Genomic DNA, 57,671 nt, shown 5'->3' with positions numbered 1-57,671 from the left:
GATCGTGGCACGGAACCGGTGGTGTTCGTCCTGCCCGGCGACGCCGAGGACACCAGTGGCGAGTACGACCGCCGGATGTGCCAGAACCTCCCCGCCACCGGCCTCCCGTTGCTGGAACTGCCGATCGCCGGTGAGTGGCCGGCGCCGGGTCCGCCGGCCCGGTCGAGACTCGCCCGGTCGCTCACCGCGTTACCCGACGACACCGTCGTCCTGATCGACGGCACGGTCGCCTGCGGTGTCCCCGAGATCGTGATCCCGCACGCCCGGCGGCTGCGGCTGGCCGTCCTGGTGCACCGGCCGCTGGCCGACGATCCCGCACTCGATCCGGCGCGGGCCGCCGAACTCGACGCGTGCGAACGGGAGACCCTGCGGCTGGCGGGAATGATCGTCGCCACCGGGCCGTGGCTCGCGCGGCAGCTGATCGACCGGCACGACCTCGACCCCACCCGCGTCTACGTCGCGACCCCCGGTACGGACGCGGCGCCGCTCGCCGTCGGCGCCGACGGCGTATCCCGGCTGCTCTGTCTCGCGCCGATGACCGCGCGTCACGGCCAGGACGTGCTGATCCAGGCGCTCTCGATGATCGACGAACTGGCGTTCAAATGCGTGTTCGCCGGGGCGACGCACCACGATCCGGCCTACGTCGACGAACTGCGCTGGACGGTCGAACGGCTCGGCCTCGGCTCACGGATCAGCCTCATCCAGCCGCCGGACGACCTCGACCTGGTCTACGACGGCGCGGATCTGCTCGTCCTCCCGTCGAGGGGCGGCTCGTCCGGACTGGTCGTCGCCGAGGCGCTGGCACGCGGGATTCCCGTGGTGGCCACCGAAACCGCCGGCACGCGCGACGCGCTCGGCATGGCGCCCGGCGGCGGAGTCCCCGGCATGCTGGTGCCGCCGAACAATCCGTCGGCGCTCGCGACGGCGCTGGCCCGCTGGTCGCTCGACGCCGAACTCCGGCATTCACTGCGGACGTCGGCGCTCGCGCGGAGCAGCGTCCTCGAAGAGTGGGACGTCGCCGCGGGCAGGCTCACCGACGTCCTTTCCCGGTTGCGGGCCACACCGCGTCAGCTGGCTTGATCATCGCCCGGAAGCAGCTATCGGGCCGATCATCGGCTCGGTTGACTTGGCGGCATGCGAATCGTCGATCTTGCGTCCCGCCCCGACCTCCTCGGTCCCGCGCTGAAACTCGGTGATGTCGGAGGTGAGTTCATCTACCGGGGTTTCAGCGGCAAGATGATCACCCCGGAACGGTTCCTGCGGCACTGGGCCCGGTATTTCCTGATCGCGCTGGACGACGACGGCGTGCCGATCGCGCGGGCACTGTCGGTTCCGCTGACCTATCCCGCCGAGGACCGCCGGGAACTGCCGGAACACGGCTGGGACGAAGCGATCCAGTGGGCCGCGCAAGACCTCATGGACGGCCGCGCGCCGGACACGCTGTGCGCGCTCGAAGTCGTCGTGGCCCCGAAAATGCGCGGGACGGGCCTCTCCACCCCGATGCTGAAGGCGCTCAAGGCGCGGGCGGCGGAGACGGGACTGAAGCGGCTGATCGTCTCGGTGCGCCCGATCGGCAAAGAGGACGAGCCGGACGTCCCCATGGAGGAGTACGCCGTCCGGCGCCGTGAGGACGGGCTGTTCGCCGACCGCTGGCTGCGCACCCACGAACGGCTCGGCGCGCGGATGATCAAGGTCTGCCCGTTCGCCGTGACCATCTCGGGCTCGATCGCGGACTGGCAGAGGTGGACCGGCGTCAAACTCGCCGACGGCGACAACGTGATCCCCGGCGGGATCGCGCCGGTGCACGCGAACGTCGAGCGGGACTGCGGGGTCTACGTCGAGGCGAACGTGTGGATGGTGCACCCCTTCTGACCGTCCTCACCACTCACGACTCACCCGGCCGCCATGCAGGGTGTCGCGAAAGCCACTTTCGGGACGTCTGACGTCTCGAAAGTGGCTTTCGCGACACGGCCACTGGGCAGTCGCCGGGTGCTAGGCGAGGGCGGCGCTGAGCGGCTGCCCCGCCGCCCGTTCGGCGCGCGCGACGAACTCCTTCACCAGCGCCTGGGCTTCAGGTACAGCCTCACCGATCGCCGTCGCGGCTTCGGCCAGTTTCTCGACGACGTCGCTTTCGAGCACCGGATCGTGGTTCAGCCGGGCGGCCTCGGTGAGCCGCTTCAAGGCGATGGTCGCTTTCGCCCGTGCCCGCGGAGCGTCGCCGAGAGCCCGCAGGATGCCAGGTCCGTGCGCGACCAAGCCGTCGTACAGCTCCCGCGAAGAGCCCATGTGCCGGGCCAGGACCTCCGCGGCTTCGCTCAGCAGCAAGCTGTCCGGACCGGTCGGGCACACTATTTCCAGCAGGAGTTCCATGATCGCCGGGCCGATCTCTTCGATCACGTTGTAGACCTCGGAGTACGGCGGCTGGAAGGCCCCGAGGTAGTCGCCGCCGACCGGGGGTTTGCCGGTCTCGATGCAGAACGTCCGCACCTTCCTCAGTGCCGGGTTCACGAAATGCCGGGAGAACGTGTAGTCGTCGACGGTCGCCGTCGTCGGGTACAGCCCGAAGCTCTGCTGAAGGGTGTAGGTCCGGCCGTGCGCCTTCGGGATGACGTCGCGCATCCGGTTCCCGACGCGGAGGAACCAGTCCAGATCGCCTTGCGGGATGTACTCGCGGTAGCGCCCGTCGTTCGGGACGCCACGATCCGGGTTCGGCACCCGGAAGTTCTGCGCGGGATCGGTGGTCTGGTTGTCGTCGTCACCCCACGGGTGGAGGATCAGCTCGCTGTAGGAATGCAGGTCCAGTACGGCCGTGATGTGCGGGAAGGTGTCCAGCAGCCAGCGGATGTCGCGGGTCTCCGGCTCGGAGAACGCGTGCGGCCCGCGGTAGACCTCACTCGCCGGGTCGGTGCTGGTGCCGAGTCCGCTGTCGAAGAGGAAGTCGTAGTTGCGGTTGAGGTCGACGCCGCGGCTGTTCCCCCGCCACATCCGCAGATGCTCCGCGGACATGACGATGTCGCGGCCGTCCGGGTTGACCATCGGGACCACGAAGATGTCCAGGCTGTCGACCAGCAGCTTGACGATGCTGTACCCGTAATCGCTGCCCGGGTAGTACACCGACGTCTGGGACGAGAGGGCGTAAGCCATCCGGAAGATCCAGTTGTACAGCACTTCGGGGTTCATCAGTTCGCGCGCGTGTGCCCCGGCCATCAGGATCACGCCCGGCCTTTCGGCCCGGTCGCCGCCGCGCATCCGCAGCGCGGACATGGGTTTCCCCTGGACCGACCGCTCGGGAAGCTGGATCCGGGACAGGGTGTCAGGCAAGGACTGGGCCATGTCGCGGATCAGGCCTTCGAACTGGATCGAGTCCCGGTAACCGGGCGGTACGGCGGTTTCCGGCCCGGCGGAGAGGGTCCGTGTTCCGGGATCCGGAGCGGTCTCCAATGGCGCGGCTTCGACGTCGGGATGGACCAGGACGTCGTGGCCGCTGTCGGCGATCGCCGCGATCTCCGCGTCGCGGAGGTAACCGTCGATCGCCGCGCCGTCCGCGGTCTCCCTGGCGGTGGAGGGGAACAGGTCGAGCCCGCGCTGGGCGAGCAGGCGGAGCGCGTCGCGGTCGTCGACGGAAACCGTGACGAAATGCCGTGCGGCCTCGGTGTCGGGCATGTGGGGTCCCCTCTGTGGTCGGTACGCCGACGACGGTAGGGATCACCGATTGCCGTCACAGGGGCGGAATGGACCTGCTTTCGGGTGGCCATAGGGGCATTACTCGCGATTTCCGGCAGGAAGATCTCATCGGTGGCGCCGGCTCCCCGTCACGCGGCACAGTGGGTCCATGGGTATCGCACGAGTCGGGTTCGCCGGGCTGGGCAGCATGGGCGGGCCGATGGCACTGAACCTGGCGCGGGCCGGGATCCCGTTGCTCGTCTGGAATCGCACTCCCGGAAAGACTTCGGAGCAGGTGGCCGCGGGGGCCGAGGCGGTCGAGGACGTGGCGGAACTGTTCGCGCGGTGCGAGGTCGTGATCCTGATGCTGAAGGACGCGGCCGCCGTCGACGCCGTGCTCGACCGCGGGCGGCCCTCGCTCGCCGGGCGCACCATCGTCCACATGGGAACGACGGCGCCGGAGCACTCCCGCCAGATCGAGGCCGGACTCCTCGCGGCCGGGGCGAAGTACGTGGAGGCGCCGGTTTCCGGTTCGCGGGTCCCGGCCGAGGCGGGTGAGCTGGTCGCCATGCTCGCGGGTGATCCGGGCGCGATCACCGAGATCCGGGAGCTGCTCGGGCCGATGTGCCGGGAAACCGTGGACTGCGGACCGATCCCCAGCGCCCTCCTGATGAAGCTGGCGGTCAACGTCCATCTGACGTCGGTCATGACCAGCTTGGCCGAGACCGTCCACTTCGCGCGGGCGCACGGGCTCGACCTCGGACTGCTCGCCGACGTCCTCGGCGCCGGGCAGCTGGCCAGCCCGATCCTGCGGGTCAAGGCGTCCAAACTGGTCGACGAGGATTTCGCGCCGCAGGCCTCGATCGCGAACGTCCTCGCCAACGTCGAAGTGATCGCGGCGGCGGCAAGGGAAGCGGGACTCACCCTGCCGCTGCTCGAGGCGTCCCACGCCCTCTACGCCGAGACCGCGCGGCGCGGGTTCGGCGCGGAGGACGTGGTCGCCGTCGTCAAGGCGCTCGGAACGCGGTGACGTCAGCCGCGCAGGGCCGTCGCGATCCGGCCCGCCGCGGCGAAGGACTCCTCCTCCGGTTCGCCGAGCAGGGGGAGCAGGATGACGGACTCGGTCCCGGCCGCGTACAGCGCGCGGACCTGCTCGACACAACGGTCGAGCGTGCCGCTGACGCTCAGCCTGTCGATCCACTCCGGACGGAGCCGCCGCGCCAAGTCGTCCCCGGCGGTCTCGACCTCGGCCAGCAGTTCGGCGCCGAAGTCCAGCGGCGCCAGCGCCGGTCCCGAGTTCGGCCCGATCGCGGAAGCGACGTCGGCGCGCGCCCGCTCACGGGCCCGCTCGGGATCGGCGTCGAGGGACAGCCAGTTGTAGGTGGCGATCGTATGACCCTCGACGCCGATGAGTTCCCGCGTCGCGCGAACGTACTCCGGGGTCGCCGGTTCGGCCAGGAGGGTCCCGTCGGCCACCCGGCCCCCGGCGGCGAGGGACTTTGGGCCGCGGACGCCGGCGACGATCTTCGGCGGCACCGCGGGCGGGAATTCCAGCTGGACGTCGTCGAGCCGGACATGCCTGCCCTCGAAGGAAACGCGTTCACCGGCCAGCAGCCGCCGGATGACGGCCAGCGTTTCCTCGAACGCGGCCAGCGCCGACTTCGGCCACGCGTTGATCTGCCGCATCCAGCTCGGCACGCCGTGCCCGAATCCGACGATCAGGCGGCCCGGGTACAGCTCCGCCAGTGCCGCGATCTCCATCGCCGCGATGGCGGGATTCCTGGCGACGGCGGGCATGATGCCGATACCGAGGGTGATCTTCTCGGTCGCCGCCAGCACCGCCGACGCCGTGGCGATCCCGCCCGCGTAGAAGCAGTCCTCGACGATCCAAACCTCGTCCAGGCCCTCCTGTTCCGCGCGGCGGGCAAGGCCGGTCAGCCTGGTGGCAGGCAATTCTCGCGGAATCCTGACCCCGAGCCGTGAAACCATGGTGCTCTCCATTCTCAACCGCGCCGCAGCACACGTGGCAAGTATTCTCCTTGCGGTCGACGGGTCGTGGTCGGTCCTCGACCGTGACGGTGTCTCGTCCTGGAGACAGGCGGCCCCTCAACGCAATTCGTCCTCTAGTTGCGGTAGTTGCGCGTGCAAGTACCGCATCCAGAGGACGAATCGCGAGGGGCGTCAGGCGTCGGTCACGCCAGGTATTCGGCAGCGGCGCGGAGGCTGACGTAGGAACCGCTGAACGTGTCGATCCGCGGCCCGTCACCGGTGTCCGGTCCCGGTGCCCCGGTCTCGACCCGGATGTAGTCCACGCCTGCCTCCCGGAGCCAGCTCAGGAACTCGCGGACCTCCGGGTGCCGGTGCGCCTCGCGCGTCACCACGACGAGGTCGCGCGCGCCTTGGGCGGCGTCGATCGCGACCGCGATCTCGTCCGCGGTGACCTTGAGCGCGCGGGTGCCGGGCACGAGTTCGGTCAGATGCGACCCGAGCCCCCACGGCATCGGGCCCGCCGCGATGATCGGCTCGGTCTCGACGTCGATCACCAGCGGCGGTCCGTCCAGCTTCGGCGAACCCTGGATCCGCAACGCCTTGCGCGCCGCCTCCAGGCCGAGCCGGTGTTCCACCGGGGAAAGAGGTGTCGACACCGGGGGAGTGCCGAGCGCGGCGACCCGCTCCGACGCCTCGGCCAGCCGCTCCAGCGGCAGTTCACCGGCCTCGACAGCGGCCGCGATGACCGCCGCGATCCGGTTCAGCTCGTCCTCTTCGAACGACACGCCACCCAGGCAGAGCGCGTCCGCCCCGGCGATCAGCGCTCGCACCGCCGCCCGGCCGACGCCCTCGGTCTTGCCGAGTTCGCCGGCGATCGCGCCCATGTCGAGCGCGTCGGTGATCACCGCGCCGGTGAAGCCGAGTTCGCCGCGCAGGACGTCGGTCAGCGCCTTCGGGTTGAGCGTCGCGGGCAGGTCACCCCACGCGGGCACGACGAGGTGCCCGGTCATCACCGAACGCACCCCCGCCGCGATCGCCGCCTTGAACGTGACGAGTTCGATCTCGTGCAGTTCCGCTTCGGTCCGGGGCAGGACCGGCAGCGCGTGATGCGAATCGTCGGTCGCCGCCCCGTGCCCGGGGAAGTGCTTCGCCGACGCGGCAACGCCGTACTTCTGCAGACCGGTGATGTACGCCGCGACGTGCGGCGACGCCTTCACCGGATCCGAGCCGAACGCCCGGACCCCGATGGAGGGATCCTCCGGCGTCAGGGTCAGATCCGCGCACGGGGCGAAGTTGATCGTGACCCCGCACGCGGCCAGCCGTTCGCCGAGGGCGGCGGCGACCGACGCCGTCAGCTCGACGTCGTCCGCGGCGCCGAGTGCGAGTGGTCCCGGGATGAACGAGCCGGTGGCGACGTCGAGCCTGGTGACGTCACCGCCCTCTTCGTCGATGCCGATGAGCACGTCGGGCCGTTCGGCCCGCAGCCGCGCGCTCAGCGCGGCCACCTGCTCGTCGTCGACCACGTTGCGGCCGAAGAGGATCACGCCACCGAGGCCGTCGGCCACCTTGCGCCGCAGCCAATCCGGTGCGGTGGTGCCGTCGAAGCCCGATACGAGAACGGAGCCGGCGAGCTTTTCCGGTGAAGACAAGGATTATCCCTTCACTGCGCCTGCGGTCAGGTTGGACACGAGTTTGCGCTGGACGAGGATGAAGAACACCAGCGCGGGGACGGCGTAGATGACCGACGCCGCCATGATGCCGCCCCAGTCGACGGAAAACGCCGTCCGGAACGAGGAAAGCCACACCGGCAGTGTCTGCTTGCTCTGGTCGCGCATGAACACGAACGCGAACAGGAACTCGTTCCACGCGGTGATGAAGCTGAACACCGACGTGGTCACCAGTCCCGGTGCGAGCAGCGGCAGCGTCACCCGGCGGAACGCGCCCGCCCGGCTGCATCCGTCGATCATCGCGGCCTCTTCGAGGTCGTACGGGATGCCGTTGACGAAGCCGTAGAGCATCCAGCACGTGAAGGGCAGTGTCGCGGCGAAGTACACCAGCAGCAGCGAAGGCAACTGGTTGAGCAGCCCGGCGTCCCGCATCAGCAGGTACATCGGGATCAGCAGTGCCTCGAACGGGGCGAGCTGGGCGATCAGCACCAGCAGCAGGAACCCCTTGCGGCCGCGGAATCGCATCCGGGCCAGGGGGACCGCGGCCAGCACGCCCGCGACGAGCGAGCACAGCACCGCGCCGATCGTGACGATCAGGCTGTTGGCGAGGTAGGTGGTGAAGCCGGGTTTCGTCAGCGCCGTGACGAAGTTGTCGAACGTCACCGAGAGCGGGATCAGGTCGTAATTCGGCGACAGGACCTCGCCCGGCGTCTTCAGCGCGGACGTGACCATCCAGTACGTCGGGAAGACGAACAAGAAGGCCACGATCACGCCGAACGTGCCGAGGCCGATCCGCTGTGCCAGGGATTTCTTCATGACAGGTCGGCCTCCTTCGAGCGCACCAGCAGCTGGACGTACCGGGCGGTGAGCAGGATCAGCACGAGCATCATCAGCAGGGCGGCGGTCGCCGCCAGGCCGAAGTGGTTGCCCGCGAGGCCCTTGAGGTACATGTAGACCGGCAGCGTCGTGCTGGCGCCGTCCGGCCCGCCCTGGCGGATCGCCCACACCTGGGCGAACAACTTGAAGTCCCACAGGACCGACAGGAACGTGACCATGGTCAGGATCGGCCGGATCGCCGGCCAGCTGACCGCCCAGAACGCCTGCCAGCCGTTCGCGCCGTCGATGCCCGCGGCCTCGTACTGCTCCTTCGGGACGCCGAGGAGCCCGGCGTAGAGCGTGAACGCCACGAACGGCACGGCCTGCCAGACGACCAGCAGGCCGATCACGGTCAGGGTGCTCGGGCCGGTGGAGAACCAGGAATGCCCGATGAAACTCTCGAAGCCGAGTTTCGCGAGCGTCTTGTTCAAAATCCCGTACTGCTGGTCGAAGATCCACTGGAAGACCGTGGTCGTCGCGAGCACCGGGGTCGCCCACGCGAGGATCAGCGCGACCTGCAGGATCACCCGGACCACCGGGTTGAGATGCCGCATCAGGAGCGCCATGAACAGCGCGAGCAGCAGGGTGGTGATCACGACCGCGGCGGTGAACACCAGCGTGCGGACGGTGATCTCCCAGAATTCGGGGTCGGACAGGATTTCGGAGAAGTTCGCGAATCCGACCCAGACCATCTCTCCGGAGACCAGCTCACGGAGGTCGAGCTTGCGGAAACTGATCCCGATCAGCTGCAGCGTCGGCCAGCCCAGCAGGTTCAGGATCGCGAGCAGCGCGGGAAGGAGAAGCAGATACGGCACCGTCCGTTCGCCGAAACGGAGACGCCGGTTCGATTTCGGGGGCTTGATGCGCGGCGAAGCCGGCGGGGTGGCCCCCGCCGGCGTCGTCACATCTTCGGTCGTGGTCATCCGCCGATGAGCTTGTCGAGCGCTGCGTTGGCGTCGGCGGTCGCCTGGTCGAGCGATTTCGTTCCGGTCAGGTAAGCGGTCAGCATGTCCTTGATCGGGTTCTGACCGGACTCGACGTCACCCCACTTGGGGCTGGTCGGCACGGCGCGGCCGTTCTTGGACGCCTCGGCCATGACCTTGGTGAGCGGGTTCGCGTCGAGCGCGGACACGTCGGTCGAGGTGCCGGGGACGTAACCGGCCTTGGCCAGCTCGGTCTGGTACTTCGGGGTGGAGAACAGCTTGACGTAGTCCTTGGCCGCGGCCGCGTTCTTGCTGTTGGCCGGGATGACCAGGTTCGAACCGCCCAGGAAGACCGGGGCCGACTTGTCGGCGGACTTGCCGGGGATCGGGAAGGCGCTCGACTTCTCCTTGATCGTCGGGTCGGTCTTCGCCGCGGTGTCGGCCTCACCCGGGACACCGATCATCATCGCGACCTTGCCCGCGCCGTAGATACCGGCCTGCTGCGGGGTGGCCTCGTCGGCGTCCTTCGGCGCCTTGGTGCCCGAAGCGTCGGTGAGCTGCTTGTAGAACTCGAGCCCGGCCTTGGCCTGCGGGGAGTCCAGGGTCGCCTTGAAGGACTTCCCGTTGGCCTGCGCGATGTCGCCGCCCTCGTCCCAGATGAACGACAGCAGCTCGTACCAGTTCTGGCCAGGCTGGTAGAGGGCCTGGAACTCGGGGTCGCTGCCGAACTTGGCCTTGAGCTTGGTGATCGCGTCGAGCCATTCCGCGCGGGTCTTGGGCGTCGCGGTGATGCCCGCCTGCTCGAACATGTCCTTGCGGTAGATGACCTCACGGTTGGCCGCGTAGAACGGGACGCCGTAGGTCTTGCCGTCGTACTCGCCCGAAGCCTTGAGGCCCTGGAGCCACTGGGCGCCGTTGAAGTCGCCGACGCTCGAGGTCAGGTCGGCGAGCACGTTCTGGTTCGCGAACGCGGGGGTCTGGGTGTTGCCCAGCTCGATCACGTCCGGCGGGTTGTCACTGGCCAGCGAGGTGGTCAGCTTCTGCTGGATGCCGTTCCACTGCTGGATCTCGTACTTGATCTTGACGCCGGGGTGTGCGTCTTCGAATTCCTTGTGGAGCGAGTTCGTCAAAGATTCGGGGGCGGTCCCGGTCATCAGCCAGACCGTGAGCGTGCCGTTCGAGGCCGGAGCGCTCGAATTCGTGCTGTCGCCACTGCCGGAACCGGCGCAGCCCGCCGTCGCGAGGGTGATGGCCGCGGCGCCCGCAGTCATCTTGAGCCAGCGCTTCACTCGTGCCGTCCTTTCGATGCCCGGCCACTGTGCCGGGCTCCCACAAAATGGTGTAGACCAATGTCGGCAGCGTGGTACGTACCACTCCGACTGTCAAGCAGGTGGCCGGTTCGTTGTAAACGAGCCGCAATCTTTCACCTTGAGTGAGCGCATGATCACGCTGATGATCGGATCACGGCACTGCCGTCAGGTGCTCGCGAGGCGCGCTGACATGCGGTTTTTCGTTGACTGTTCCGGTGATCGGTGCATTCGGCGGGAGCCTGTTGCGCCGTTCGGAGGAGGGCGGGCTCGCGTTCGCCTAGCGGTAGTCCTCGTCGTCAACGGGAGGTTCGATCCCGAGAAGCGCGCGGGTCTGATCTTGCCGGAACCACGCCACTGTCGCGGTGAAGATCAGCAGGATCAGGGGGAGGACCGGGTCGCCGTTGGCGAGGACGAACAACTCGGTGACACTCGCGCCCACCATGACGCCCGCCAGCAGCAGCGCCGACGGCCCGCCGAAGCGGGGGAGAAGCAGTCCGATCGCGCCGCCGACTTCGAGGACACCGGTGACGTATCGCAGCCACTGCCCGAGCCCGATCTCGGCGAAGGTCTGTTCGGTGTGACCGCCCGCGAACAGCAGGTAGCCGCTGTAGAGGAACTCGGCGGCGAGCGCGACGCGCACCACCCACAGCACGATCGAGCCGATGGGCAGGCTTCGGGTACCGCTGGTTCCTACGGGCATGCCGGGGATTTTTCTCCGGGGCGGGGTGGCTGGCAAGGTCGCCTCCAGAGGACTACTCGCGAGAGTTGGCCCTCTCAGGCAGCGGCGGGCGTTCTGGGGTGACGTTGGGTGAGGGTGTGTGGAGATAGGGACACTTAACCTGGAGCCAAACACCCCTTCCGGATCCGGTGGTCGCCGGGCCTGTGTGGATTTCGGGTCATCCCCAGCACCGAAGCGCAACTGGACGGTTGATTCCGTGAACATCACGTGAGGCGCTGTGGCTGTCTACAGAGGACGTTGTGCGAGTCGAACCGTCCGATTGGGTGCCGTACGTTCGTTCGCGTCGACAGGCATCCGACCTGTCACTTTTGTTCGCCGAGAAGTATCTGTTCGAGCAGCAGGTCGACATCGCGAGCGGACTCGGCTTCGCCTATCCGGTGGAACGTTTCGGCGGCGCGGAGCGCGCGGTGGGCGGCTTCCCGGACGCGGCCCGCGGCGCTGAGCACGTGGGCGGCGACGTGGTCGAGCTGCGCGACGAGGTGCTCCCTCGCGGGCGCGGTCTCGGTTTCCACCGCGTGCACGGCGGTTTCCGCGGCGTCGAGCGCGGTCAGCGCCGCCTCGAGATCACCGGAGCGTAGCTGGGAAAGCGTCGCGGCGTTACGGCAAGTGGCGGCCACGTATCCGCCGCCGATCGCCAGTGCCGCGTCGGCCGCCCGCGCGTAGAAGCCGGCGGCGTTCGCGCCGCAACCGAGCAGGTCCAGCTGTTCGGCGGCGGCCATGCTCACCGAGATGTAGGAATGCCCGGTGTCGCCCGATTCTTCGAGGATTTCGGCGAGGACGGCGTATTCGGTGAAGGCGCGCGAAGATTCGCCGAGCGCGCGGTAGGTGTCGGCGTACATCCAGCGACAGCGGTGGCCCCAGTCCGGCAGCCCGGTGAGCAGGTCGATGGCGCGGGGCGCGACGTCGAGCACCTCGTCGTAGCGGCCGGCGCCGTGCAGCGCGGTGACGAGGACGTACCACTGTTCGGCGGTGTCCTTGCCTCTCGACGCGGCGACGCCGAGGGACGCGTAGGCGTCGTCGACGGCTTCGGCGAAGCGGCCAGTGCCGATCAGGGACAGCGCCCGAAGCTGGCGGAGGTGCCCGCGCAACCGTTCCGGGCCACCGACGGGAAGCGTCGCCAGCAGGTGCTCCACGAAGACGTCCAGTTCGTCGAGCGATCCGGTGCGCTCATAGGCGATCCGGACCTGTTCGACGGCTTCGACGGCCTTCTCGCCGACGTTTCCGACGATGAACGCGTCCGTCGCCGCCCGCGCGAGTTCCAGTGTGGCCGCCGGATCCTCGCCGTCGCCGTTCCGCAGCGACGCGTCCAGGCACAGAAGAGTGCCGTGGAGCAAGGGATCGCCCGTCTCGCGGGCACGTTCGGCCCCGCGCCGCAGGACTTCGTACGCCTCGGGTGTCCTGCCCTGTCCGGAAAGCACGTGTGCCAGCCAGTATTCGCCCCAGCAGGCGGCGTGATCGTCGGCGCCCGCGCGCAACCGTGCGGCGGCCACCGTCGTCAGCGCGACGCCGGTCTCGGCCTGATCGTCGAAGACCAGCCACAGGCCGAGCCAGCACTGGTTGAGCAGGAACCGGGTTTCGTCGCCGTCCCGCCGGAACCCGGCGGCCGCGCGGCGGAGCCGTTCCTCGGTGTCGCCGTCCTGGAAGAAGATCGCGCGCAGTTCGGCCAGCCGCGGGGCGATCTCGTCACCGACGGTGCCGATCGCGGCGAGACAGGCGCGCGCCTCTTCCGCTTCGGACCGGTGGTTGTGGATTTCGGCCCGGACGACGAGTTCCTCCGCCGACAGGCCCGGTGGCGGCAGGATCGGTACCCGGGGGAGCGCGGAGGGCAGGAGCGGCACGAATTCCGCGACCGGTTTCGCGGTCATCTTCCGCTCGACGTGCTCGGTGAGGTAATCGGTCTGGTCTTCTCCGTCGAGTTCCTCGGCCTCGACGAACGCCGCCGCCCGCATCCGCCGATGCAGCAGGCGCAGGGAAAGCCCGTCGTACGGGCCGTTGAGAACGAACCGGGTCTCGCCGTATCCGGTTTCGATCAACCGGCGGGTGAGCAGGGCGGCCGACGCGAAGAACTCCATTCTGGCGATGGCGTCCGCGTGGTCACCGACACCGTCCAAAAGCGACAGAAGATCGAATCCGGTGTGCTCGTTGCCGGTGAGCGCGCAGAATTCCAGCCGCAGGGCGTGGTCGCCGTACCGGCGCGGGACGCCGGTCGAGGCCCTGGTCACCCAGCGGTAGGTCGACGCCGCCTCGGCGTGCTTGCCCGCGGCCGCCAGCGGCACCAAGGTCCGGCAGAGCCGGGTGATCTCGGCCCCGCCGGAGTCGGAGCCGCCCGCGTCCGCGCGGCGTGGTTCCACTTCCATGGTCCTGCCCCCAGAACATGACGTCGACGTCGGATCCTAACGCCCGGAGTTCCGTCATGGCCCTGCTTTCGGGTGGTTCAGGGGACGCGCACGGCGGCGATTTGGGTCGCTTGCCCGATCAATCTGTTCTTCTCGTCCCAAAGCTCCGCGATCTCGTCCATCCGGTCGCCGCCTATCTGGCCCGCCCGCATCCGCACCCGGACCGGGCCGGGCGCCGGGATCCCGCGCAGGTACGCGGTGAACTGGACGGTCGGCGCCCAGCCCGCGATGCCGAGGTCGTAGGAGATCGGCGGCACAGGGTCGAGCGCCACGAGCAGGCTCACCGGATCCCAGTCGGTGCCGTCGGCGAGCCGCAACCAGGACGAGATGACGCCTTTCCGGGACGGCTGTCCCACCGCGAACCCCGCCGAGGACGGGTCGATCCGCTGTTCGACGACGTCCATCAGGCCGATGCGGAATCCGCCGCCACCGTCGGCGGGCACCGGCAGGCAGTCCTGCTCCGCCGGGATCTCGATCGGGTCCACTCCGGACCACCACGCGTCGCCGTCCGCCAGTACGCCCTGGGTGATCAGGGCCTCGGTGCAGGGCGTGCCGCGCTGGCTCAGCCGCGCGCGCACCTGGGTGAGGCCGCGGCCTTCGCGCAGTACTTCGACCTCGACGACCGCGGGACCGGCCTCCGGGGCCACCGAGAACGAGCCGCTGATCGCGGTCAGGTGCGGATGCGAGGAGACCTCGGCGGCGGCCTTGGCGAGGACGGCGAGCAGGTAGCCGCCGTGCAGTTTCGTCCCGATCGTCCACTGTGGATCGAGTTCGGTGTCGAATACCGGGTCGTCGCCCCGGCGGACCAGGGCGGTCGCGGTCTGGAAGTGCGCCATGACCCAAGCTGACACCGTCAAGTTGACGATGTCAAGTTGATGCTGGCAGCATCACGGTATGGGCGCGAAGCGGACGAAGGCGCGGCCGGGTGAAGGGGAGAAGCTGCGGGGCGAGATCCTCCTCGCCGCCGATGCCCTGCTCGGCGAGACAGGGACCGACGAGGCGCTGACGCTGCGGGCCGTCGCGCGGCGGACCGGCGTCTCCACGCCGTCGGTCTACGCGCATTTCCCGAGCCGCGATGCCTTGCTGGAGGCGGTCTGCCTGCGAGTATGGGACGAACTCGCGCACCGGATGCGTGACCGCGCCGCCGAGGTCGCCGACCCGATGCGCGCGCTCAGCCGCTGCGCGCGGGTGTACGCGCGGTTCGCCCTCGACCACCCGGTGCAGTACCGCGTACTCCTGATGCGCCCGTCCGGCGGCTCGTCTCCCGGCGCGGTGGCCTGTTTCCGGCACCTCACCGACGCGACAGCCGCCTGTGTGCGGGCCGGGATCCTGCGCGGCGAACCGGAAACCCTCGCGATGGGCCTCTGGTCGGCGATGCACGGCTGTGTGAGCCTGCTGATCGCCCAGCCGGGGTTCGACTGGCCGCAGGAGCCGGAGGCGCTGATCGACACCGTCATCCGGATGGCGGGGCTCGGCACGGCACTCGCCTGCCGGGTCCCGCGGGACGCGATTCCGCCGAGTGGCGTACTGGCCGGGGACCTGGACGGACTGGCGGCGGGCTGGGCGGCGTCGCGCGGTCGGACTGGTTAGGCTCAGCGCATGTCCGGGACCTCGACGGCCGACGAACGGCTCCAGGTGCTCGAGGCCATCACCGACACGGCGCTGGGACATCTCGGCCCGGACAAGGTGATCGCCACGATCCTCGCGCGCGTGCGCGAGGTGCTCAAGGTCGACACGGCCACGGTGCTCCGGCACGATCCGGACGCCCGGCTGCTCCAGGCCATCGCCGCCTCCGGGATCGAGGAAGAGGTCTTCCAGGACGTCCGGATCGCCGTCGGCGCGGGTTTCGCCGGACGGGTGGCCGCGGAACGGCGTCCGGTGATTCTCGACCACGTCGACGAGACCACCGTCGTCAACTCGCTGCTGCGGGAACGCGGGCTCCGGACGATGCTCGGCGTGCCGATGGTGTCCGGGGACGACCTGATCGGCGTGCTGCACGTCGGATCGGTGACCCAGCGCGAATTCCCCGAGGCCGACGTCGAACTGCTGCGGCTGGTGGCCACCCGGCTCGCGCTGGCGGTGCAACTCGAGGTCTCCGTCACCGATCGCGCCGCCGCGTCGGCGCTCCAGCGAGGACTGTTGCCGGGACGCCTGCCCACCGTCACCGGTATGCAGTTTTCCGCGCGGTACGTGCCGGGAACCGAACCCGGCGTCGGCGGCGACTGGTACGACCTGTTCTCGCTGCCAGGCGACCGCCTCGGCATCGTGATGGGCGACGTCGCCGGACACGGCCTCAACGCCGCCGTGATCATGGGACGGTTGCGCAGCGCGCTTCGCGCCTACGCGCTCGAATCGGACGACCCGGCGGAGGTGCTGTCCAAACTGGACCAGAAGGTGCAGCATTTCGAGCCGGGCGCGCTGGCCACCGTGGTGTACGGGCTGGTGCCCGCGTCGCGGGACAGCGTGGCGATTTCGCTGTCCGGCCACCTGCCGCCGATCCTCGCGGTACCCGGCCTGCCGTCGGTGTTCGTCGACGTCCCGGTCGACCCGCCCATCGGCGTCTCGGGGCCGCCGCGGCGAAGCACGGTGGTCGACCTGCCACCCGGCGCGGTGCTCGCCTTCTACACCGACGGTCTCGTGGAGCGCCGGGATCACCTGATCGACGTCGGCTTGCGGCGACTCGCCGGCGTGGTCACCCCCGACCAGCCCGGAGTGGTGTGCGCGCGGGTGATGGCGGCGCTCGTCGGCTCGACACCCGCGCAGGACGACATCGCCCTCCTCGTGGCCCGGCGCGAACAGGACTGAGTCACCGGACCGGGTGGCCGGCGCGGACGTTCTCGCCTTCCCAGCGGCCCTTCTCCTTGGCCAGATCGATCGCCGCCTGCCCCCGCTCGGTCATCAGTCCCCCGGCGATCAGCCGGGCGGCCCGCTCGCGATTGATCCGGCTCCACGAACTCCGGGGACGGCGCGGGGTGAACCGCAGCCGGGAACTGGTGGCGTCGTTCTTGCGGTGCAGCCCGTCGATCCAGCCGAAACACAGGGCCTGTTCCGTCGCCTCGTCGATGCGGATGCCGGGGATTCCGCTGTTCTTGTGCCGGATGATCAGCCAGACCGCCTTCTCGGTACCGGCGTTTTCGGCGAGCCACGCGCGCCACTCGGCGGGGGTGGCGGCGGTGAAGGTGGCCTCGTCCATGACCGGGTTCCTTTCGTCGTAACGTCTGTGACCATCATCGGAAGCAAAGCGCTCACCGAGTGAGCACTTTTCGAGCGGAGGTGGCCTGAGATGGAGATCTGGGTGAACCCGGCGTGCGCCAAATGCCGGTCGGCGGTGTCGATGCTGGACGAGGCGGGTGCCGAGTACACCGTGCGGAAGTACCTCGAAGAGCCGCCGACGACGAAGGAATTGAAGGCCGTCCTCAAGCGGCTCGGGCTCGAGCCGTGGGAAATCACCCGCACCACCGAGCCGATCGCGAAGGAACTCGGGCTGAAGACCTGGGGACGCGAACCCGCCGACCGCGACCGGTGGATCGAGGCACTGGTGACGCATCCGAAGCTGATCCAGCGGCCGATCATCACCGCCGACGACGGCACGGCCGTCGTCGCGAGGACCCCGGAGGCCGTCCAGGCGGTGCTGCCCCGCTGATCCTCGCCGAAAGTGTCGGTGGTCCTCGCTAGCGTTCCCCGCGTCGTCGAGCGTGGGAGGTCTGGGGTGGAGGAGCACGCTGAGGTGCCGCCGGGATTGGCGGACGCGGTGGTGCCGGTGGTGGCCGAACTGTTTCCGGTGCTGCTCGGCCGGATTCCGCGCGGTCCCACGGCGGCGCTCGGGAGGCTGGGCGCGCCGGAGACGGATCGGGACGTCTTCGCACTGCAGACCGGACCGCGGACGCGCGGTCCCGGCGAGTCGGCGGCGTTGAGTGGACTGCGCTCCCTCGGCGATCCGGTCTCCGAACGGCTGTTCGGCGCGCTCGAACTGACCCTGGAAGGGCTGCCCGCCGACGTCCCGGCCGAGGTCGAAGCCATGGTTCCCGGTCCGGACGCGACACCGCGGTCGTTCGGCTTCGGGATGATGGACGGGCCGAACGCCGCGACCGTCACCGCCGTGCGGCTGCTCGACCAGCTCCGGCCAGGGGTCTCGGGGCTGATCGCGGCGCTGGTCGCCGAACTCGCCGCGCACGAGGCCGTGGTCCCGTTGCTGACGCCCGGGCCGGAGTTCGACGACGAGGAGGAACTCGCCGCCGAACACGGCGCGGTGCATCTCGCGCTGGCCGTCGCGGTCGCGGTGCCGATCCTGCGGCGGGTCGATCCCCCGCTGCTCGCCGGGAAGCCCGCGGGCGTCGTCGGGGTCGCGCTCGGGGCCGTTTCGGCTCTGCTGAGCGAAAGCCCGATGCCTTCCGCGTACGCGGGCGTGCTGCTGGAGAAACGCAGGGCCGAGTACGTGCTGCCGAGATCCTCGTCGGGGTCCGCCGAGGTGCGCGGGCACCGGTTCACCCTGGCCGAGCGGCCGGTCGAGGGCGAAGCGGACTTCGGCGGAAACGGCCTCGCCGTCACGGTTCCCGGCGGTGTCGCCGTCCGGACCGGGCTCGCCGAGGGCCAGGTGAACGTGTCGACGCTGATCCTCGAAGGACCGCCGGACGCCGTGGCGCTCGACTGGTGGGACGAGGTGGTCGAGGTCTCGTGGTCCGCCGAAAAGGGGGACGCCACCTTGGGCGGTGGCGGTGCCCAGCGGTCGAAGACCCCGCCGTGGCCCGGGGATTTCCGGGTCCGGGTGCACGCGATCGGCCGGGACGGCGAAGAGCGGGAGCGTTACGAACTCATGCTTTGGGAGGCGCCGCCGGGGCCGGATGTCGTGCACAAACACAGTGACCGGCTCGGTCATGTCGTCCGCGGCGAGCCGGTGCCCGAGATCGAGACACCGCCGGAGGCCGTCTACCGATGGGTCGGTGAGAGCGCGCTCAGCGAGGCGGCGACGGTCACGGTGGTCACCGGCGCCTCCCCGGCGGAGGTGCTCCGGGGATTCGGTGCCGATCCGGCCGAGCCGGTGTCCGCGCTGGAACTTTCACAGGCCTTCGACCTCGACCCGTGGGTGATCGTGCTCCGCGTCGACGCAGGGGTGCTCGCCGTGGAGTTCAACGGCTTCCAGGGTTCGTACGGGCGGGTGCTGGAGTCGCTCTCGCGGGCGGGCCGGACGGCGAGTTTCTTCTGGAACGTCAACGCGGTGACCAGGTTGTCCTTCGCGGAAAAGGGGATCGTCCGCGCCGGGTTCGAACTCGGGTACGCGGAAGAGACCGAGGATCCCCGGGTGACCGAAGCCTTGGCGGGCCTGGACTTCGACACCTATCGCGACAGGCGCGCCAGGGCGTTCGTCGCTGTCGAGCGGTACACCGGCCACCGGTTGGTCGCCGAGGACATCGAACGGATGATGGCGGCCGACGTGGCTTACCGGATCGTGCCGCATCTGCCGGAGCTGTATCCCGAACCACGCGACGCCGACGGTTCGCGCAGGTTCCCCGGCGGCGGGCCGCTGGGGGCCGATACGGACAAGCTCGCCTTCCTGCCGGAGGAGACCCTGCGTAATTTGGCCTGGCACGCCGCCGAGGCGGCGGCCGAGGCGGCAGGCGTCGCCGAGGACCTCGTCGTCGCGGACACGCTGGCGCACCGGAGGCTGAGTCCGGAGGCGGAACTCCTGGCCAGGAGGTCGCAACTGCACGCGTACCGGGAGCACGCCTGGTTGTGGCAGGCGATTCATCAGGCGACCAACCCGGATCCGCTGAGCGCCGCTATCCGCGCGTTGGACGCGTCGCGGTACGCGGCCGGTGCCTCGGCGGCGGATCTGCTCGACCAGGCCCGGCGGCTACTGGGCTGACCCGTCAGTTGGCTTCGCCCGCCGCCGTCCGCTCGTCGGTCAGCACCCGCAGTCCCGGCAGTAGCGCGAGGATCAGCACTGCCATTACCGCGAACACCGGCCGCAGTCCGACGACTTCGGCGAGCAGCCCGCCCGCCACGGCGCCCAGCGGTTTCGTGCCCCACGCGACGACTCGGTGGCCGCTGGTGCCCCTGCCCAGCAGATGGTCCGGGATGATCCGCTGCCGCAGCGAAACGACGACGACGTTCCACACCACGGTCCCGGCCCCGCCGAGGAAGAACACCGCGCCGATCACGTACGGATTCGTGGTCAGCGCGGGGATTCCGACGAGTACGGCGCCGGTGAACAGGCCGAGGACCAAGGCACGGGACCGGCCGAGCGCGCGTTCGATCCGGTCGGCCGCGAATGACGCCGCGAAGCCGCCCAGGGCGATGGTCGCCAACAGGAAACCGTAGGCCTGCTCCGACAGCCCCATCGCCGAAGACGAGCCCACCGCGTAGAGCACGAAGAGGGTCAACCACGCGCTCGTGGCGAAGTTGAAGCCGCCGACCATGATCGCCATGACGCGGAGGAACCGGTTCCGCCAAAGGAAACGCAATCCCTCGGCGAGATCCGCGCGCACGCTCGTGTCCCGGGTTCGCCCGGCGCGGAACGATCCCGGGACGAAGAAGAGTGCCGCGACCGCGACGGTCCAGAGCACCGAAGAAGCCGTGAAAGCGGCGAAAGCCCCTGCTGCCACGAGGAAACCGCCCAACGGTGGGCCGACGAACTCGTTGGCGGTCAGTTCTCCGGCGTAGAGGCGGCTGTTGGCCCGCGTCAGCTGGTGGAGGCCGACGACCTGGGGCAGGATCGCCTGCGCCGCGGTGTCGTGGACCGTTTCCGCGATCCCGATTCCCAGCGCCATCGCGTAGAGCAACCAGATCGACCCGAAGCCCAGCGCGGCCGCCGCCGCGAGGACGGCGAGCAGGATCGCCCGGAGCACGTTGGCGGTGAGCATCGCGTGACGGCGGTCGACCCGGTCGACGAGCACCCCGGCGTGCAGGGCGAACACCAGCCACGGCAGGGACAGCGCGAACCCCAGCCCCGCGATGAGCGCCGGCGACCGGGTGAGCTGGACGGCCACCAGGCTGAGCGCGACCTTCACCACGCCGTCGGCCAGGTTCGACAGGCTCGAGGAAGTCCACAGCCGCCAGTAGGCGGTCCCCAGCGCGGTCATCGATGGAGAATCGCACATCGATGGAGAAAACTCCATCGATGTTCCGTTTCTCCATCGGTCGGCTACGCTACGTCCATGGACGATCAGGTCGCCGCCAGGGTCGCGGAACGTCGGCGCGAGGCGACGGCACGCGAGGCCAAGGCACTCGGCCATCCGCTGCGGCTGCGCGTCCTCCGGCTCTGCGGGCAGCGGGAACTGACCAACAAGGAACTCGCCGACCGGCTCGGCAAGGACCCCGGAACGGTGCTCTACCACGTGCGGCAGCTGGCCGAAGCCGGCCTGCTGGAGCAGGCACCGGTGCGAACCGGCGTCAGCGGCGCGCTCGAGAAGCCCTACCGCACCGTCGGCAAGACCTGGTGGCTCGACGGTCCGCTCAACGACGAGGACGCCGACACCCGGTTCGGCCCGATCGAGGCGTTCCAGGACGAACTCCGCGAGGCCGGACCCGCTTCGGTGCGAGTGGTCGAGCGGTTCGCGCTGCATCTGTCGCCGGAGGAGGTCACCGAACTCGACAACCGCATCCTCGACATCCTCGACGAGTACATGGCCACCGACCACCGGCGGCTCGACCGGCCCCTGCTGAACGGGATCTTCCTCCTGCACCGTCTGACCGAATGACCGATCACGCAGACGTCGCCGGGGGCTGAAGGAGCTTTCGCCGCATGCGATGCGGGGAAAGCTCCCTCAGCCCGCCGTCACGCCAGCTTGCGGAAGAAGTCCCGGAGGTCGCCGATCAGGAGGTCCGGCGCGTCCTGGGTCGCCCAGTGGCTGCCGCGGTCGAATTCCTGCCACGAAACGATGTTCGAGTGGTCGCGTTCGGCGAAGCGCCGTAACGGCCGGAAGTCGTGGGCGAAACTCGCCAGCCCGGTCGGTGCGGTCGTCGGCTCGCTGGGGTGCTCGGTGTGCTTGTCCTCGTAGTAGAACCGGGCCGCCGAGGCCGCCGTGTTGGTCAGCCAGTACAGCGTGGCGTTGGTGAGCACGTGGTCGTCGCTCGTGCCCGCCAGCAGTTGCGCGCTCCAAGCCAGCTGCCCGGTCGGCGAATCGGCCAAAGCGTGCGCGAGGTTCTGCGGCGCGCTCTCCTGAAGTTTCGCGTAGCCGGACATGTCGTCGTTGAAGGTCTGGAGGAACTGCATGTACTCAAGTTCCTTCTCGGTCATGCCCTCGAACTCCGCCGGGTCGCCGCTGGGGAACGAGAACAGCTGCGTGACGTGCACGCCGATGACGTGGTCCGCGTCGGCGCGGCCGACCTCGGGGGCGACGAACGAGCCGGCGTCGTTCCCGTGCGTGCCGTAGCGCTCGTAACCCAGCCGGCGCATCAGTTCGGCCCACGCCTGGGCCGTGCGGTAGCGGTTCCAGCCCTTCTCGCGCGTCGGGCCGGAGAAACTGAACCCGGGAAGCGACGGGATCACCACGTGGAAGGCGTCCGCCGGATCCCCGCCGTTCGCGCGCGGATCGGTCAGCTGATCGATCAGGTCGAGGTACTCGAAGACCGAGTTCGGCCAGCCGTGGGTGAGGATCAGCGGCGTCGCGTCCGGCTCCGGCGAGCGGACGTGCAGGAAATGGATGTTCTGCCCGTCGATCTCCGTCGTGAACTGCGGGTAGCGGTTGAGCTTCGCCTCCCACGCGCGCCAGTCGTAGCCGTCACGCCAGTACGAGACCAGGCGCCGCACGTACTCCAGCGGCACGCCGTACTCCCAGCCCGGCGTGACCGGTCCGCGCTGCACCCCGTCGGTCACCTGGTCGGCGGGCAGTTCGTTCGCCCAGCGGACCCGGGCGAGGCGGTCGGCCAGATCGTCCAGTTCGGCCTGCGGGACGTCGATGCGGAAGGGCTTGATCTCGGTGTTTGTGCTCATAGGACCAAGGTAGAGTCTCATTAGGAACATTCCGTTCCTAATGAGGGAGCAGGCTGAAGAAATGTTGGAAACCTCGGCAAGACTGCTGCGTCTGCTCTCCCTGTTGCAGACACCCCGTGACTGGACCGGCGCCGAATTGGCCGGACGCCTGGAGGTGAGCGCGCGGACGATCCGCAACGACGTCGAGCGGCTGCGCGCGCTCGGCTACCCGGTGAACGCGACCCGCGGGTCCGTCGGCGGCTACCGCCTCGGCGCTGGCGCCGACCTGCCGCCGTTGCTGCTGGACGACGAGGAGGCCGTCGCCGTCGCGATCGGCCTGCGCACCGCGGCGGGCGGCACCATCACGGGCGTCGAGGAGACGTCGTTGCGCGCGCTCGCGAAGCTGGAGCAGGTGCTGCCGTCCCGGCTGCGGCGACGCGTGAACGCGTTGCAGGCGTACACGATTCCGGTGCCCCGTGACGAGCCCGGCCCGCGCGTCGATGCCGGGACACTGACCGTGCTGACCGCCGCCTGCCGGGATCGCGAGGTGCTGCGGTTCGGTTACCTTGCCCACGACGGGTCGGAGAGCGTCCGGAAGGCCGAGCCGTACCGCCTGGTCAACTGGGGACGCCGTTGGTACCTCGTCGCGTGGGATCTCGACCGTGCCGACTGGCGCACGTTCCGCGTCGACAGGCTCACTCCGCGCGTTCCGACCGGCCCGCGCTTCACCCCGCGTGACCTGCCAGGGGACGTCACGGACCGGGTGCGGCGCGGCGTCTCGTCCGCCGCGTGGCGGTACCGGGCCGACGTCACCGTGCACGCGCCCGCCGACGAGGTGACCGCGCGGATCAACCCGGCCGTCGGCACGGTGGAGGCCGTCGACGAAAGTACGTGCGTGCTGCACACCGGCGCCGACAGCATCGAGACCCTGGCCGTCCACTTGGGACTCCTCGGGCACCCCTTCACGGTCACCGAACCCCCGCGACTGGTCGACTACTTGCGTACCTTGGCCGACCGGTATCGCGACGCGACCGAGTCCGCCCGCGAGTAGTCCTCTGGTCGCGGGCAACCCGCGTGACCGGACGCGGAACACGCCGCCGCGCGGTGTTCCGTCCTCAAGTACGCGAGTTCCGTTTCCGGGCACGGGAGATCAGTGCGCGAAGGTGGTCAGGAACCGGTCCCGGAAAGCGTTCATCCGCCAGATCGGCGCGTTCCGGTCCGGGTTCAGGCCCTCCTGCCAGTTCCACCCGGCGATCTTGTCGAGTACGGCCTTGTCCCGCGTGACGACGGTGATCGGGACGTCGCGATCGGCGCCCTCACCGGCGACGATCGGGTTCGGCTGGTGGTCGCCCAGGAACACCAGCACGAGATCGTCGTCCCCATACGTCTCGACGTACGAGATCAGCGAGTTCAGCGAGTAGGCGATCGAGTCGCCGTACGCGCCGCGCACCTTGGCCGGGTCGGTGAAGACCTCGTCGGGCGTTTTCCCTCGCGAAGGCATGGGATGGTAGATCGAACCGTCGCCGACGGCGGTCCAGTCGACCAGCCGGGGGAGCGGTGTCCACGGCCAGTGACTGGTGACGAGGTCGATTTCCGCCATCAGCGGCGGGCGGCCGGGCTTCGCGCGTTCGGCGCGCTGGAAAGCCGAAAGCGTGAACTGGTCCGGCATCGTGGCGTAGGAGAACGGCGGGCCGCGGTACCCGATGCCGCGCGAGTCGTAGTAGCGGTCGTAGCCGTAGACCTCGCCCTCCGGCCAGTCCTCGGTATGCGCCGGAACGACGCCGACGGTGTCCCAGCCCGCGCGTTCGAACGCGCCGCCGAGGGTGAACCGGTCGCTCTTCACGAAGTCGTCGTACCGGTGCTGGCTGTCGACCCAGACGCCGGACTGGAACGTCGAATGCGCCAGCCAGCTGCCCGCGCTCGTCGTCGGCGACGTCAGGAACGCGCTGCGCGAGCCGTACCCGGCGCTTTCCAGCCGCGCCGTCCCGGCGTCGAGGACCGCGTCGACCTTGGGCGCGATGTCGGAGTCCTGGACGGCCACCCGCCCGTAGCTCTCGACGAAGGTGAACAGGACGTCCTTGCCGCGCAACGCGTTCAGCAGTCCGGATGGCGGAGTGTCGCGAAAGGCGTCGACGGCGACTTCCTCGGCGAAGGCCTCTCGGTCCCGGATGCCGGCTCGCACCTGGCGGAGGTCCTCGTAGGCGTAGGCGACCGCGCTGCGCGACGCGAGCGGCTGCCCCGGAGCGAGCTGTACGCCGAACACCGCGCACACGATCCAGATCACGCTGAGCGTGGCGACCACCCGGGCCGACGCGGTGCGGTGCCCGGCCGCCACCCGGCTCAATCGCAGGACGGCCAACGCCACCAGCACGAGCACGACCACGGCCAGCAGCGTCAGCCCGAGGAAGGTCGCGATCGCGCCGGTCCGGCCGATCGACGTGCCGAGGAGGTCGACGCCGTTGCCGAGCACGCCCCAGTCGAACACCGGGTCGAACCGCCGGTCCAGCGCGAGCCCGAAGCCGATGTCGATGGCCTTGACGACGGTCAGGAGCCCGAGGACCGCCCCGGCCGACACCGCGACGATCCGCCGGGCGCCGTCGCGCAGCATGAGCACGACAGCCACGCCGAGCAGCGCTTCCACCGGCAGCCGCACGAACGCCTCCGGCGTCAGCCTGTCGAGGTCGCCCGGCACGAGCAGGGCGAACAGCACGAGGACGGCCGAGAGCGTGGTCGCCGCGCTGGTCGCGATCTCGCCCAGCGCCGTCCGGTCATCCGGCAGGCCCGCCAGGGCGGGGCGAGTGAAAACGGACAACTCGGGTTCCTTTCCGGGCGAGGGCCTTCATCGGGTTACACGGAAGGCGGGTCCGGGCGGTTCACCGGCGGGTAGTCTGCGCCGGTGAGTGACGAGATCTGGGCCGCCCTCGCGGCGACACCCCTCGAAGAGGTGCGACGGCGTGCCGCGGTGATCGACGCGCTCACCGAGATCACCCCCGCCGAGGTGGACGGTGCGAAGCGGTTCGCCTGGAACGACGGCGGCGGACAGTCGGCCGCCTGGTATTTCACGCCGGACGAGCGCGCGCTGTTGCTGACCTTCGACCACGAGTCGGAGTTGAACCTGTTCGCCGAGGAGGACTACTCGGTGCAGGAGGCGCTCTATGGCGGTGTCCCCGAAGACCTCGTCAGGCTGGTGCGGAATCGTCCCGAGAACTACGAGTCCCTGAACCTCGTCGACGCGGAGACAGGAGCGACGATCCTCTACGCCGGTGGCGTGTTCTGGTTCGACGGTGAACGGTGGCATCAGGCCGAAGGCTTCCTCGACCACTGCCGCCGGGAAGGCCTGGATCCGCTGGGCGAGTCGGGATTCACCTACTGCCTCGGCGTCTACCGGTTCGGCGAGGAGTTCGCCCCCGGCCAGCACGGCTGACGCTCAGCGCACGATCTTGGCCCCGCTGTGGCACCGTTCCAGGAATGAGCCTGCACCTGGGTCCCCTGCTGAGACACGTCGACGAGACCTCGGCGACGGTGTGGGTCGAGACCGGTACCGCGAGTGAGGTCGAAGTCCTCGGCACGACCGCGAGGACGTTCGAGATCCACGGCCACCACTACGCCCTGCTGGTGCTCACCGGGCTCGAACCCGGCACCCGCACCGAGTACGAAGTGCGCGTGGACGGCGAAAAGGTGTGGCCGGAGGCGGGATCGGCGTTCCCGCCCAGCGTCATCCGAACGCTGCCGGAGAACGAGTCCCGGCTCCGGCTCGTGTTCGGTTCCTGCCGCAAACCGCATGACGGCGACGTCTACGGCCCGGACGCGCTGGCCGCGTACGCCCGCCGGATGGCGGACGGGCCGGAAACCGAGTGGCCGCAGGCGTTGCTGATGCTCGGCGACCAGGTCTACGCCGACGAGACCACCGACGAAACGCAGGAATGGCTGAAGCAGCGCCGTGACACCTCGAAGCCGCCGGGCACGGAGGTGACGGATTTCGAGGAGTACACCCATCTCTACCTCGAGGCCTGGGGTGAACCGTCGATCCGCTGGCTGCTGTCCACCGTGCCGACGTCGATGATCTTCGACGACCACGACGTCCGCGACGACTGGAACACCTCGTACACCTGGCAGCGGTGGATACGCGCGCAGCCGTGGTGGCAGGAGCGGCTGCGCGGTGCGATCATGTCGTACTGGGTCTATCAGCACCTCGGGAACCTCGGCCCCGCCGAACTCGCGGAGGACGAAACCTTCCAGAAGGCCGTCACCTCCGGCGGGGACAACGCCGACCTGCTCGTCGCGTTCGCCGACGAGGCCGACAACGAACGCGACGGCACCAAGGGCGCGCGCTGGAGTTACCGTCGCGACTTCGGCAAGGTGCGGCTGCTGGTCATCGACAGCCGCGCGGGCCGGATCCTGGCGGGCGGCATCCGGTCCATGGTGGACGACGACGAGTTCGACTGGATCGAGGACAACGCCGCCGAAGCCTGCGACCACCTGCTCATCGGGTCGTCGCTGCCCTGGCTCCTGCCGCCGGTGATCTCCCACCTCCAGTCGCTGAACGAGCGGGCCTGCGAGCGGCCCGGAAAGCGCGGACGGCTCGCGGAGAAGATCCGGCAGGCGGGCGACCTCGAACACTGGGCGGCGTTCCGCGCGTCATTCGACCGGCTCGCCGCGATGATCGCGCGCGAAGGACGGCGGGAAGACCCACCCGCCACCATCGCGGTGCTCTCCGGCGACGTCCACCACGCCTACATCGCCGAGGCGCGCTACCCCGAACCGGTGACGTCGGCGGTCTACCAGCTCACCTGCTCACCGGTGCACAACGCGATGCCGAGACCGCTTCGGTCGGCCTTCGCCCGCACCTGGTCGCCCCGGCTGGCGTCCCTCGCCCGCCGGTGGGCGGCGCGGGGCGGCGTCGAACCTCTTCCCCTCGACTGGCGGAAGACGTCGGGACCGCACTTCGGCAACGTCATCGCCACGGTCGAGACCACCGGCAGATCCGCCGTCACGACGATCGAACAGGCCACCGATGACGGGCTGATCGAGGTGGCTCGGCAGAGGCTGGCTTGAGCCGGTTGCGCGCTCGGTAATATCGCCGCGTGACCACCTCTGCCGAAACACTCGAGTTCCAGTCGGAGGCACGTCAGCTGCTTCAGCTGATGATCCACTCGATCTACTCGAACAAGGACACCTTCCTGCGGGAACTGGTGTCCAACGCCTCCGACGCACTGGACAAACTCCGCCTCGAAGCGTTCCGCGACAAGGAACTCGAGGCGGATACCGACGATCTCCACATCGAGATCGACACCGACTCCGAAAACCGCACTCTGACCGTGCGGGACAACGGAATCGGGATGAGCCGGGACGACGTCGTCGCGTTGATCGGTACGATCGCTAAATCCGGCACCGCCGAATTCCTGAAGAAGTTGAAGGAAACGAAGGATTCCGCGGCCTCGCAGGACCTGATCGGCCAATTCGGCATCGGGTTCTACGCCAGCTTCATGGTGGCCGACAAGGTCACGCTGCTGACGCGCCACGCGGGGTCGGACGAGGGCGTCCGATGGGAGTCCGAGGGCGAAGGCACGTACACCATCGAGACGGTCCCGGACCTGCCGCAGGGCACGTCGGTCGTCCTGCACCTCAAGCCCGAGGACACCGAAGACCAGCTCTTCGACTACACCTCGGCCACGAAGATCAAGCAGATCGTCAAGAAGTACTCGGACTTCATCACCTGGCCCATCCGGATGACCGAAGGCGAAGAGGTCGTCACGGTCAACTCGATGAAGGCGCTGTGGGCCCGGTCCTCCAGCGACGTCACCGAAGACGAGTACAACGAGTTCTACAAGCACGTCGCGCACGACTGGAACGACCCACTGGAGACGATCCGGCTCCAGGCCGAGGGCACCTTCGAGTACCAGGCGCTGCTGTTCCTGCCGGGGCACGCGCCGCTCGACCTGTTCATGCGGGAGCGCAAACGCGGCGTCCAGCTGTACGTGAAGCGCGTCTTCATCATGGACGACTGTGAAGCGCTGATGCCGGAGTACCTGCGCTTCGTGAAGGGCGTCGTCGACGCGCAGGACCTCTCGCTCAACGTCTCGCGCGAGATCCTGCAGCAGGACCGGCAGATCCAGCTGATCCGCCGTCGCCTGGTCAAGAAGATCCTCTCGACGGTCAAGACCCTCATGGCGGACGAGAACCCGTACAAGTACGAGACGTTCTGGAAGGAGTTCGGCCGCGCGGTCAAGGAAGGCCTGCTGGACGACTTCGAGAACCGCACCGCGATCCTCGACATCTGCTCCTTCGCGTCGACCAACGATCCGGAGAAGCTGACGTCGCTGCGCGAGTACGTCGAGCGGATGAAGGACGGCCAGGAGCACATCTACTACCTGACCGGTGAGTCGCGGCAGAGCATCGAGAACTCCCCGCATCTGGAAGCGTTCCAGGCCAAGGGCTACGAGGTGCTGGTGCTCACCGATCCGATCGACGAGATGTGGGTCGACGCGGTCTCCGGGTACGAGGAGAAGCAGTTCCAGTCGGTCGCGAAGGGCGAGGTCGAACTCGACGACACCAGCGACGAGCAGAAGGAAGAGTTCTCCGGGCTGCTGACCTGGCTGACGACTTCGCTCGCGGAGCAGGTCAAGGAGGTCCGGCTCTCGACGCGCCTGACGACGTCTCCCGCCTGCATCGTCGGTGACACGAACGACGTCACCCCGACGCTGGAGAAGATGTACCGCGCGATGGGGCAGGAAATGCCGCAGATCAAGCGGATCCTGGAACTCAATCCGGGCCACCCGCTGGTCGCCGGGCTGCGGTCCTCGTTCACCGAGCACGGTGAGAGCGAGGGGCTCGCGGAGACCGCGGAACTGCTCTACGGCATGGCTTTGCTCGCCGAGGGCGGGGAACTGGGCGACCCGGCCCGCTTCACCAAGCTGCTGGCCACCCACCTCCAGAAGACCCTGTAGCCGAAGTACATGAAGGCCCCCTTCCTTGTGCCTAGGTACAGGCTTGGGTTCTAGTGGTGGTTGCAACACCTGATTTGTTCAGGGGTTGTGTTGTTCGAGATTCGTGGGGATCGGTCGCCTCAGGGGCCGAGGCGGCTGGTCGCTGAGCGCTGCGCTTATCTTGATCTTGTGGCGCAAGGGATGGGCACCGCGCAGGCGTGCCGGGTCGTGGGGATCAACCGCCGGACCGGGTATCGGTGGCGGCAGGGTCGTGTGAGTCAGGCGGGGCGGGATACCGGTCGGTGTTCCGTCCCGCCGTCGCGTGTGGAGCCTGAGTTTCCCGTGCCTGAGCAGCCGCCGGAAACCGGCCTGCCGGTTCCGGCCACCCGGTTTCTGTCCTCCGACGAGCGGTTGCTGATCGCGGATCTGGTGCGGGCCGGGCATGGCCCTCGGGAGATCGGCCGCCGGCTTGGCCGTCCGGCCTCGACGGTCAGCCGGGAACTGGACCGCAACGCCGACCCCGCCAGCGGTGAGTATCGTCCCTATTCCGCGCAGGCCCGGGCCGAAGCCCGCCGGCCCCGCCCGAAACCGGGCAAGATCGCGACCAACCCTGAACTGCGGGACCGGATCCAAGACATGCTGGATGACCGGTGCAGCCCGGAACAGGCCAGCAAACGGTTGCGCCGTGATCACCCCGACCAGCCGGAGCTGCACGTGGCCCACGAAACCATCTACCAAGCCCTGTATGTCCAAGGCCGCGGCGAGCTGCGCCGCGAACTCAAAGCCGCGTTACGCACCGGCCGCACCCAGCGCAAACCCCGCGGCAGCGGCGAGCAACGCCAACCCCGGTTCACCGCACCCATGGTGATGATCAGCGACCGCCCGGCCGAGGCCGACGACCGCGCCGTCCCCGGCCACTGGGAAGGCGACCTCATCATCGGCGAGAACGGCGCATCCGCGATCGGCACCCTCGTCGAACGCACCACCCGCTACGTGATGCTCGTGCACCTCGGCCAGTCCCGCACCGCCGAACACGTCCGCGACGCACTCATCACCACCATCAGCACACTGCCCGAACACCTGCGTCGTTCCCTGACCTGGGACCAAGGCGCGGAAATGGCGCGACACCACGAATTCAGCATCGCCACCGCCATGCCCGTCTACTTCTGCGACCCACACGCACCCTGGCAACGCGGCACCAACGAAAACACCAACGGCCTGCTCCGCGAATACTTCCCCAAAAGCACCGACCTCAGCATCCACACCCCCGACGACCTCGCCGCCGTCGCCGCCCAACTCAACCGCCGCCCACGCAAAACGCTCGACTGGGACACCCCAGCCGAGCGCCTAGCTAAACTCCTAGCCAAAACCAGTTGACCACCCGTGTTGCAACAACCCCCCGAATCCACCAGGAAGGGGGCCTTCACGTACCGCTAGGGCCGGGTCCGCCAGAGCACCAGGACGAAGTACGGCGTCCCGACCATCGCGATGACCAGACCGGCGGGGATCTGGGCGGGCGCGATGACCGTCCGCCCGAGGGTGTCCGCGACACTCACCAGCAGTCCCCCGAGCACCGCCGCCACCGGGACGACCCGGCCGTGCCGCCCGCCGACCAGCGACCGCGCCAGATGCGGCGCGACCAGCCCGACGAAGACGACCACGCCGATCGCGGACACCGCGGTGGCCGCCAGGATCCCGGACGCCGCCAGGATCACCAGCCGCGATCGCTCGATGCGCATCCCGAGCACCCGCGGGGTGTCCTCGTCGAGGGCGTGCAGGTCCAGTTCGCGGTGCTTGACCCACAACAACGGCGTCAACGCGATCAGGGACAGCGCCACCGGCGCGACCTGCTCCAGCGTGCGGCCGTAGGTCGACCCGGAAAGCCAGGTCAGCGCCTTGGCCGAGTTCCACGGGTCGGAGACCACGATCAGCAGCGTGATCAGCGCCATCCCGGCCGACCAGACCGCGATACCGATGATCACCAGCCGGTCCGAATCCAGCCCCGACCGCCAGGCCAGCCCGTAGACCAGCAGGAACACCACGGTGGCACCGACGCCGGCGGCACCCGCGATCGCCCAGGCGCCGACCGCCGGGACGAGGGTGATCAGGGTGATCGCGCCGAGCCCGGCGCCCGCGGTGATGCCGAGCAGCCCGGGTTCGGCGAGCGGGTTGCGGCTCACCGATTGGATCCCGCAGCCGGACACCGCCAGCGCGGCACCGGCGAGCAGCGCCGCCAGTACCCGCGGAAGCCGTTGGTCCAGCACGAAGGTGAGCGCGGTCCCGGTGTCGCCGGTGACCCAGTTCACCAGGTCCCCGAGCAGCACCATCCGGTCGCCGAGCAGCATGCCCACCACGGGGATGACGGCGAGCAGCACCACCAGCGCGCCGGAGATCAGCACGAGCCGTCGTTTCGACCCGGCGACCCCGACCCGGCCTGCCGGAGCCTGCCGTCGCGAGCCGCTGCCTCGGCCACGCCTGGCCAGCCACACCATCACGACGGCGCCGATGATCGTGGTCACCACACCGGTCGGCACGCGCACGGCGGCGGCCGAACCCATGATCGCCCGCAGGACGACGTCGGCGCCGAGCACCGTCACCACGCCGACCAGCCCGGACACCGGCAGCAGCACGCGGTGTTTCGCGATCGGCAGCAGCAGTTTCGTGATCACCGGCGCGCTCAGCCCGACGAACCCGACCGGTCCGGCGACGGTCACGGCCGCCGCGGTCAGCGCGACGGTCAGCACGATCGCGCCGACCCGCGTCCGGCGGACCCGGAGTCCGAGCACGGTCGCGTTGTCGTCACCGAGGGCGAGGACGTCGAGTTTGCCGCTCATCGCGATCAGCGCCACGACGGCGAGCACCACGATCGGCGTCATCTGGCCGGTCGCCCGCAGGTCGGACACGGTCAGGGAACCGCTGCCCCAGGCGAACAGGCCGGACGTCTCCTGCTCGAACAGGAGCAGCAGCAGGATGGTCACCGACTGGAGCGCCAGCAGTACCGCCGAACCGACGAGCACCAGCCGTGGACTCGCCGCACCGCCGCCTGCCAGGCCCAGCACGACGACGGCCGCGGCGAGCCCGCCCACGAACGCCGCCCCGCCCACCGGCACGAGCGGCAGCGAGAGACCGAACGCCGAAATGACCACCACGGCGAAATGCGCGCCCGCGTTGACCGCGAGCGTGTCGGGTGAGGCGAGCGGGTTCCGCGCCACGGACTGCATTCCCGCGCCCGCGACACCGAGTGCGACGCCCAGCAGCAACGCGGCGAGCAGCCGCGGGACGCGCGAACCCTCCAGTACCGCGAGGGTTTGCGCGTCCCCCTGGCCGAAGATCGCCTTCACCACGTCCAGCGGGCCGGACGTCGACGTGCCCTGTGTCAGGTGGATACCGGCGAGGACGACGATCAGCGCGACCAGTCCGGTCGACACCACCGCCGTGCGCACCGCTTGGGGCGCACGTGCTTCCTTGAGCATCAGGCGGTGATGGCCTTCACGACCTGGTCGGCGGTCAAGATGATCGACTTCGGGCCGCCGAAGGTCCACGTCCCGGACTCCAGTTTGCGGATCTTCTTCGACACCACGAACGGCAGCCGCTGGTAGACGGCGTTCTGCGCGAGCCCGGTGGTGAAGACGTCCTCTTCGGACGCGCTGTAGAACAGCACGGTCTTCGGGTCGGTGATCGCGGTCAGGCCTTCGACGTCGGTCTGGCCGAGACCCCATTGCGGGTCGACCTTGCCGGTCCAGACGTTTTCGAGGCCGACGGCCTCGGCGGTGTCGGAGACCAGCGACCCCTTGCCGAACGGGCGGATGCTGACGGTGCTGCCTTCGAGGTAGGCGTCGGCCATCAGGAACGGGGTGCCCACGGCGCCCTTGGCCTCGACGGCCTTCCTGCCTTCGGCGAGCTTGGCGTCCATTTCGGACAGTTGCGCGTCCGCCTCGGCCTCCTTGCCGACCGCCTTCGCGATCAGCTTGAAGTCCTCGCGCAGGCGATCGAAGTTGCGGGTCGCGTCGCTGGCCTTGGTGACCACGACCGGGACGTACTTCTCGATCTGCGGCACCAGGGGCGAGTCGCGCTCCTCGGCGATGATCACGACGTCGGGATTCAGCGCGACGATGGCGTCGACGCTGGGCTCGTTGCGCTTGCCGACGTCCTTGACTTCGGCGGTCAGCGGGGCGGCCTTGTCCCAGACGTTGTAGCCCGCGACGTCCGCCGCGCCGACCGGCATCACCCCGAGCGAGGCGACCATCTCGGCCTCGCCCCACTCCAGCGCCACGACGCGCTTGGCAGGCGCCTTGAGGGTGACGGCCTTGCCGCGGGCGTCGGTTACCGTGACCGGACCGCTCGCGGCGGCGGACTCGCTCGGCGCCGCGGCGGTGTTCTCGGTGGTGCCGCAGGCGGACAGCAGCAGCGCCGCCGTCGCGACGAGGGCGGCAGGGGTCAGCAAACGCATGGTTCTTCCTGGTTTTCTCAGGCGGGCCTGGGCGAATGCCGCCCGAGTGGCCTGCAGTGGATCGCGCCCGTCACCGGGTCGTTCGCGACGTGGACGGTGACGCCGTAGGCCTGGGAGAGGTGCCCGGTGGTGAGCACCTGCCCGATGTCACCCGTGGCCACGATGGTTCCCTCGCTCAGCAGCACGACCTCGTCGGCGATGATCGCCGCGTGGTCGAGGTCGTGGAGCACCACGCCGACCGCGACGCCTTCGTTGGCGAGATCACGGACGACGTCGAGGATCTCGACCTGGTAGCGCAGGTCGAGATGGTTGGTGGGCTCGTCGAGCAGCAGCACGGAGGTCTGCTGGGCGAGACAGGACGCGAGCCAGACACGCTGGAGTTCGCCGCCGGAGAGTTCGTCGACCCCTCGTTCGGCCATCAGCGTCACGCCGGTCAGGTCCATCGCGCGGCGGATCGCGGCGGCGCCGTCGACGTCGACCCCGCGCCAGCCCGAGCGGTACGGGTAGCGGCCGTAGGAGACGACGTCACGCACGGAGACCCCGCTCGGCGTGGGCCGGTGCTGGGTCAGCAACGTGACCTGGCGGGCGAACTCCTTGCCGGACAACGCGTTCGCTCCCCAGACGGTGCGGTCGCCGAGCCGGACACGGCCCTCGCGGGGCTTGTGCAGCCGCGCCAGCGAACGCAGGAGCGTCGACTTGCCGGAGCCGTTCGGCCCGACCAGCGCGGTCACCGTCCCGGCGCGCAGGGACAGGGACACGCCGTCCACCACGGCCCGCTCTTGGTGCGCGAGCACCAGGTCATGGCCGGTGAGCAGCGCGTCTTCCGTAGACATGAGGGGAGCCTAACCTAATCACGTGGTCAGGCCGATGTCGTGAGTGACACAGAGCGCGGGGTGATCGCCCGGTTACCCCAGCCGACTCGGTACCGGCGCCCTGCTCACCCCCAAGTACGTGAAGGCCCCCTTCATTGCGCTAGACGCAATGAAGGGGGCCTTCACGTACTTGGGGCTCGCCGGGATGGACCCGGGCTCCTACCAGGACGTGCGGGCGCTCGGCGCCGCCGCCTCCCGCCTGCGCTTGACCAACCGCTTCCCGACGATCCCTTGCCGCGGCCCGAACAGGTACACCAGCGTGAAGCCGGCGCCCTGCACCAGCACGATCATCCCGCCGGAGGCGGTGTCGAGGTGGTAGCTCAGGTACAGCCCGATCATCCCGGCGAGCACCGAGAACGACGGTGCGATCACGAGCATGCGGCCGAACCGGTCGGTCAGCAGATACGCCGTCGCGCCCGGGATGATCAGCATCGCCACCACCAGGATCACGCCGACCACCTGCAACGCCACCACCGAGGTCAGCGCGAGCAGCCCGAGCAGCGCGGCGCCGAGCAGCCGCGGGGTGAGCCCGATGGCGTGCGCGTGCGTGGGATCGAAGGCGTACAAGGTGAAATCGCGGCGTTTGAGCACCAGCAGGGCGAGGGTGATCGCGCCGAGGATGCCGATCTGGATCAGATCCGAGGTGTCGACGCCGAGCAGGTTGCCGAAGATGATGTGGTTCAGATCGGTCTGGCTCGGCGTCACCGAGATCAGCACGAGGCCGAGCGCGAACAACGTGGTGAACACGATGCCGATCGCGGCGTCCTCCTTGACGCGGCTGGTGTCGCGGACGACGCCGATCAGTGCCACGGCGAGGAAACCGAACACGACGGCGCCCAGCGCGAACGGCGCGCCGACGATGTAGGCGAGCACGACACCGGGCAGCACCGCGTGCGAGACGGCGTCACCCATCAGCGACCAGCCGATCAGCACCAGCCAGCAGGAAAGCACCGCGCAGACCGTCGAAGCGACCACTGTGGACGCGAGCGCCCGCACCATGAAGTCATAGGAGAGCGGTTCGAGCAACAGGTCGTAGAAGCTCACGCGGGTTCCTCTTCCCGTCGCAGGACATCGAGCCCGAAGGCCAGCGCGAGGTTTTCGGGCCGCAGCACCTCGCCGGGGGAGCCGTGCGCGAGCACCTTGCGCATCAGCAGGATCGCCTCGTCGGCGAGGCCGGGCAGGGCGTGCAGATCGTGGGTCGAGATCAGGACGGCGGCGCCGTCGGCCGCGAGTTCCTTGAGCAGCCGGGTGATCGTGGCTTCGGAACGCTTGTCGACACCGGCGAACGGCTCGTCCAGCAGCAGCACGCGCGCGCCTTGCGCGATGCCACGCGCGACGAACGCGCGTTTGCGCTGCCCGCCGGACAACTGCCCGATCTGGCGGCCGGCGAGTTCGGTCAGTTCGACCCGCTCCAGCGCCTGCTCGACGGCTTCGTGGTCGGCGCGGCGCGGACGCCGGGTGAATCCGAGACGTCCGTAGCGGCCGGTCATCACGACGTCCCGCACGGACAGCGGGAACGACCAGTCGACGTCTTCGCTCTGCGGCACGTAGCCGATCACGCCGGTCTTGCGGGCGCGGGCTGGCGTGCCGCCGTCGACCGTGACCGTGCCGCTGTCCGGGCGGACCATGCCCATGACCGTCTTGAACAGCGTCGACTTGCCGGAGCCGTTCATTCCGACCAGACCGCAGACGCGGCCGTGTTCGAGCGTGACGTCGACACCGTCGAGGGCCAGGACTTCACCGTAGTGGACGGTGACGTCCTCGACGCGGATCGCGGCGGTCACGGCTTCGCCCCGGTGAGCGCGGCCACGATCGTCTTCGAGTCGTGGCGGATGAGGTCGAGGTAGGTCGGCACCGGGCCTTCGGGACCGGACAGGGAATCGACGTAGAGGACGCCGCCGAACGCGGCGCCGGTCGCGGAGACGACCTGGCGCATCGGGGCGTCGGAGACGGTCGACTCGCAGAACACCGCGGGGACCTTGTTCTCCTTGACGAATCCGATGGCGCGGGTGATCTGCTGCGGCGTCGCCTGCTGTTCGGCGTTGACCGCCCAGATGTACTGCTCGGTGAGACCGGTGTCGCGTGCCAGGTAGGAGAAGGCGCCTTCGCAGGTGACGAGCGCGCGTTCGTTCTTCGGCAACCCGCTCAGCGCACCGGTCATCTCGTCCTGGACGGCCTGCAGTTTCGCCTTGTAGGCGTCACCGTTCGCCTTGAACGTGGCCGCGTCGCCGGAGGAGACCTCGCTGAACGCCTTCACCATGTTGTCCACGTAGATCCCGACGTTCTTCGGCGACATCCACGCGTGCGGGTTCGGCTTGCCCTTGTAGGAGTCTTCGCCGATGGCGATGGGCTCGACGCCTTCGCTGACCACCTTGTGCGGCGCGTCGCTCTCGGAGACGAACCGCGCGAACCAGGCCTCCAGGTTCAGCCCGTTGTCGAGGATCAAGTCCGCCTTCGCGGCCTTCTTGATGTCGTCCGGAGTGGGCTCGTAGCCGTGGATCTCCGCGCCGGGTTTGGTGATCGACTCGACCCGGAGCTTGTCGCCCGCGACGTTCGAGGCGATGTCCGCCAGCACCGTGAACGTGGTCAGCACCACCGGACGTTTGTCGTCGCCGCTCGCTTCGTTGCCCGCGCCACCGCACGCGGACAGGACGAGCGCGGACGCCGCCAGCGCGCAGACGGTCTTGAACGGATTCGCCATCTCCTGAGTCTAGAGTTCGGCGCACCGAACTTCCAACTCACGTGTGCCTCAAATCTCGGTGGGGGTCCGGTTCTTCTCTTTCACCGTTTCCAGCAGGAGCTGGGAGACGTCGCGCACGGTGACGTTCTCGCCACGCTGCTCGCTCTGCCGCTGGACGAGGCCGTCGTTCAGCATCACGCGGCAGAACGGGCAGCCGGTGACGATCGTTTCGGCGTCCGTGCCGAGCGCCTCGTCGACGCGTTCGAGGTTGATGCGCTTGCCGATCTGCTCCTCCATCCACATCCGCGCGCCACCGGCGCCGCAGCACAGCGAGCGGTCGGCGTGCCGGGGCATCTCGCTGAGCGTGGCACCGGTCGCGCCGACGAGTTCGCGCGGCGGCTCGTAGATCTTGTTGTGGCGGCCGAGATAACACGGGTCGTGGTAGGTCGCCGGGCCGGCGTCGACAGGTTTGACCGGGGTCAGCTTCTTGGCACGGACCAGGCGGTTCAGCAGTTGCGTGTGGTGCAGGACCTCGTAGTGCCCGTCGAGTTGCGGGTACTCGCGGCCGAGCGTGTTGAGACAGTGCGGGCAGGTGGTGACGATCTTGCGCGTGCCGGGTTCGCGGCCCTCGAACACCGCGTTCAGCGTCTCGACGGTCTGCTGCGCGAGCATCTGGAAGAGGAACTCGTTGCCGGAGCGGCGGGCAGGGTCGCCGGTGCAGGACTCGTCGGTGCCGAGGATCGTGTACTCGACCCCGGCCAGGTGCAGCAGTTCCGCGGTGGCGCGGACCGTCTTGCGGGCGTTGTCGTCGAACGCGCCCGCGCAGCCGACCCAGTAGACGTACTCCACGTCGTCGGCGAGTTCGCCGTCGAAGATCGGTACCTCGAAGCCGAGGTCCTTGGTCCAGGCGAGGCGGTCGGAATTGTTCTGGCCCCAGGGATTTCCCTTGGTCTCGAGGTTTTTGAACAGGACGCCGAGTTCGCTCGGGAAGGCTGACTCGATCATCACCTGGTAGCGGCGCATGTCGACGATGTGATCGACGTGCTCGATGTCCACCGGGCACTGCTCGACGCACGCCCCGCAGGAGGTGCATGACCAGAGGACGTCCGGATCGATGACGCCGTTGTCCTCCTTGGTGCCGACGAGCGGACGCTCCTCGGGGGCCTCCTTGCCGTCCAGGATGTACGGCGCCTTCTCGAAGAGGTGGTCCCGCAGATCCATGATCACCAGCTTGGGGGACAACGGCTTCCCGGTGTTCCACGCCGGGCACTGCGACTGGCAACGGCCGCATTCGGTGCAGGTGGCGAAGTCGAGCATGCCCTTCCAGGTGAAGTCTTCGATCTTGCCGCGGCCGAAGGTGTCGTCCTCGCCGGGATCCTCGAAGTCGATCGGCTTGCCTGCCGACTCCATCGGCAGCAGCGGGCCGAGTGCGTCCGGGAGCCGTTTGGCGGTGACGTTGACCGGCGCCAGAAAGATGTGCAAGTGCTTGGAATAGAGCACGATCGACAGGAACGCCAGCATCACGCCGATGTGCAGCAGCAGCCCGACGGTCTCCAGCGGCTCGGTGACCGAGGCGCCCAGCGGTTCCAGGAGTTCGCCCACGCCAAGGGAAACCCACGCGCCCGACTCGTACGGGAAGACACCGACCGCCGCCGACGCGCCCCGGAAGAGGAACATCGTCCAGATCACGTTGAAGATCATGAACAGGATCAACCAGGCGCCGCCGGTGTGCGAGCCGAAGAACCGCGATGCGCGTTCCTTGCGTTCCGGCGCCTGGCGGATCCGGATGATCGCGAAGACCACGAGCGAGGCGACCACCGCGACCGCGATGAAGTCCTGGAGGAAGCCCAGCACCGCCCAGTGCCCGATGAGCGGGATGTGGAAGTCGTGGTCGAACAGGGCGCCGTACGCCTCGACGTACACCGAGCCGAGGATCACGAAGCCCCAGAACGTGAACAGATGCGCGAGCCCGGGGACGGACCACTTCAGCAGCTTGCGCTGCCCGAACACTTCGGCCAGGTGCGTCTTCGCGCGGACGGCCATGACGTCCGAGCGTTTTTCGTCCGGCTGGCCGGACCGGATCAGGCGGTAGAGCCAGGCGGCGCGGCGGGCGGCGAAACCGAGTCCGACGACCGTGATGAGCAGACCGAGGATGAGACGAACGAGCACGAGTCCTCCGGGGGAGAATCGGCTCAGTGAGAGCCGGTGTAGTACCGGCACGCCTTGCAGGCGTACCGCATTTTGGCCACTCGCCACCGTTTTCGGTAGGTTTCGAGGTGCCCCGGCCGTGGTGGGTGCACGCCGAGTCTCCGGTGACGGCGGATCCGCCGCCCCGTTTCGAAGAGTTCGGTCGCCAGTCCGAGATAGGCGCGTCTGAGCGCGACACCCGGCTCCGCGGCGAGATTGTCCCGGCAGAACCGGTGCAGCAAAGCCAGATCCGGAAGGCCGGGGGTGGTCGCGCCGGGGAGGTGCTCGACGACGCCGAGGCCGGGATGCCCCGCGGGCACCGAGAATCGCGCAGGTAGTCCACAATGGACACAAATGAGCGTGCAACTCAGGCATCGGGTGACATGGCGGATTCGCCGTTCGCGTCGATCCTCGTCGATCGTTTCGCGAACGTGCCACCCCATGGAGCCTCCCAAGACCGTGGTGTGTCCTGTGTCACTCTCAATACTGGAGAGTAGGGCCCGCTTCGACGGCGCGACAGGTCCAACCGGATGGCTTCGAAGCCGCCGGTCGGCGTAACACTCCGCAGCCGCTTGAGTCTCGTGTGCGGTGGGTCGCGGAACCCTCCCTGACCACACCACCCGCACCGGGCATGTCGCGAAAGCCACTTTCGGGACATCAGATGTCCCGAAAGTGGCTTTCGCGACGCCCGGCGGGGCCGGACCCGGCCGGTCCCCCGCGTCGCCCTCCCTTTCGCAAGTAGTCGACTACTTGCGGCGGTGAGTGTCCTCCCATCCCGCAACTAGAGGACTACTTGCGGCGGTGAGTGCGCTCCCTTCCGCAAGTAGTCGACTACTTGCGGCGGTGAGGGTCCTCCCATCCCGCAACTAGAGGACTACTTGCACCGGGGGTGGCCGGGCCCCCGCACGCTTCCGCACACCGTGACCCACTCGTAGCCGAAAACGGCCCGGCGAGCGTCACGCGCTGGTTATAGTCCTGACTCGGGGTAATGGGGGAAGGAACGACGGCGATGGGCGGGTTCGTCACCGCGGCTCTGGGGTTTCCGGCCGTGCTCTTCAGCTTCCTGCTGATCGTGGTGATCGGCTACTGGCTGCTGGCACTGTTCGGCGCCGTCGACACCGAAGACTTCGACGGCGGCGAAGGGCTCCTGGCGGGCTTCGGCGGGGTCCCGCTGTCCATTTCGCTCTCTTCGCTGATCGCATTCACCTGGTTCGCCAGCCTGGCAGGGACGGTTCTTCTCGATGACTTGGAGCTTTCGACACCCGCGAGGATCGGGTTCGGCGCCGGCGTGCTCGCCGTCGCACTCGTCCTCGGCACACTCGGGACGCGGGTGATCGTGGTGCCGCTGCGTCGCGTTTTCGGTCCCGCGAAAGAACCCAGCAGACGAGATTTCGTGGGTCGCGCCGCGGTCATTCGCACCTCGTCGGTGACCCATGACTTCGGCCAGGCCGAAGTCGCCGCCGCCGACGGGTCGACGGCCATTGTGGACGTTCGGCAGGCGGGGCAAGGCAACCTAACCGCGGGGAGCCGCGTAGTTCTCTATGACTACGACTCCGAAGGCGAGTTCTTCTGGGTCGAGTCCTTGGACATCTGAAGCAGAAAAGGAACACTATGGGTGCCATCAGCGTGGGGGCCGGCGTTCTGATCGCCGTGATAGTTGTCATCCTCCTGGTCTTGCTCTTCACGATCACCAGGTTGTTCAAGAAGGTGCCGCAGGGGAAGGCACTGATCATCTCGAAGGTCCGCAGGGTGGACGTCACGTTCACCGGCGCGATCGTCCTTCCGGTGCTGCACAAGGCCGAGATCATGGACACCTCGGTCAAGGCGATGGAGATCACCCGCACCGGCCGTGAAGGCCTGATCTGCCGGGACAACATCCGCGCCGACATCCGGATCTCGTTCTTCGTCCGGGTCAACAAGACCGTCGAGGACGTGATCAAGGTCGCGCAGGCGATCGGCACCGAACGCGCGAGCCACGAGGCGACGCTCCAGGAACTGTTCAACGCCAAGTTCTCCGAGGCGTTGAAAACCGTCGGAAAGCAGCTCGACTTCGTGGATCTCTACACGAAACGCCACGAGTTCCGCGACCAGATCATCCGCGTCATCGGCACCGACCTCAACGGCTACAGCCTCGAAGACGCGGCCATCGACTACCTCGAGCAGACGCCGATGGCGCAGCTCGATTCCGCGAACATCCTCGACGCGCAGGGTATCCGCAAGATCACCGAGCTGACCGCGATCGAGCACGTGCGCACCAACGAGTTCCGCCGCAGCGAGGAGAAAGAGATCACCCGCCAGAACGTGGACGCCCGGGAGGCGATCCTCGAACTGGAGCGGCGGCAGGCCGACGCGGAGATCAAGCAGAACCGCGAGGTCGAGACCATGCGGGCCCGCGAAGAGGCCGAGATCGCCAAGGTGCAGGCGGAGGAGCGGCTCAAGTCGCAGGCCGCGGGGCTGCGCACCGACGAGCAGCTCGGCATCCAGCACCAGAACCAGCAGCGTGAGATCGAGGTCGCGGGCAAGAACCGCGAACGCGTCATCGCCATCGAGAGCGAGCGCATCGAAAAGGACCGGTTGCTCGAGGTCATCGGCCGCGAACGCGAGACCGAACTGTCCCGTATCGCCAAGGACAAGGAAGTCGAGACCGAGAAGCGGTCCATCGCCGAGGTGATCCGGGAGCGGATCGCGGTCGAGAAGACCGTGGCGGAGCAGGAAGAGAACATCAAGAAGCTCCGCGTCGTCGAAGAGGCGGAGCGTCAGCGCTCGGCCATCATCATCCGGGCCGAGGCGGAAGCGCAGGAAAACCTCGTCAAGGACATCAAGGCCGCGGAAGCCGCCGAGGTGGCGTCGAAGCACAAGGCGCGCGAGGAACTGACGCTGGCCGAAGCGCGTCAGCAGGCCGCCGAACTGGACACCCGCGCGAGGATCCGCCTGGCGGAAGGCATCCAGGCCGAGGAGGCCGCCATCGGGCTGGCCGCGGCGCAGGTCAAGGAACGTGACGCCGACGCGCTGGAGAAGGTCGGCCGCGCCGAGGCGATCGTCGAACGCGAAAAGGCGATCGTGCTCGCCGACGGGATGCGCGACAAGCTCAAGGGCGAGGCCGAAGGTCTCACCGAGAAGGCCGCCGCGATGGCCGCGCTCGACACCGCCAGCCGCCAGCACGAGGAGTACCGCCTGCGCCTGGAGGCGGAGAAGGAGATCCGGCTCGCCGCGCTCACCGTGCAGCGTGAGGTCGCCGAGGCACAGGCCACGGTTCTCGGCATCGGGCTGGAGAAGGCCGACATCGACATCGTCGGCGGTGAGACCATGTTCTTCGAGAAGGTGATCGGCTCGATCGGGCTCGGCAAGAGCGTGGACGGGTTCGTGGAGCACTCGGACGTCGTCCAGACGCTCGGGAAGTCGTGGCTCGACGGTTCGGGCAGCTTCACCGACGACCTGACGAAGATGCTCGGCGCGGTGGGCACCGAGGACGTGAAGAACCTGACGCTCTCGGCCTTCCTGACCAAGCAGTTGCAGGCGGGCGGCCCGGACAGCGACAAGCTGCGTGAGCTGATGTCCGTGGCGCAGCGGCTCGGCCTGGCCGAGACGTCGGTCGCCGCCCTCGCCCCCGCGAAGCAGTGACGGCGACCGAACCGGCGGCAGGATCCGAGCTGGACGCGGGCACCTACGAGGTGCTCCGCGTCCGGCTCGCCGCACAGGCCGCCGAGCTGGCGAAACGCGCGGACGAACTCAACACGGCACGGCTGGGTGTCTTCGGCAGCGCGCAACTCGCGCTGATCGGCACGGAACGGATCCGCACCGCGAACAACTGCGTGCCGCGGGACGTCGTGTCGGTCGGCGGGCGGATGTTGTTCGGCTACAACGTCTTCATCGGGCTCAAACCCGAGACGACGGTCGACGACGTCTTCTCGGTGCATGGGTTCAGTCACGACGAAGAGGCCTTCCGCTTCGACGACGTGCCCGCCGAAGAGTTGCCGGGGCTGCTGCGCGACGAGCGGTTCGTCCGTGATTTCGCCGAGCTGTACCGGTACTACCGGCAGGCGAAGCTGCTGCAACTGCGGCGGGTCGAGGGCAAACTGCTCGCGGTGTTCCAGATCGGTCCGCGGACCGAGGACATCCGGGTGCTGCGCTGGGGTATCGCCGCCGACGGCACGGTGTCCTATGTGGACAGCAGGGGCGAACGCGACCACGTCTTCCCGCCGTCGCACGACTTCGAATGGATCGAGACCAGTCGTGAGCAGCACGTTCTCGGACGGCACCCGCATATCTCGATCGAGGACGAGGTGTTCGTCGAGACCGTCGGCGGCAACCTGACGATCAAGGTCGAGAACAACACCGAAAGCGGCGAGGGCGTCTACTCCGAGCCGGTCGCCGAGCCGTTGCAAAGCCTGGTCGACGCCGAGGTCTCCTACGCCAGGATCGGTCCGCTGGTCCTGCTGCGGGTGCTGCCGTACAAGGAGACCGAGCACCGGTACCTGGTGTTCAACACCCGCACGCGGGACGTGGTGCGCCTCGACGGGATCGGGCAGGCGTGCCAGCGGCTGCCCGAGGACCACGGGATCATCTTCCCTGGCGGCTACTACCTCGACACCGGTGTCAGCAAGACGTTCGACACCACCGTGGACGGTCTCGAATTCGAGCGCGTGATCCGCTCGCCCAACGGGGAGGACGTGCTCTACGTCTTCCACGCGCGGGCCGAGGGGCGCTCGCTTCTCCTGCCGTACAACGTGATCCGCAAAGAGGTCTCGAATCCGATCCCGTGCCACGGGTATTCGCTGTTCGACGACGGCACGATGGTGCTGTTCCGGGCGATGTCCGACGAGCCGAGCCGGGTGCACCCGATGCAGGTGTGGCGGACGCCGTTCCAGTCGGACACCTATGCCGCGTCGCAGCCGGCCGGGACGGGCCCGCTGGAGCGGGTCGGCAACGCGGATCTGGTCCGCGGGATCTCCGACTGCCTCTCGATCGGCCGGATGATCGAGGACATGGCGCCGTCGGTGGCCGTGTTCGAGGCCTTGATCGCGGCTTGCGCAAGGGTTTTCGATCACTACCACTGGCTCGGCGAAGCCGAACTCGGCGATCTGCGGTCGCCGTTGTCGGACGTCCGGGTCACCGCCGAGCAGGTGCTCGACGAGTTCGAAACGGTCACCTCGCTCACCACGCAGGCGGCCGAAGCCGTCGAAGAGGCGGCCGCCGAAACCGCTTCGCTCGTGCGGAGGGTGCGGGGCGAGGCGCTCGACGCCGCCGACGCGTGGGTGCGCAGGCTCGCCGAAATGCACCGCGCGCGGGGACACCTCGTCACCGTGCGGGAACTGCGGTATGTCGACACCGGTCGCGTGGACAAGCTGATCGCGGACCTCGACACGGAGTTCGGCGAGGCCGCTCAGCGCGCAGTCCGGTTCCTTCAGGGCGAAGACGCGTTCACGAGCTACCACGCCGAGGTCGACGGGCTGATCGAGGCCGCGGGCGCCATCGCGACCGTCGCGGAGGCGGTCCCGGTCGCGGAAAGACTCGATGAGCAGTCCGGTGGCCTCGAAGTCCTCACCGACGTCGTCGGCGGGCTGGAGATCGCGGACGCCGTGGTGCGGACGAAGATCCTCGAACGCGTCGGCGAGGTCATCGGCGGGGTCAACCGCGCCAGGGCCACCCTCGAAGCGCGGCGCAAGGAACTGCTGGAGACCGAGGGCCGGGCGGAGTTCGCGGCCGAGTTCGCGTTGCTGGCGCAGGCCATCACCGGTGGGCTCGCGGTCGCGGACACTCCGGACCGTTGTGACGAACAGCTCGGCAGATTGCTGCTACAGCTGGAAAACCTCGAATCGCGGTTCGGCGAGTTCGACGACTTCCTGGTTTCGCTCGGCGAGAAGCGCACGGACGTCTACGAGGCGTTCTCCTCGCGCAAGCAGGCACTGCTCGACGAGCGGGCACGCCGCGCGGACAGGCTGGTCGACTCGGCCGAGCGGATCCTCACGAGCGTGACCCGGCGGGTCGGCACGCTCGGTTCGGTCGATGAGATCAACACTTATTTCGCCTCCGATCCGATGGTCGCGAAGCTGCGCAGCGTCGTCGCCGAACTGCGCGACCTCGGTGACCAGGTGCGGGCCGAAGAACTCGAAGGCCGGGTCAAGGCCGCCCGCCAGGAAGCGGGCCGCGCGCTGCGCGACCGGCTCGACCTGTACGGCGAGGGCGGGGAGACGATTCGCCTCGGCCGCAACACCTTCGCGGTCAACACCCAGGACATCGACCTCACCCTGGTGCCGCACGACGGCGGGATGAAGTTCGCGATCACCGGGACCGACTATCGGTCACCCGTGCGGGACGAGTCGTTCGAAGCGACACGGCCGTACTGGGACCAGTTGCTGGTCTCGGAGTCGCCCGAGGTTTATCGCGCCGAGTACCTGGCGACGTCGATCCTGCTCGAAAAGCCGGAACTGCCGGAGACCGATCTGCTCGAGGTCGTCCGGCCCGCCGCGGGGGACCGGTACGACGAGGGCTACGCGCGCGGTGTGCACGACCACGATGCCGCCGCGATCCTGTCCGCGTTGCTGCGGCTGCGTTCCGGGGCCGGGTTGCTGCGGTATCCGCCTGCCGCGAGGGCGGCCGCTCAGCTGTTCTGGGCGTTCGGCGCGGAAGAATCGGCGAAGTCCGCGTGGACGACACGTGCGGCGTCGCTCGCGCGGGTGCGGGAGGCGTTCGGGCACACCACGGCGATCGACGCGCTGGCGCGGGAGTTCGCCGAAGCGATGGCCGGGTTCAGCGAATCGTCCGGGCTCGCGCTGGACCTCGAATTCGCCGGTGAGTACCTGTTGGAGGAACTGGCCGACGCTTCGCCGGGGTTCGTCACCAGCGGCGGCGCGCGGGCCTTGCTCGACAAGTTCCGGCTTGACAGGCGCAGCTTCGCCGAAGACCTGCGCGCACTCGAAGACCTCGCCGACCGTCACCAGCTCGCCGAAGCCTGGCTGAGGTCCTTTGTGGACTCAGCGGGCTTGCCTGCCGACGAACTGGCGGAAGCCGTCGCGATCGAACTGGCCGACCTGCCCCGCTACGATTCGTCGGCGGAGCTTTCGGCCACTGTGGACGGTCTGCTTGGTTCGCATCCGCGGATCGTCAACCGGTCACTGACCCTGCGGCTCGACGAGACGCTGGCCAGGACTGGGCGATTCCGGCGTGACCGGGTGCCGGGTTTCCGGGCCTACCAGCGGAAGCGCAACGAACTGGTGGCGGCCGAGCGGGACAGGCTGAGGCTGACGGAGTACAAACCGAAGGTGATGAGCGCCTTCGTGCGCAACAGGCTGCTCGACGAGGTCTATCTGCCGTTGATCGGCGACAATCTCGCCAAGCAGCTCGGGGCGACCGGCGATGCCCGGCGCACCGACCAGTCCGGCCTGCTGCTGCTCATCTCGCCGCCCGGGTACGGCAAGACGACGCTCATGGAGTACGTCGCGAGCCGTCTCGGCTTGGTGTTCGTCAAGGTGAACGGGCCGGCGCTCGGGCACGACGTCACGTCGGTGGATCCGGCGGACGCGCCCAACGCGACCGCGCGGCAGGAGGTCGAAAAGATCTCGTTCGCGCTGGAGCAGGGCAACAACGTGCTGCTGTACCTGGACGACATCCAGCACACGTCACCGGAGCTGTTGCAGAAGTTCATCTCGCTGTGCGACGCGCAGCGGCGGATGGAAGGCGTGTGGGAAGGCCGGACGCGGACCTATGACCTGCGCGGCAAGCGGTTCGCGGTCTGCATGGCCGGTAACCCGTACACCGAGCAGGGCAAGCGGTTCCGGATCCCGGACATGCTCGCCAACCGTGCCGACGTGTGGAACCTCGGCGATGTCCTGTCGGGTAAGGAAGGCCTGTTCGCGCTGAGCTACGTCGAGAACTCGCTCACCGCGAACACCGTGCTGGCACCACTGGTCTCCCGCGAACGGTCCGATGTGGACATCCTGGTGCGACTGGCCCGCGGCGACGGCGCCGTCCGGGCGGATCAGCTGAAGCACGCGTACTCGGCGACCGAACTGGAGCAGATCCTCGCTGTACTGCGGAAACTGATCCGGATTCAGCGGATCGTGCTGAAGAACAACCAGGCCTACATCGCTTCGGCGGCGCAGGCGGACGCGTCCCGGGTCGAACCGCCGTTCCAGTTGCAGGGTTCGTACCGGAACATGAACAAACTCGCGGGCCGGATCGTGCCCGCGATGAACGACGCCGAATTGGAAGCCCTGATCGACGACCACTACGCCGGTGAAGCGCAGACGCTGACCTCGGGCGCCGAGGCCAACCTGCTCAAGCTGGCGGAATTGCGTGGACGGCTGAGTGACGAACAGGCGCAACGGTGGGCCGACGTGAAGGCGGCCTATCTGCGGGCGCAGGCGCTCGGCGGGGACGACGAGGACCCGATGAGCCGGGCGGTCGGCGCGGTGGGCCTGCTGGCGGACCGGGTCGGTGCGGTGGAAGCGGCCATCGAGCGGGCTTCGGAACGGATGGTCGTGCGCGAAGTGATGTGAGGCCGGATCTCGTGAGTGGCAAGGTTTTTGTCATTCACGAGACCCCGCCTTATTTTCCTCACGTCGTCGAAAAACGGCAATGACGGCCCCATGGATACCGGGGAACTGGACCGCATCCTGCTGGTGTGGTCTCCAAGGAGCGCTCTGGAGACCGTTGCCGGAAATCGGCGATGGTCGAGGGTGCCGCGAGGCCCCAAAGTGTCGGTGGCCGGTTGTACGGTTTTGTGCGTGGATACTCGCAACGCCGTTGTGGCGCTTCTCGAGGACCTAACCGATCCGAGCATTGTGGAGGATGTCAACGTTTCTGTGGGTTTACTGGATGACAGTGATTCTGTTGCTGTGGCTGTCGCGGCGTCGGAGGGCATCGCGCGTCTGGAAGCGGTCCGGTTCCGGGCCCTGGCGCGGTTGTCGCAGTGTCGTGAGGGTGCGCGGAGTGTGACGCAGGAAGTCGCGTTCGCGTTGTCTCTTGTGGATAGTCATGCGGGTTCGATGGTCGCTACCGCTGAGGCGTTGACCACCCGGCTGCCCCGGACGCTGCGGTTGATGGACCAAGGGAAAGTGAGTGGCTTCGGGGCGATGAAAGTCGCCACGGCCACCGCGTGGCTGTCCGATGAGAACGCTCTCGCCGCCGATGCCCTGTTGGAGGGTCGGTTGCCGGGGAAGAATACGGAGCAGGTGCGGAAAGCGGCGAGTCACGCGGCGATGACGGTCGACGGCGAGGGCGCCGACAAACGTTCCGAGTGTCACCGTGACGGCCGCCGGTTGGCGATGCGGCAGGGTGAGACGGGGGTGGCGTCGATCGAGGTCGAAGACGGCCCCGTCGAGAAAGTCACTGCCGCCTACGCGCGGATCGATCGTGAAGCGAGGGCTCTCAAGACCGGTGGTGAGACCCGCACTCTGGATCAGTTGCGTGCCGATGTCGCGCTCGATCTCCTGCTGGGTGGTCAGGGTGGGGTGAGTGAACGCACCGAGGTGTTCCTCTATATGGACCTGGTCACCTACCTCGGCCTCAACGACGACCCCGCGGAGTTGGCCGGGCACGGTCACCTTCCGGCGGCGCTGGCCCGGCATATCGCGGGCGGGTCGAACAGTGTGCTGCGTCGGATCGTTACCGATCCGCTGTCCGGGCGAGTGCTGGACCTGGGTCGGGACCGGTATCGGCCCACGGCCGGGCTCGCCGAGTATGTCCGGGTGCGGGACCGCGAATGCCGACGACCCGGCTGCCACCGGCCTGCTCAGGCCTGCGATCTTGACCATTCGGTGCCATGGCAGTACGGCGGCCACACCGACACCGCAGACCTGATCAGCTTCTGCCGCCGCGACCACCGACTGAAAGACGAACCCGGCTGGAGCTATCAGCTCGCGCCCGACGGCACCCTCACCATCACCACCCCGACTGGGCAGCGGTACGACAGTTCTCCACCGCCTCTTCATGAACCCCGCACACGGACGGCCCTCGCCGACGAACCACCACCGTTCTGACGGCATCGCCGAAAAACGGCTACCGGTTTGCTCGTGCGAGTCAGACGTGAGTTCGGGCAACGCCACCGTCCGCTTCAATTGCCGATATTCGGCCTGGTGTTCTGCGTGGACAGATGCGGCCGTCGGTCGTTCCGCTAGTGGACCTGTTGTCATTGGGTCGGCGCGATGCGGTCGGTTCTCTGGGCTTGTTGCCGATATTCGGCCATCGACTTTTCCGCTCGCGGGTCCAGCGTCGTCAGCTGCGCGGTCGTTCATCAGCGGAACCGCTGTTATTGGACTGGCGAGGTGAGTCTGTTGCCGATATCCGGCGTAACGTGCGGCCGTCGATCGCTCCATCGACGGAACGGTTGTCGCTGGACCGGCGCCGCACGATCGGTTTTCCGTCACCGTTCCGGTCCTGTCGCCGATATACGGCTATCGATCTTCCCGCATCACTCACGAGCACAGTGTTGTCAGCTGTGCGGTCTACCAGCGGAAGCGCTGTTACTGGACTGGGGAGGTGAGTCTGTTGCCAATATCCGGCGACGCGTTCGTCGGCGTCATGCGCGGTCGTCGATCGCTCCGTCAGCGGAACGGTTTTCGCTGGACCGGCGACGCACCGGCCGGTTCTCCACCACCATTCCAAGCCCGTCGCCGAAATTCGACCATCGCTCTCCGAACCGCGCACGAGCCAGCGAGCCGGTGAGCCAGCGGGCCAGTGAGCCAGTGACCACGCGCGCGACCGTCAGTCGTTCCACCCCATTGCCCCAACCTCAAGACCCCAGCGCCGCCAACTGCGCCGCGGTAAGCCGCTCCACCAACGCAACCGCCCGATACTCCCCACCGGTGGAAACCACGGTCACCGGTCCGGCGATGTGCGGATGCTCGACGGCGACCCGTAAAGCCGTCGAGACCTGCTCGGAGGGCCATCCCAGTGCGTCCGAAAGGGCCGCGACGGACAGTGGGCGTCCGGCGTGCAGGAGGGCGGCGAGCACGGTCACCGCGTCGGCGACGAATATCGCCACCCGGTCGTCCAGCATGATTTCGTTGATGCGTGCGTGGAATCGGGCGAGGTCGTCCATGCGGGCACCCGCGGGTGTCGAAAGGCCGAGGACTTCGGCGCCGCGGCGGGCGATGTCGGCCCACGCGCGGTTCGAGCGGACGCTTTCGGCCCAGACCCGTTGCGGCATTTCCTCGTCGACGACATACCGTTCCCGTCGTCCGTCCCGTTCCCGCTTGAGCATCGCCTGCGTTTCGAGGTAGGCGACGGCGTTCGAGATCGACGCAGGGCTGACTTGGAGCCGCTGGGCGAGTTCGGCCGCGGTGTGCACGCCACCGTCGCTGACGGCCAGGCACGCGAGGACTCGCGACATCATCCGCGGCAGTCCGGTCCCGACCATCATTTCGGTGAAGTCCGTTTCGAAGCGGCGCATGGCTTCCGGGTCTCGGCCGTAGCCGGGGGAGGCGACCGCGGTTTCCGGCGCGGGTGGCTTCCGGCGGCGCCGTGCCCGTTCGCCGGTCACCCGGCTCGCCTCGTCGGCTCGGTAGCCGGAATGGCCGCTGTTGCGCGCGACCTCGCGGCTGATGGTCGACGTCGGGCGTTCGAGTCGCCGGGCGATCTCGGCGTATCCGAGGCCGTCCTTGAGCCACATCGCGATCAGCCGCCGGTCCTCCAGCGTCAGCCTGCCACCCGGCATGAGGCGCGCCTCCTGTGCGTTCACGCGCAAATCAATGCAACGAAGTGTTGCATTCATCGGCACGACAGTTGCAACGATTTTACGAAGTCTACCAGCTATAACCAGTAAAACGACCGGTTCAGATCTTTGAGCGATCATTGAACGCAACGTAGCCTTTTGTCAAAGCTGAAGATCTGGGAGGAACAGCTGTGACGAACTCAGTACCCCATCTCGCGGAACTACCCCTCGAACGGCCGTCGGGCTGCCCGTTCGATCCGCCCGCCGAACTCGGCGAGCTGCGCGACGAGCATCCGCTCGTCCGGCTGACGTTCCCCGACGGGCACGAAGGCTGGCTCGCGACGGGACACACGGTCGCCCGGAGCATCCTCGCGGATCCCCGGTTCAGCGCACGGCAGGAACTGATGCACTCGCCGCTGCCGGGCGCCGCCGCGATGGTGGAGATGTCGCCCGCGGCGCCGGGGATGTTCATCAAGATGGACGGTGCGCAGCATGCGCGCTATCGCAAGATGCTCACCGGTAAATTCACCGTCCGCCGGATGCGGCTGCTCACCGAACGGGTCGAGCAGGTGACCACGGAGCACCTCGACGCCATGGAGCGGCAAGGGTCACCAGCCGATCTGGTGACGGCCTTCGCGCAGCCCATTCCGGCGCTGATGATCTGCGAGCTGCTCGGTGTTCCCTACGAAGACCACGAGTTCTTCCGCCGCAACGTCGCGCCGTTGAACGAGCCGGACGCGCCGATCGCCGAGAAGGACGCCGCCGTCAACGCGCTGGGGGAGTACCTCTACAAGCTCGTCGTCGCGAAGCGGGCGGAGCCGACCGACGACATCCTCGGTGAGCTGACCACCACGGAACTCACCGACGAAGAGCTGACCAGCATCGCGTTCCTCTTGCTGGGGGCCGGGTTGGACACCACGGCGAACATGCTGGCGCTGGGCACTTTCGCGTTGCTCCAGCATCCGGACCAGCTCGAAAGCCTGCGCCAGGACCCGGAGAACATCGAAGGGGCGATCGAGGAACTGCTGCGCTACCTGACGATCGCGCACACGGGCGTCCGCACCGCGCTCGAAGACGTCGAGGTCGGCGGACAGCTCGTCAAGACGGGAGAGGTGGTCGTGCTCTCGGCGATGGCCGCCAACCGCGATCCGCTGAAGTTCCCCGATCCCGACCGGCTGGACCTCCGCCGGAACACCGCCGGGCACGCCGCTTTCGGGCACGGGGTGCACCAGTGTCTCGGCCAGCAGCTCGCGCGAGTCCAGATGAAGGTCGCCTTCACTGGGCTGCTCGGCAGGTTCCCGGCGCTGCGTTTGGCCGTTCCGGCCGATGAGATCCCACTGCGGACGGACTCCGACATCTACGGGGTGCACGCGCTCCCGGTGGCTTGGGGCTGATCGCGATGAGACTCGAAGTCGACCGCGAACGTTGTATCGGCGCCGGAATGTGCGTCCTGACCGCGCCGGACGTGTTCGAACAGGACGAGCAGGACGGCAGGGTCCGGTTGCTGGAATCGGAACCGGCCGAAATCGGCGACGCCGTGCAGTTGTGCCCGGCGGCGGCGATCACCGCGAGCGGTTAGGACATCGCCTAGGCCAGGGGGTGCCGGGCGGGCACCCCCTGGCTCGGGATCAACCGACCTCGGCGAGAACCTTGCCCGCGTCGGCGCTCGGCGCGGCGGTGCCCGCGTAGAGCTGCTGGACCCTGGCCTTCTCCTGCGCGTTGGGGTTCACGCTGGCGCAGCTGACGCCACCGGTCGAGCCGGACATCAACGACGAGCACGGCCCGGGCTTCACGTCGGGCAGGCCGAGGCTGTGGCCCAGCTCGTGCGAGGCGATCCGGGTCTTGTTGTAGCCCTGCTGGACGGCCTGCCTGCCGTACCAGACGGTGACCTGGCCACTCGGCCGGACGGGGCCGAGGGTGGCCCGCGGCCAGCCGTTGTCGGCGATGATCCGGATGTTGACTCGCTGCCCCGGCGTCGCCTTCACGAGGCGGACGTTGGTGACGTTGGTGTTCCAGACGTTGACGCCGGCGGCCACCGCGTCCTTGAACTCCGCGGCCTGGCTGTCGTCGTAGGTCAGGGTGGTCGCCATGATCTCGGCGGCACCGGCCGAGGGTGCCGAGAGCACCGAGATGGAGAGCGCGGCGCCGGTGAGCACCGCGGCGAAGGTACGTCGAAGCACGTTGAACTCCTCGCGTTAAGGCGTGCTGGAATTTCGGAGCAGTGTCGACACTTTTGTTCTGGCGGGAGGAATCTTTGCGTAATCCTCCGTTGCCTCCGCGTGATGTTAGGACCTTTCGAGGTCGTCGGGGTACCCGCCGATAGTCGCCTGTCGTTAACCACGATCTTGACGAACCCGGAAGACTGTGCCGTTATGACGACGGCGCGATTCACCGGACACGAAGAACCCGTTCTCGCGGTCGCCGTGTACGGGAACCGGCTGGTCACCGGGGGTGCGGACCGGACGGTGCGGGTATGGGACCTGGAGACCGGCGCGCAGCGGTTCGCGTTGAGCGGCCACGATCGGCCGGTGCTGGCGGTGGGTATCTCGGGTCAGTACGTGGTCGGTTGCGATGGGGCGACGGTGCGGCGCTGGCGGCTCGCCGGTCGCGAGGTGCAGCCCCCAGAGGTCCAGACCACCAAGCGGACGCTCGCGGTCGCGGTGGCGAAGGAATTCGCCGTGTCCGGCGCGGGAAGCACCGTCGAGGTCCGGGGGCCCGGCGGCGTGACGGTGCGCGGCCTCCGCACCGGTGGCCCGGAGATCGAATCCGTCGCGGTGACCCCGGACGGCCGGGTCGTGGTGGCAGGCGACGACACCGGCGGGGTTCGCCTGTGGGACAGAGAAGTCGTCTCCCACTACCGGTTCGGCGGCGTGGGCGCGGTCCACGTGGTGGCGGTTTCGGCCGACGGCGAGCGAGTGCTGTCCGGTGAGGGTGAGACGGTGCGCCTGTGGGGGCGCAACGGCGATCCGGCCCTCGTCTTCCCCGGGCACCTCGGCGTGGTGCGGGTACTGGCCTTCAGCCCGGACGGCAAACTGGTGCTGTCCGGCGGTTCCGGTGGCGAGATCTACGTCCGCGAGATCGACGCCCCGGCCGACTACACCCTCCTCAAGGGACATGAGGGGAACGTCCGGGCGATCGCCTGCACCGCGGGCAACGAGAAGATCGTCTCGGTCGGGGACGACCGCACGATCCGGGTGTGGGACCGCTTCGGCAACCAGATCGACGGCACCGGTTTCGTGGAGCCCAAACCGGGACGGGCGCGTCCCCGGATCACGCCCGACGTCGAAAGCGCGATCGACCTGATCGGCTTCCAGGACGACGTGCGCACCCTCGCCGCGGTCATCGCCGACCGCGAGACCAGCCCCCCGCTGTGCATAGCGCTGCTGGGGCCATGGGGTTCCGGCAAATCGAGTTTCGTGCGCCAGGTGACGGACCGGGTGGCCGAACTGGCCCGCCGGTCCCGCGGCGACGCCGCCAACAGCGTGTTCGCCGGTGAGATCCGGCAGATCCGGTTCAACGCCTGGCAGTACCACGACGATCACCTGTGGGTCGGGCTGGTGGACCACCTGTTCCGGAACCTCGGCGCGCCCGAAACGCACGCGGACGCCGGCGAGGTCCGGGCCGAACGCGAGGAGCTGCGGACCCGGCTCGCGAGTCTCCGGGCCATCAAGGCGGATTCCCCGCTCACCTGGCGCTGGCGGCTCTTGGTGTCCGGGGTGGACCGGGCCGAACGCCGACGGCGGCGGCTCGCCGTCGCGGGCTACGCGGTCTTGGGGATGTTCGGCATCGCCGCGGCGATCACCGGATGGGCCTTGTGGCACAACGCGATCCTCGCCGTGGCGGGTGCCGTCGTCGCGCTCGGCGCCGTGCTGACCCCGGCGCTCACCACCGCCAGGGCCGCCCTCGCGCCAGTGAAGTCCACCTTGGACAGACTGCGGGCCGACGTCGACAAACGGACGGAACGGTTCGAGACCGAGGTGCGGGGGACCGAGGAACGGCTCCGGCGGCTGGACGCGGCGACGCGGCTCGGCGAGCTGATCGAAGAGGCGACGGCAGGCAGATACGGGGACTACCAAGGGGTCTTCGCCCGGGTCCGGGAAGATCTCGCCGATCTGAGCGCCGATCTGGCGGACGCGCGGACGGAATGGCTGCTGGCTGGCGGCAAGGGTGAACCGCCACTGGAGCGGATCGTGCTCTACATCGACGATCTCGACCGTTGCCCGCCTTCGAAGGTGATCGAGGTGCTCGCCGCCGTGCACCTGCTGCTGGCCCTGCCCGCGTTCGTCGTGGTGGTGGCCGTGGATCCGCGATGGTTGCGGCGATGCCTCGACCAGCATCACGAAGAGCTGTTCGGAGCCGGGGAGGCGCGGCGGGCGGAATACCTCGACAAGATCTTCCAGATCGTGTTCGCGTTGCGTCCCATGGGAGCGGCGGCGGACGAACTGATCGACGTCCTGATGCCGATCGAAGGACGGGAACCGGTGCCGCCCTGGCACGAGGAATGGCCGGAGGAAGGCGTCGGATCCGGTGAAAGCGGCGAACCGGTGGAGGTCGTCGTCAAGGACACACCCCCGCCGACGTTCTACAACATGCGGCCGGACCGGCTGCGGCTCACCGAGGTCGAACGCGATTTCGTGCACGTTCTCCGGAAACGGCTGAAGACGCCGCGGGAGGTCCGGAAGCTGGTCAACCTCTACCGGCTCGTGCGCATCGGCATTCCCGACGCGGAGCTGGCCCGGTTCGTCGACGGCCCGTACCGGGCGGTGCTCGTCCTGCTGACCCTGCTGGTCGTCGATCCGGACTCCGCGCGCACGACCTTCCTCGCGCTTTCCGCCGGGGAATCGTTGTCCGACGCCTTTCCACCTGAATGGCGGCTGGACACCGAATCCTTCGATGATCTAGAGGTCTATCGGAATTGGGTGGGCACCCTCGCCCGGTTCAGTTTCGAAACCTACGATCTCGTGACCGGGGAAACAGAACCGGGAACCACGGTGTAGCTACACTTGCCCGCTACAACGGCTAGGGGGCGGCGCATGCGGAGATCAGGCTGGCTTTCGCTCGTCTTCGGCGCGCTCGTCGGGACGCTTGTGATCGTGCTGCTCGCGACCACGGTCACCGCGCCCTCGAACGCGGTGAGGGCCGACTGCGTCCGGCTGGTCACCAGCTCTTCCACGGAAAAGGGTGACCTGATCCGTGAACTGGCCGACCGGTACAACAACACCGACCGGACGTTCGACGGCGGCCGGTGCGCGAAGGTCGAGGCGTACAAGAAGACCTCGGGCGCCACACTCGACCTCATCGCCGACGGCTGGAACGACATCGACGAGCGGCAACCCGAACCCCAGGTCTGGCTGCCGAGTTCGTCGCTGTGGCTCGATCTGCTGCGCCAGCGGGGCAAAGGCGGCCTGATCGACGAAGGTCCCAAGACCTCACTCGCGACGAGCCCGATGGTGATCGCGATGCCGGAACCGATGGCCGCGGCGATGGGCTGGCCGAAGAAGACCATCGGCTGGAACGACGTCCTCCAGATGAATCAGAAGGGCGGCTGGGCCTCCACCGGAGGAGAAAACGCTAAGTGGGGGAACTTCACGCTGGGCAAGGACAATCCTCGTCGGTCGACCTCGGGGCTCGCCGCGACCATCGCGACGTACTTCGCGGCGACCGGTGGCGACTACGGCAAGATCGAGACGGCGGACGCCGTGCAGTTCGTCCGCGGGATCGAGGCGTCGGTCGCCTACTACAGCGACGATTCGGTGGCCTTCCTGAAGACGCTGTACGAAGAGGACAAGAAGCCGACGCCCTACATCAGCGCGATGGCGATGCAGGAGCAGATGGTCTACCTCTACAACCACGGCGCGCCGACCGGGGACCCGAAACAACTGAAGGACGAGCCCGTTCCCCTGAACCGGCCGCTCGTCGCCGTGCACCCGAGCGAGGGGACGGTGCTGATCGACCATCCCTTCCTGACCACGGCCAAGGCGTCGCCGGAGCAGCACGCGGCGGCCAAGGACTTCTACGACTTCATGCGGGAGCCCCGGCAGCAGGAGAGTTTCCGCGGCCTCGGCTTCCGCGACCCGGAAGGCAGGAGCAACCCGAAACTGGCACAGGGCGCGCACACCGCGGAATCCGGCGACTCCCGGAAGATCGAACTTCCCACCGGCGAGCAGATCCAGAGAATGCTGGACGGCTGGGAGTACACGCAGCGGCGCGGCCGGATCCTGCTGGTGCTGGACCTGTCCGGATCGATGAACGAGCCGTTCGACAAGAACCGCAAGGACAAGCCCTACTCCGAGCGCCGGATCGACCTGCTGAAACCCGCGATCAAGAAGCAACTCGAGTACCTGCATCCCGAAGACGAGGTCGGGCTGTGGACGTTCTCGGACGGGTACGAGGAAAAGATGCCGATCGGCAAGGTGAAGGACGTCCGCG

The 57,671-nt window shown here is 68.4% G+C and carries 45 protein-coding genes and 1 pseudogene (2 of these 46 running past the window's edge); 22 read left to right on the top strand and 24 right to left on the bottom strand.

The genetic code is table 11. The features are described 5' to 3' along the window. Both BS329_RS14820 and BS329_RS14815 read left to right on the top strand, forming a co-directional pair. Positions 1-1,080: the 3' portion of a glycosyltransferase family 4 protein gene (locus BS329_RS14820; protein ID WP_143253027.1), read on the top strand. Its footprint begins 15 nt before the window's first position; 1,080 of the gene's 1,095 nt are visible here — the last part of the coding sequence; its start codon lies off the left edge, out of view; the stop codon is at positions 1,078-1,080. 54 nt (positions 1,081-1,134) lie between these two features. After that, complete coding sequence (locus BS329_RS14815; RefSeq protein WP_076160870.1) at positions 1,135-1,872, top strand: GNAT family protein; 738 nt, start codon at positions 1,135-1,137, stop codon at positions 1,870-1,872. Positions 1,873-1,992: 120 nt separating this feature from the next. Here the strand turns inward: BS329_RS14815 and BS329_RS14810 are convergent, their stop codons facing one another. Next, positions 1,993-3,663: a M14 family zinc carboxypeptidase gene (locus BS329_RS14810; protein WP_076160867.1), complete on the bottom strand. Its 1,671-nt coding sequence runs from the start codon at positions 3,661-3,663 to the stop codon at positions 1,993-1,995. 133 nt (positions 3,664-3,796) lie between these two features. Here BS329_RS14810 and BS329_RS45385 point away from each other — a divergent pair. Both BS329_RS45385 and BS329_RS45380 read left to right on the top strand, forming a co-directional pair. Continuing rightward, positions 3,797-4,291: pseudogene (locus BS329_RS45385) on the top strand (NAD(P)-dependent oxidoreductase); the annotation flags it as partial. Further along, positions 4,286-4,693 (top strand): NAD-binding protein, encoded by a 408-nt coding sequence (locus BS329_RS45380; protein ID WP_341866330.1) that lies wholly within the window; start codon positions 4,286-4,288, stop codon positions 4,691-4,693. The pseudogene BS329_RS45385 and the gene BS329_RS45380, both read left to right, overlap by 6 nt. Positions 4,694-4,695: 2 nt before the next feature. Here BS329_RS45380 and BS329_RS14800 read toward each other — a convergent pair whose 3' ends face one another. From BS329_RS14800 to BS329_RS14765, 8 genes are all read right to left on the bottom strand, one after another. Next, on the bottom strand, positions 4,696-5,652 hold the full coding sequence (locus tag BS329_RS14800) for an LLM class flavin-dependent oxidoreductase (RefSeq protein WP_076161122.1): 957 nt from the start codon (positions 5,650-5,652) through the stop codon (positions 4,696-4,698). Positions 5,653-5,855: 203 nt separating this feature from the next. Next, positions 5,856-7,301, bottom strand: coding sequence for a glycoside hydrolase family 3 protein (locus BS329_RS14795; RefSeq protein ID WP_076160865.1), 1,446 nt, complete (start codon positions 7,299-7,301; stop codon positions 5,856-5,858). 3 nt (positions 7,302-7,304) lie between these two features. Beyond that, the gene (locus BS329_RS14790; RefSeq protein ID WP_076160862.1) at positions 7,305-8,135 is read right to left on the bottom strand and encodes a carbohydrate ABC transporter permease; all 831 of its coding nucleotides are present in this window, start codon (positions 8,133-8,135) and stop codon (positions 7,305-7,307) included. After that, positions 8,132-9,118 (bottom strand): carbohydrate ABC transporter permease, encoded by a 987-nt coding sequence (locus BS329_RS14785; RefSeq protein ID WP_076160859.1) that lies wholly within the window; start codon positions 9,116-9,118, stop codon positions 8,132-8,134. The genes BS329_RS14790 and BS329_RS14785 overlap by 4 nt, the downstream gene beginning before the upstream one ends. After that, positions 9,115-10,407, bottom strand: a complete 1,293-nt coding sequence (locus BS329_RS14780; protein ID WP_076160856.1) for an extracellular solute-binding protein — start codon at positions 10,405-10,407, stop codon at positions 9,115-9,117. The genes BS329_RS14785 and BS329_RS14780 overlap by 4 nt, the downstream gene beginning before the upstream one ends. A 298-nt stretch (positions 10,408-10,705) precedes the next feature. Further along, positions 10,706-11,128, bottom strand: a complete 423-nt coding sequence (locus BS329_RS14775) for a DoxX family protein (RefSeq protein ID WP_076160853.1) — start codon at positions 11,126-11,128, stop codon at positions 10,706-10,708. A 341-nt stretch (positions 11,129-11,469) separates the two neighbouring features. Next, entirely contained in the window at positions 11,470-13,524 is a 2,055-nt protein-coding gene (locus BS329_RS14770; RefSeq protein WP_076160850.1) for an ATP-binding protein, read from the bottom strand. A 77-nt stretch (positions 13,525-13,601) separates the two neighbouring features. Further along, the gene (locus BS329_RS14765; protein WP_244197168.1) at positions 13,602-14,414 is read right to left on the bottom strand and encodes a thioesterase family protein; all 813 of its coding nucleotides are present in this window, start codon (positions 14,412-14,414) and stop codon (positions 13,602-13,604) included. A 43-nt stretch (positions 14,415-14,457) separates the two neighbouring features. On the opposite strand from BS329_RS14765, the gene BS329_RS14760 reads away from it, so the two are divergent. Both BS329_RS14760 and BS329_RS14755 read left to right on the top strand, forming a co-directional pair. Continuing rightward, complete coding sequence (locus tag BS329_RS14760; RefSeq protein WP_076160844.1) at positions 14,458-15,153, top strand: TetR/AcrR family transcriptional regulator; 696 nt, start codon at positions 14,458-14,460, stop codon at positions 15,151-15,153. Positions 15,154-15,162: 9 nt separating this feature from the next. After that, positions 15,163-16,368, top strand: coding sequence for a PP2C family protein-serine/threonine phosphatase (locus BS329_RS14755; RefSeq protein ID WP_076160841.1), 1,206 nt, complete (start codon positions 15,163-15,165; stop codon positions 16,366-16,368). A gap of 1 nt (position 16,369) precedes the next feature. On the opposite strand, the gene BS329_RS14750 is transcribed toward BS329_RS14755, so the two are convergent. Continuing rightward, the gene (locus tag BS329_RS14750) at positions 16,370-16,756 is read right to left on the bottom strand and encodes a YdeI/OmpD-associated family protein (RefSeq protein ID WP_076160838.1); all 387 of its coding nucleotides are present in this window, start codon (positions 16,754-16,756) and stop codon (positions 16,370-16,372) included. Between the two features lie 90 nt (positions 16,757-16,846). Between BS329_RS14750 and BS329_RS14745 the strand changes: the two genes are divergently transcribed. Together BS329_RS14745 and BS329_RS14740 are read left to right on the top strand one after the other, a co-directional pair. Continuing rightward, complete coding sequence (locus tag BS329_RS14745) at positions 16,847-17,206, top strand: arsenate reductase family protein (RefSeq protein ID WP_076160835.1); 360 nt, start codon at positions 16,847-16,849, stop codon at positions 17,204-17,206. 66 nt (positions 17,207-17,272) lie between these two features. Then, a complete protein-coding gene (locus tag BS329_RS14740; RefSeq protein ID WP_076160832.1) occupies positions 17,273-19,426 on the top strand; it encodes a DUF6461 domain-containing protein in 2,154 nt (717 codons plus the stop codon). 4 nt (positions 19,427-19,430) lie between these two features. Here the strand turns inward: BS329_RS14740 and BS329_RS14735 are convergent, their stop codons facing one another. Continuing rightward, on the bottom strand, positions 19,431-20,642 hold the full coding sequence (locus tag BS329_RS14735) for an MFS transporter (RefSeq protein WP_244197159.1): 1,212 nt from the start codon (positions 20,640-20,642) through the stop codon (positions 19,431-19,433). A gap of 75 nt (positions 20,643-20,717) precedes the next feature. On the opposite strand from BS329_RS14735, the gene BS329_RS14730 reads away from it, so the two are divergent. Next, complete coding sequence (locus tag BS329_RS14730) at positions 20,718-21,260, top strand: ArsR/SmtB family transcription factor (protein WP_076160826.1); 543 nt, start codon at positions 20,718-20,720, stop codon at positions 21,258-21,260. Between the two features lie 77 nt (positions 21,261-21,337). Here the strand turns inward: BS329_RS14730 and BS329_RS14725 are convergent, their stop codons facing one another. Further along, positions 21,338-22,495: an epoxide hydrolase family protein gene (locus BS329_RS14725; RefSeq protein WP_076160824.1), complete on the bottom strand. Its 1,158-nt coding sequence runs from the start codon at positions 22,493-22,495 to the stop codon at positions 21,338-21,340. Between the two features lie 61 nt (positions 22,496-22,556). Here BS329_RS14725 and BS329_RS14720 point away from each other — a divergent pair, with 61 nt between their 5' ends. Then, positions 22,557-23,525: a helix-turn-helix transcriptional regulator gene (locus BS329_RS14720; RefSeq protein WP_076160821.1), complete on the top strand. Its 969-nt coding sequence runs from the start codon at positions 22,557-22,559 to the stop codon at positions 23,523-23,525. Positions 23,526-23,624: 99 nt separating this feature from the next. On the opposite strand, the gene BS329_RS14715 is transcribed toward BS329_RS14720, so the two are convergent. Beyond that, positions 23,625-25,286, bottom strand: coding sequence for an alkaline phosphatase family protein (locus BS329_RS14715; protein WP_084749704.1), 1,662 nt, complete (start codon positions 25,284-25,286; stop codon positions 23,625-23,627). Positions 25,287-25,370: 84 nt separating this feature from the next. Between BS329_RS14715 and BS329_RS14710 the strand changes: the two genes are divergently transcribed. The 4 genes from BS329_RS14710 (at position 25,371) to BS329_RS14695 (ending at position 30,777) form a co-directional block, all read left to right on the top strand. Continuing rightward, positions 25,371-25,898 (top strand): hypothetical protein, encoded by a 528-nt coding sequence (locus BS329_RS14710; RefSeq protein WP_076160819.1) that lies wholly within the window; start codon positions 25,371-25,373, stop codon positions 25,896-25,898. Between the two features lie 44 nt (positions 25,899-25,942). Then, positions 25,943-27,529: an alkaline phosphatase D family protein gene (locus BS329_RS14705; protein ID WP_076160816.1), complete on the top strand. Its 1,587-nt coding sequence runs from the start codon at positions 25,943-25,945 to the stop codon at positions 27,527-27,529. A gap of 29 nt (positions 27,530-27,558) precedes the next feature. After that, positions 27,559-29,421, top strand: coding sequence for a molecular chaperone HtpG (gene htpG / locus BS329_RS14700; protein ID WP_076160813.1), 1,863 nt, complete (start codon positions 27,559-27,561; stop codon positions 29,419-29,421). Between the two features lie 180 nt (positions 29,422-29,601). Next, positions 29,602-30,777, top strand: coding sequence for an IS30 family transposase (locus tag BS329_RS14695; protein ID WP_425266364.1), 1,176 nt, complete (start codon positions 29,602-29,604; stop codon positions 30,775-30,777). 56 nt (positions 30,778-30,833) lie between these two features. Here the strand turns inward: BS329_RS14695 and BS329_RS14690 are convergent, their stop codons facing one another. The 8 genes from BS329_RS14690 to BS329_RS14655 form a co-directional block, all read right to left on the bottom strand. After that, a complete protein-coding gene (locus tag BS329_RS14690) occupies positions 30,834-32,873 on the bottom strand; it encodes an iron ABC transporter permease (protein ID WP_076160807.1) in 2,040 nt (679 codons plus the stop codon). Next, positions 32,873-33,850 carry an ABC transporter substrate-binding protein gene (locus tag BS329_RS14685; protein ID WP_076160804.1) on the bottom strand — a complete coding sequence of 326 codons (978 nt, stop codon included), beginning with the start codon at positions 33,848-33,850 and terminating at the stop codon, positions 32,873-32,875. The genes BS329_RS14690 and BS329_RS14685 overlap by 1 nt, the downstream gene beginning before the upstream one ends. 17 nt (positions 33,851-33,867) lie before the next feature. Continuing rightward, complete coding sequence (locus BS329_RS14680; RefSeq protein ID WP_076160802.1) at positions 33,868-34,683, bottom strand: ABC transporter ATP-binding protein; 816 nt, start codon at positions 34,681-34,683, stop codon at positions 33,868-33,870. Between the two features lie 198 nt (positions 34,684-34,881). Then, entirely contained in the window at positions 34,882-35,766 is an 885-nt protein-coding gene (locus BS329_RS14675; RefSeq protein ID WP_076160799.1) for a metal ABC transporter permease, read from the bottom strand. Then, positions 35,763-36,506, bottom strand: a complete 744-nt coding sequence (locus BS329_RS14670; protein ID WP_076160796.1) for a metal ABC transporter ATP-binding protein — start codon at positions 36,504-36,506, stop codon at positions 35,763-35,765. Before BS329_RS14670 ends, BS329_RS14675 begins: the two co-directional genes overlap by 4 nt. After that, entirely contained in the window at positions 36,503-37,423 is a 921-nt protein-coding gene (locus tag BS329_RS14665) for a metal ABC transporter substrate-binding protein (protein ID WP_076160794.1), read from the bottom strand. Before BS329_RS14665 ends, BS329_RS14670 begins: the two co-directional genes overlap by 4 nt. 48 nt (positions 37,424-37,471) lie before the next feature. Beyond that, positions 37,472-39,571 (bottom strand): (Fe-S)-binding protein, encoded by a 2,100-nt coding sequence (locus tag BS329_RS14660; RefSeq protein WP_076160792.1) that lies wholly within the window; start codon positions 39,569-39,571, stop codon positions 37,472-37,474. 23 nt (positions 39,572-39,594) lie between these two features. Continuing rightward, entirely contained in the window at positions 39,595-39,909 is a 315-nt protein-coding gene (locus tag BS329_RS14655) for a hypothetical protein (protein ID WP_244197158.1), read from the bottom strand. Positions 39,910-40,577: 668 nt separating this feature from the next. Between BS329_RS14655 and BS329_RS14650 the strand changes: the two genes are divergently transcribed. The 4 genes from BS329_RS14650 to BS329_RS14635 all read left to right on the top strand — a co-directional run bounded on the left by BS329_RS14650 (position 40,578) and on the right by BS329_RS14635 (position 49,569). Then, positions 40,578-41,183, top strand: a complete 606-nt coding sequence (locus tag BS329_RS14650; RefSeq protein WP_244197157.1) for a hypothetical protein — start codon at positions 40,578-40,580, stop codon at positions 41,181-41,183. Between the two features lie 80 nt (positions 41,184-41,263). After that, positions 41,264-43,210, top strand: coding sequence for a flotillin family protein (locus BS329_RS14645; protein WP_244197156.1), 1,947 nt, complete (start codon positions 41,264-41,266; stop codon positions 43,208-43,210). After that, on the top strand, positions 43,207-48,087 hold the full coding sequence (locus tag BS329_RS14640) for a DNA repair ATPase (protein ID WP_076160781.1): 4,881 nt from the start codon (positions 43,207-43,209) through the stop codon (positions 48,085-48,087). The genes BS329_RS14645 and BS329_RS14640 overlap by 4 nt, the downstream gene beginning before the upstream one ends. Positions 48,088-48,315: 228 nt before the next feature. Further along, positions 48,316-49,569: an HNH endonuclease signature motif containing protein gene (locus BS329_RS14635; protein WP_425266363.1), complete on the top strand. Its 1,254-nt coding sequence runs from the start codon at positions 48,316-48,318 to the stop codon at positions 49,567-49,569. Between the two features lie 539 nt (positions 49,570-50,108). Here BS329_RS14635 and BS329_RS14630 read toward each other — a convergent pair. Continuing rightward, positions 50,109-50,306 (bottom strand): hypothetical protein, encoded by a 198-nt coding sequence (locus BS329_RS14630; RefSeq protein ID WP_076160775.1) that lies wholly within the window; start codon positions 50,304-50,306, stop codon positions 50,109-50,111. A 15-nt stretch (positions 50,307-50,321) separates the two neighbouring features. After that, entirely contained in the window at positions 50,322-51,245 is a 924-nt protein-coding gene (locus BS329_RS14625; RefSeq protein WP_076161117.1) for a GbsR/MarR family transcriptional regulator, read from the bottom strand. Positions 51,246-51,433: 188 nt separating this feature from the next. On the opposite strand from BS329_RS14625, the gene BS329_RS14620 reads away from it, so the two are divergent. Further along, positions 51,434-52,636, top strand: a complete 1,203-nt coding sequence (locus tag BS329_RS14620) for a cytochrome P450 (protein ID WP_076160773.1) — start codon at positions 51,434-51,436, stop codon at positions 52,634-52,636. A gap of 5 nt (positions 52,637-52,641) precedes the next feature. After that, positions 52,642-52,821 carry a ferredoxin gene (locus BS329_RS14615; RefSeq protein WP_076161114.1) on the top strand — a complete coding sequence of 60 codons (180 nt, stop codon included), beginning with the start codon at positions 52,642-52,644 and terminating at the stop codon, positions 52,819-52,821. Positions 52,822-52,870: 49 nt separating this feature from the next. Here BS329_RS14615 and BS329_RS14610 read toward each other — a convergent pair whose 3' ends face one another. Next, positions 52,871-53,422, bottom strand: a complete 552-nt coding sequence (locus BS329_RS14610; protein ID WP_076160770.1) for a snapalysin family zinc-dependent metalloprotease — start codon at positions 53,420-53,422, stop codon at positions 52,871-52,873. A 192-nt stretch (positions 53,423-53,614) separates the two neighbouring features. Between BS329_RS14610 and BS329_RS14605 the strand changes: the two genes are divergently transcribed. Both BS329_RS14605 and BS329_RS14600 read left to right on the top strand, forming a co-directional pair. Next, positions 53,615-56,239: a P-loop NTPase fold protein gene (locus BS329_RS14605; protein WP_076160768.1), complete on the top strand. Its 2,625-nt coding sequence runs from the start codon at positions 53,615-53,617 to the stop codon at positions 56,237-56,239. Positions 56,240-56,275: 36 nt separating this feature from the next. After that, positions 56,276-57,671, top strand: partial view of a substrate-binding and vWA domain-containing protein gene (locus BS329_RS14600; RefSeq protein ID WP_076160765.1) — the 5' portion only. 359 nt of this gene lie beyond the right edge of the window; the window shows 1,396 of its 1,755 coding nt (coding positions 1-1,396); it begins with the start codon at positions 56,276-56,278; the stop codon falls past the right edge of the window.

The organism is Amycolatopsis coloradensis (genome assembly GCF_001953865.1).
In the GTDB taxonomy this organism is placed as follows: Bacteria; Actinomycetota; Actinomycetes; order Mycobacteriales; family Pseudonocardiaceae; genus Amycolatopsis; species Amycolatopsis coloradensis.
This window is presented reverse-complemented; position numbering and strand designations above follow the sequence as displayed.

What these genes read in the sequence shown, in the direction of transcription:
- BS329_RS14690 (WP_076160807.1), bottom strand. Translation starts at nt 32,873, where the DNA reads ATGCTCAAGGAAGCACGTGCGCCCCAAGCGGTGCGCACGGCGGTGGTG.
- BS329_RS14735 (WP_244197159.1), bottom strand. Translation starts at nt 20,642, where the DNA reads ATGACCGCGCTGGGGACCGCCTACTGGCGGCTGTGGACTTCCTCGAGC.
- BS329_RS14810 (WP_076160867.1), bottom strand. Translation starts at nt 3,663, where the DNA reads ATGCCCGACACCGAGGCCGCACGGCATTTCGTCACGGTTTCCGTCGAC.
- BS329_RS14685 (WP_076160804.1), bottom strand. Translation starts at nt 33,850, where the DNA reads ATGCGTTTGCTGACCCCTGCCGCCCTCGTCGCGACGGCGGCGCTGCTG.
- BS329_RS14695 (WP_425266364.1), top strand. Translation starts at nt 29,602, where the DNA reads ATGGGCACCGCGCAGGCGTGCCGGGTCGTGGGGATCAACCGCCGGACC.
- BS329_RS14800 (WP_076161122.1), bottom strand. Translation starts at nt 5,652, where the DNA reads ATGGTTTCACGGCTCGGGGTCAGGATTCCGCGAGAATTGCCTGCCACC.
- BS329_RS14815 (WP_076160870.1), top strand. Translation starts at nt 1,135, where the DNA reads ATGCGAATCGTCGATCTTGCGTCCCGCCCCGACCTCCTCGGTCCCGCG.
- BS329_RS14755 (WP_076160841.1), top strand. Translation starts at nt 15,163, where the DNA reads ATGTCCGGGACCTCGACGGCCGACGAACGGCTCCAGGTGCTCGAGGCC.
- BS329_RS14615 (WP_076161114.1), top strand. Translation starts at nt 52,642, where the DNA reads ATGAGACTCGAAGTCGACCGCGAACGTTGTATCGGCGCCGGAATGTGC.
- BS329_RS14725 (WP_076160824.1), bottom strand. Translation starts at nt 22,495, where the DNA reads ATGAGCACAAACACCGAGATCAAGCCCTTCCGCATCGACGTCCCGCAG.
- BS329_RS14625 (WP_076161117.1), bottom strand. Translation starts at nt 51,245, where the DNA reads ATGCCGGGTGGCAGGCTGACGCTGGAGGACCGGCGGCTGATCGCGATG.
- BS329_RS14650 (WP_244197157.1), top strand. Translation starts at nt 40,578, where the DNA reads ATGGGGGAAGGAACGACGGCGATGGGCGGGTTCGTCACCGCGGCTCTG.
- BS329_RS14605 (WP_076160768.1), top strand. Translation starts at nt 53,615, where the DNA reads ATGACGACGGCGCGATTCACCGGACACGAAGAACCCGTTCTCGCGGTC.
- BS329_RS14750 (WP_076160838.1), bottom strand. Translation starts at nt 16,756, where the DNA reads ATGGACGAGGCCACCTTCACCGCCGCCACCCCCGCCGAGTGGCGCGCG.
- BS329_RS14665 (WP_076160794.1), bottom strand. Translation starts at nt 37,423, where the DNA reads ATGGCGAATCCGTTCAAGACCGTCTGCGCGCTGGCGGCGTCCGCGCTC.
- BS329_RS14705 (WP_076160816.1), top strand. Translation starts at nt 25,943, where the DNA reads ATGAGCCTGCACCTGGGTCCCCTGCTGAGACACGTCGACGAGACCTCG.
- BS329_RS14770 (WP_076160850.1), bottom strand. Translation starts at nt 13,524, where the DNA reads ATGGAAGTGGAACCACGCCGCGCGGACGCGGGCGGCTCCGACTCCGGC.
- BS329_RS14720 (WP_076160821.1), top strand. Translation starts at nt 22,557, where the DNA reads ATGTTGGAAACCTCGGCAAGACTGCTGCGTCTGCTCTCCCTGTTGCAG.
- BS329_RS45380 (WP_341866330.1), top strand. Translation starts at nt 4,286, where the DNA reads ATGTGCCGGGAAACCGTGGACTGCGGACCGATCCCCAGCGCCCTCCTG.
- BS329_RS14775 (WP_076160853.1), bottom strand. Translation starts at nt 11,128, where the DNA reads ATGCCCGTAGGAACCAGCGGTACCCGAAGCCTGCCCATCGGCTCGATC.
- BS329_RS14745 (WP_076160835.1), top strand. Translation starts at nt 16,847, where the DNA reads ATGGAGATCTGGGTGAACCCGGCGTGCGCCAAATGCCGGTCGGCGGTG.
- BS329_RS14760 (WP_076160844.1), top strand. Translation starts at nt 14,458, where the DNA reads ATGGGCGCGAAGCGGACGAAGGCGCGGCCGGGTGAAGGGGAGAAGCTG.
- BS329_RS14790 (WP_076160862.1), bottom strand. Translation starts at nt 8,135, where the DNA reads ATGAAGAAATCCCTGGCACAGCGGATCGGCCTCGGCACGTTCGGCGTG.
- BS329_RS14680 (WP_076160802.1), bottom strand. Translation starts at nt 34,683, where the DNA reads ATGTCTACGGAAGACGCGCTGCTCACCGGCCATGACCTGGTGCTCGCG.
- BS329_RS14785 (WP_076160859.1), bottom strand. Translation starts at nt 9,118, where the DNA reads ATGACCACGACCGAAGATGTGACGACGCCGGCGGGGGCCACCCCGCCG.
- BS329_RS14730 (WP_076160826.1), top strand. Translation starts at nt 20,718, where the DNA reads ATGGACGATCAGGTCGCCGCCAGGGTCGCGGAACGTCGGCGCGAGGCG.